Annotated in this window: 58 protein-coding genes and 1 tRNA gene (2 of these 59 cut by a window edge); 34 read left to right on the top strand and 25 right to left on the bottom strand. The window is 70.2% G+C overall.

The annotated features are described in order from the left end of the window. Both tal and tkt read right to left on the bottom strand, forming a co-directional pair. A protein-coding gene (gene tal / locus CRP56_RS10380) for a transaldolase (RefSeq protein WP_097262517.1) crosses the window boundary here: on the bottom strand, window positions 1-1080 show its 5' portion. 39 nt of this gene lie to the left of the window's left edge; 1080 of the gene's 1119 nt are visible here — the first part of the coding sequence; its start codon is at window positions 1078-1080; its stop codon lies off the left edge, out of view. Window positions 1081-1113: 33 nt separating this feature from the next. Then, window positions 1114-3201: a transketolase gene (gene tkt / locus CRP56_RS10375; RefSeq protein WP_097262515.1), complete on the bottom strand. Its 2088-nt coding sequence runs from the start codon at window positions 3199-3201 to the stop codon at window positions 1114-1116. A 381-nt stretch (window positions 3202-3582) separates the two neighbouring features. Here tkt and CRP56_RS10365 point away from each other — a divergent pair, with 381 nt between their 5' ends. The 4 genes from CRP56_RS10365 to CRP56_RS10350 all read left to right on the top strand — a co-directional run bounded on the left by CRP56_RS10365 (window position 3583) and on the right by CRP56_RS10350 (window position 6970). Continuing rightward, complete coding sequence (locus CRP56_RS10365) at window positions 3583-4536, top strand: heme o synthase (RefSeq protein WP_097262513.1); 954 nt, start codon at window positions 3583-3585, stop codon at window positions 4534-4536. 69 nt (window positions 4537-4605) lie between these two features. Further along, window positions 4606-4938 carry a hypothetical protein gene (locus CRP56_RS10360; RefSeq protein ID WP_097262511.1) on the top strand — a complete coding sequence of 111 codons (333 nt, stop codon included), beginning with the start codon at window positions 4606-4608 and terminating at the stop codon, window positions 4936-4938. A 138-nt stretch (window positions 4939-5076) separates the two neighbouring features. Then, window positions 5077-6183, top strand: coding sequence for an amidohydrolase family protein (locus CRP56_RS10355; protein ID WP_097262510.1), 1107 nt, complete (start codon window positions 5077-5079; stop codon window positions 6181-6183). A gap of 46 nt (window positions 6184-6229) precedes the next feature. Continuing rightward, window positions 6230-6970, top strand: a complete 741-nt coding sequence (locus CRP56_RS10350) for a nucleotidyltransferase domain-containing protein (protein ID WP_097262508.1) — start codon at window positions 6230-6232, stop codon at window positions 6968-6970. On the opposite strand, the gene CRP56_RS10345 is transcribed toward CRP56_RS10350, so the two are convergent. The 4 genes from CRP56_RS10345 to CRP56_RS10330 are packed head-to-tail and all read right to left on the bottom strand — an operon-like array spanning window position 6925 to window position 10514. Next, a complete protein-coding gene (locus tag CRP56_RS10345; RefSeq protein WP_097262505.1) occupies window positions 6925-7944 on the bottom strand; it encodes a COX15/CtaA family protein in 1020 nt (339 codons plus the stop codon). The genes CRP56_RS10350 and CRP56_RS10345 overlap by 46 nt on opposite strands. Window positions 7945-7980: 36 nt before the next feature. After that, complete coding sequence (locus CRP56_RS10340; RefSeq protein WP_097262503.1) at window positions 7981-8751, bottom strand: ABC transporter permease; 771 nt, start codon at window positions 8749-8751, stop codon at window positions 7981-7983. Continuing rightward, on the bottom strand, window positions 8748-9671 hold the full coding sequence (locus CRP56_RS10335) for an ABC transporter ATP-binding protein (RefSeq protein ID WP_097262499.1): 924 nt from the start codon (window positions 9669-9671) through the stop codon (window positions 8748-8750). Before CRP56_RS10335 ends, CRP56_RS10340 begins: the two co-directional genes overlap by 4 nt. A gap of 45 nt (window positions 9672-9716) precedes the next feature. Continuing rightward, the gene (locus CRP56_RS10330) at window positions 9717-10514 is read right to left on the bottom strand and encodes an aminoglycoside N(3)-acetyltransferase (protein WP_097262496.1); all 798 of its coding nucleotides are present in this window, start codon (window positions 10512-10514) and stop codon (window positions 9717-9719) included. A 161-nt stretch (window positions 10515-10675) separates the two neighbouring features. On the opposite strand from CRP56_RS10330, the gene CRP56_RS10325 reads away from it, so the two are divergent. From CRP56_RS10325 to CRP56_RS10290, 8 genes are read left to right on the top strand one after another with little or no spacing between them, the layout of a single operon-like run. Further along, complete coding sequence (locus CRP56_RS10325) at window positions 10676-11419, top strand: helix-turn-helix transcriptional regulator (protein WP_059197333.1); 744 nt, start codon at window positions 10676-10678, stop codon at window positions 11417-11419. Beyond that, window positions 11416-12840: a Fe-S cluster assembly protein SufB gene (sufB, locus tag CRP56_RS10320; protein WP_097262493.1), complete on the top strand. Its 1425-nt coding sequence runs from the start codon at window positions 11416-11418 to the stop codon at window positions 12838-12840. Before CRP56_RS10325 ends, sufB begins: the two co-directional genes overlap by 4 nt. Before the next feature lie 60 nt (window positions 12841-12900). Then, a complete protein-coding gene (gene sufD / locus CRP56_RS10315; RefSeq protein ID WP_097262490.1) occupies window positions 12901-14082 on the top strand; it encodes a Fe-S cluster assembly protein SufD in 1182 nt (393 codons plus the stop codon). Then, the gene (locus CRP56_RS10310) at window positions 14082-14399 is read left to right on the top strand and encodes a non-heme iron oxygenase ferredoxin subunit (protein WP_031057580.1); all 318 of its coding nucleotides are present in this window, start codon (window positions 14082-14084) and stop codon (window positions 14397-14399) included. Before sufD ends, CRP56_RS10310 begins: the two co-directional genes overlap by 1 nt. Before the next feature lie 7 nt (window positions 14400-14406). After that, complete coding sequence (sufC, locus tag CRP56_RS10305; RefSeq protein WP_097262488.1) at window positions 14407-15171, top strand: Fe-S cluster assembly ATPase SufC; 765 nt, start codon at window positions 14407-14409, stop codon at window positions 15169-15171. Then, window positions 15168-16424, top strand: a complete 1257-nt coding sequence (locus CRP56_RS10300) for a cysteine desulfurase (protein WP_097262486.1) — start codon at window positions 15168-15170, stop codon at window positions 16422-16424. Before sufC ends, CRP56_RS10300 begins: the two co-directional genes overlap by 4 nt. Before the next feature lie 15 nt (window positions 16425-16439). Beyond that, window positions 16440-16907, top strand: a complete 468-nt coding sequence (gene sufU / locus CRP56_RS10295; protein ID WP_097262485.1) for a Fe-S cluster assembly sulfur transfer protein SufU — start codon at window positions 16440-16442, stop codon at window positions 16905-16907. Continuing rightward, window positions 16904-17236, top strand: coding sequence for a metal-sulfur cluster assembly factor (locus CRP56_RS10290; RefSeq protein ID WP_079308860.1), 333 nt, complete (start codon window positions 16904-16906; stop codon window positions 17234-17236). Before sufU ends, CRP56_RS10290 begins: the two co-directional genes overlap by 4 nt. Window positions 17237-17287: 51 nt before the next feature. Here the strand turns inward: CRP56_RS10290 and CRP56_RS10285 are convergent, their stop codons facing one another. Beyond that, entirely contained in the window at window positions 17288-18106 is an 819-nt protein-coding gene (locus tag CRP56_RS10285; protein ID WP_097262482.1) for an AbfB domain-containing protein, read from the bottom strand. A gap of 243 nt (window positions 18107-18349) precedes the next feature. Between CRP56_RS10285 and CRP56_RS10280 the strand changes: the two genes are divergently transcribed. Both CRP56_RS10280 and CRP56_RS10275 read left to right on the top strand, forming a co-directional pair. After that, window positions 18350-18670: a DMT family transporter gene (locus CRP56_RS10280; protein ID WP_097262479.1), complete on the top strand. Its 321-nt coding sequence runs from the start codon at window positions 18350-18352 to the stop codon at window positions 18668-18670. Continuing rightward, entirely contained in the window at window positions 18670-19221 is a 552-nt protein-coding gene (locus CRP56_RS10275; RefSeq protein WP_097262477.1) for a TetR/AcrR family transcriptional regulator, read from the top strand. Before CRP56_RS10280 ends, CRP56_RS10275 begins: the two co-directional genes overlap by 1 nt. Here the strand turns inward: CRP56_RS10275 and CRP56_RS10270 are convergent. Next, the gene (locus CRP56_RS10270) at window positions 19196-20083 is read right to left on the bottom strand and encodes a winged helix-turn-helix transcriptional regulator (RefSeq protein WP_097262473.1); all 888 of its coding nucleotides are present in this window, start codon (window positions 20081-20083) and stop codon (window positions 19196-19198) included. The genes CRP56_RS10275 and CRP56_RS10270 overlap by 26 nt on opposite strands. A 284-nt stretch (window positions 20084-20367) precedes the next feature. Here CRP56_RS10270 and dapD point away from each other — a divergent pair, with 284 nt between their 5' ends. Beyond that, window positions 20368-21357 carry a 2,3,4,5-tetrahydropyridine-2,6-dicarboxylate N-succinyltransferase gene (gene dapD / locus CRP56_RS10265; RefSeq protein WP_097262470.1) on the top strand — a complete coding sequence of 330 codons (990 nt, stop codon included), beginning with the start codon at window positions 20368-20370 and terminating at the stop codon, window positions 21355-21357. A 110-nt stretch (window positions 21358-21467) separates the two neighbouring features. Here the strand turns inward: dapD and CRP56_RS10260 are convergent, their stop codons facing one another. Together CRP56_RS10260 and CRP56_RS10255 are read right to left on the bottom strand one after the other, a co-directional pair. Then, entirely contained in the window at window positions 21468-22388 is a 921-nt protein-coding gene (locus CRP56_RS10260) for a DUF4231 domain-containing protein (protein WP_097262468.1), read from the bottom strand. Window positions 22389-22424: 36 nt separating this feature from the next. Next, window positions 22425-22919, bottom strand: coding sequence for a hypothetical protein (locus tag CRP56_RS10255; RefSeq protein ID WP_097262465.1), 495 nt, complete (start codon window positions 22917-22919; stop codon window positions 22425-22427). Window positions 22920-23086: 167 nt separating this feature from the next. Between CRP56_RS10255 and CRP56_RS10250 the strand changes: the two genes are divergently transcribed. Together CRP56_RS10250 and CRP56_RS10245 are read left to right on the top strand one after the other, a co-directional pair. Further along, entirely contained in the window at window positions 23087-23635 is a 549-nt protein-coding gene (locus CRP56_RS10250) for a SigE family RNA polymerase sigma factor (RefSeq protein ID WP_097262462.1), read from the top strand. Then, a complete protein-coding gene (locus CRP56_RS10245) occupies window positions 23632-24849 on the top strand; it encodes a hypothetical protein (RefSeq protein WP_097262460.1) in 1218 nt (405 codons plus the stop codon). The genes CRP56_RS10250 and CRP56_RS10245 overlap by 4 nt, the downstream gene beginning before the upstream one ends. 31 nt (window positions 24850-24880) lie before the next feature. Here CRP56_RS10245 and dapA read toward each other — a convergent pair whose 3' ends face one another. Further along, complete coding sequence (dapA, locus tag CRP56_RS10240) at window positions 24881-25777, bottom strand: 4-hydroxy-tetrahydrodipicolinate synthase (protein ID WP_179850977.1); 897 nt, start codon at window positions 25775-25777, stop codon at window positions 24881-24883. Between the two features lie 166 nt (window positions 25778-25943). Between dapA and CRP56_RS48330 the strand changes: the two genes are divergently transcribed. The 5 genes from CRP56_RS48330 (at window position 25944) to CRP56_RS10220 (ending at window position 28530) form a co-directional block, all read left to right on the top strand. Then, the gene (locus tag CRP56_RS48330) at window positions 25944-26072 is read left to right on the top strand and encodes a hypothetical protein (RefSeq protein WP_257040468.1); all 129 of its coding nucleotides are present in this window, start codon (window positions 25944-25946) and stop codon (window positions 26070-26072) included. Continuing rightward, the gene (locus CRP56_RS10235; protein WP_097262455.1) at window positions 26069-26779 is read left to right on the top strand and encodes a hypothetical protein; all 711 of its coding nucleotides are present in this window, start codon (window positions 26069-26071) and stop codon (window positions 26777-26779) included. Before CRP56_RS48330 ends, CRP56_RS10235 begins: the two co-directional genes overlap by 4 nt. Window positions 26780-26832: 53 nt before the next feature. Further along, window positions 26833-27243: a phage holin family protein gene (locus tag CRP56_RS10230; protein ID WP_097262453.1), complete on the top strand. Its 411-nt coding sequence runs from the start codon at window positions 26833-26835 to the stop codon at window positions 27241-27243. Next, window positions 27240-27755 (top strand): DUF3618 domain-containing protein, encoded by a 516-nt coding sequence (locus CRP56_RS10225; RefSeq protein ID WP_097262451.1) that lies wholly within the window; start codon window positions 27240-27242, stop codon window positions 27753-27755. Before CRP56_RS10230 ends, CRP56_RS10225 begins: the two co-directional genes overlap by 4 nt. Window positions 27756-27828: 73 nt before the next feature. Then, a complete protein-coding gene (locus CRP56_RS10220) occupies window positions 27829-28530 on the top strand; it encodes an antibiotic biosynthesis monooxygenase (RefSeq protein WP_097262449.1) in 702 nt (233 codons plus the stop codon). A gap of 57 nt (window positions 28531-28587) precedes the next feature. Here CRP56_RS10220 and CRP56_RS10215 read toward each other — a convergent pair whose 3' ends face one another. Further along, complete coding sequence (locus CRP56_RS10215; protein WP_097262446.1) at window positions 28588-30417, bottom strand: endonuclease/exonuclease/phosphatase family protein; 1830 nt, start codon at window positions 30415-30417, stop codon at window positions 28588-28590. A 295-nt stretch (window positions 30418-30712) separates the two neighbouring features. On the opposite strand from CRP56_RS10215, the gene CRP56_RS10210 reads away from it, so the two are divergent. Beyond that, window positions 30713-32140: a hypothetical protein gene (locus tag CRP56_RS10210; RefSeq protein WP_097262444.1), complete on the top strand. Its 1428-nt coding sequence runs from the start codon at window positions 30713-30715 to the stop codon at window positions 32138-32140. A 107-nt stretch (window positions 32141-32247) separates the two neighbouring features. Here CRP56_RS10210 and CRP56_RS10205 read toward each other — a convergent pair whose 3' ends face one another. From CRP56_RS10205 to CRP56_RS10195, 3 genes are all read right to left on the bottom strand, one after another. After that, a complete protein-coding gene (locus CRP56_RS10205; protein WP_097262442.1) occupies window positions 32248-32694 on the bottom strand; it encodes a hypothetical protein in 447 nt (148 codons plus the stop codon). A 37-nt stretch (window positions 32695-32731) separates the two neighbouring features. Then, window positions 32732-33892: a S1 family peptidase gene (locus tag CRP56_RS10200; RefSeq protein WP_257040461.1), complete on the bottom strand. Its 1161-nt coding sequence runs from the start codon at window positions 33890-33892 to the stop codon at window positions 32732-32734. An 80-nt stretch (window positions 33893-33972) separates the two neighbouring features. Continuing rightward, window positions 33973-34212 carry a hypothetical protein gene (locus tag CRP56_RS10195; RefSeq protein WP_257040459.1) on the bottom strand — a complete coding sequence of 80 codons (240 nt, stop codon included), beginning with the start codon at window positions 34210-34212 and terminating at the stop codon, window positions 33973-33975. A gap of 291 nt (window positions 34213-34503) precedes the next feature. Here CRP56_RS10195 and CRP56_RS10190 point away from each other — a divergent pair, with 291 nt between their 5' ends. From CRP56_RS10190 to CRP56_RS10175, 5 genes are all read left to right on the top strand, one after another. Beyond that, window positions 34504-35946: an alkaline phosphatase PhoX gene (locus CRP56_RS10190; protein WP_097262440.1), complete on the top strand. Its 1443-nt coding sequence runs from the start codon at window positions 34504-34506 to the stop codon at window positions 35944-35946. A 46-nt stretch (window positions 35947-35992) separates the two neighbouring features. Continuing rightward, window positions 35993-36062 (top strand) — tRNA-Met (locus tag CRP56_RS47495). A 333-nt stretch (window positions 36063-36395) separates the two neighbouring features. Further along, window positions 36396-37976 carry a TROVE domain-containing protein gene (locus CRP56_RS10185; protein WP_097262438.1) on the top strand — a complete coding sequence of 527 codons (1581 nt, stop codon included), beginning with the start codon at window positions 36396-36398 and terminating at the stop codon, window positions 37974-37976. A gap of 103 nt (window positions 37977-38079) precedes the next feature. Further along, a complete protein-coding gene (locus CRP56_RS10180) occupies window positions 38080-38709 on the top strand; it encodes a GntR family transcriptional regulator (protein WP_179851299.1) in 630 nt (209 codons plus the stop codon). A gap of 18 nt (window positions 38710-38727) precedes the next feature. Further along, window positions 38728-39744, top strand: coding sequence for a 1-aminocyclopropane-1-carboxylate deaminase (locus CRP56_RS10175; protein ID WP_097262435.1), 1017 nt, complete (start codon window positions 38728-38730; stop codon window positions 39742-39744). A gap of 19 nt (window positions 39745-39763) precedes the next feature. Here CRP56_RS10175 and CRP56_RS10170 read toward each other — a convergent pair whose 3' ends face one another. Further along, window positions 39764-40207: a YybH family protein gene (locus tag CRP56_RS10170; RefSeq protein WP_218877966.1), complete on the bottom strand. Its 444-nt coding sequence runs from the start codon at window positions 40205-40207 to the stop codon at window positions 39764-39766. A gap of 72 nt (window positions 40208-40279) precedes the next feature. Between CRP56_RS10170 and CRP56_RS10165 the strand changes: the two genes are divergently transcribed. Further along, the gene (locus CRP56_RS10165; protein WP_218877964.1) at window positions 40280-41188 is read left to right on the top strand and encodes a LysR family transcriptional regulator; all 909 of its coding nucleotides are present in this window, start codon (window positions 40280-40282) and stop codon (window positions 41186-41188) included. 91 nt (window positions 41189-41279) lie between these two features. On the opposite strand, the gene CRP56_RS10160 is transcribed toward CRP56_RS10165, so the two are convergent. The 8 genes from CRP56_RS10160 to CRP56_RS10125 all read right to left on the bottom strand — a co-directional run bounded on the left by CRP56_RS10160 (window position 41280) and on the right by CRP56_RS10125 (window position 48929). Then, the gene (locus tag CRP56_RS10160; RefSeq protein ID WP_097262428.1) at window positions 41280-42476 is read right to left on the bottom strand and encodes a TerD family protein; all 1197 of its coding nucleotides are present in this window, start codon (window positions 42474-42476) and stop codon (window positions 41280-41282) included. Between the two features lie 76 nt (window positions 42477-42552). Then, window positions 42553-42777 carry a hypothetical protein gene (locus CRP56_RS10155; RefSeq protein ID WP_097262426.1) on the bottom strand — a complete coding sequence of 75 codons (225 nt, stop codon included), beginning with the start codon at window positions 42775-42777 and terminating at the stop codon, window positions 42553-42555. A 72-nt stretch (window positions 42778-42849) separates the two neighbouring features. Next, window positions 42850-43839 carry a zinc-dependent alcohol dehydrogenase family protein gene (locus CRP56_RS10150; protein ID WP_097262423.1) on the bottom strand — a complete coding sequence of 330 codons (990 nt, stop codon included), beginning with the start codon at window positions 43837-43839 and terminating at the stop codon, window positions 42850-42852. After that, window positions 43836-44672, bottom strand: a complete 837-nt coding sequence (locus CRP56_RS10145) for a carbohydrate ABC transporter permease (protein ID WP_059197306.1) — start codon at window positions 44670-44672, stop codon at window positions 43836-43838. Before CRP56_RS10145 ends, CRP56_RS10150 begins: the two co-directional genes overlap by 4 nt. After that, window positions 44669-45607 carry a carbohydrate ABC transporter permease gene (locus CRP56_RS10140; RefSeq protein ID WP_097262421.1) on the bottom strand — a complete coding sequence of 313 codons (939 nt, stop codon included), beginning with the start codon at window positions 45605-45607 and terminating at the stop codon, window positions 44669-44671. The genes CRP56_RS10145 and CRP56_RS10140 overlap by 4 nt, the downstream gene beginning before the upstream one ends. Beyond that, the gene (locus CRP56_RS10135; protein ID WP_097262419.1) at window positions 45604-46974 is read right to left on the bottom strand and encodes an ABC transporter substrate-binding protein; all 1371 of its coding nucleotides are present in this window, start codon (window positions 46972-46974) and stop codon (window positions 45604-45606) included. Before CRP56_RS10135 ends, CRP56_RS10140 begins: the two co-directional genes overlap by 4 nt. 93 nt (window positions 46975-47067) lie before the next feature. Further along, window positions 47068-47835 carry a DeoR/GlpR family DNA-binding transcription regulator gene (locus CRP56_RS10130; protein ID WP_097262416.1) on the bottom strand — a complete coding sequence of 256 codons (768 nt, stop codon included), beginning with the start codon at window positions 47833-47835 and terminating at the stop codon, window positions 47068-47070. A 284-nt stretch (window positions 47836-48119) separates the two neighbouring features. Continuing rightward, complete coding sequence (locus tag CRP56_RS10125; protein WP_097262414.1) at window positions 48120-48929, bottom strand: NAD-dependent epimerase/dehydratase family protein; 810 nt, start codon at window positions 48927-48929, stop codon at window positions 48120-48122. Window positions 48930-49099: 170 nt separating this feature from the next. Between CRP56_RS10125 and CRP56_RS10120 the strand changes: the two genes are divergently transcribed. After that, window positions 49100-50041: a 5-dehydro-4-deoxyglucarate dehydratase gene (locus tag CRP56_RS10120; RefSeq protein ID WP_097262412.1), complete on the top strand. Its 942-nt coding sequence runs from the start codon at window positions 49100-49102 to the stop codon at window positions 50039-50041. Next, the gene (locus CRP56_RS10115; protein WP_097262410.1) at window positions 50038-51198 is read left to right on the top strand and encodes a hypothetical protein; all 1161 of its coding nucleotides are present in this window, start codon (window positions 50038-50040) and stop codon (window positions 51196-51198) included. The genes CRP56_RS10120 and CRP56_RS10115 overlap by 4 nt, the downstream gene beginning before the upstream one ends. Here the strand turns inward: CRP56_RS10115 and CRP56_RS10110 are convergent. Beyond that, window positions 51135-52379 (bottom strand): MFS transporter, encoded by a 1245-nt coding sequence (locus CRP56_RS10110; RefSeq protein ID WP_097262408.1) that lies wholly within the window; start codon window positions 52377-52379, stop codon window positions 51135-51137. The genes CRP56_RS10115 and CRP56_RS10110 overlap by 64 nt on opposite strands. A gap of 148 nt (window positions 52380-52527) precedes the next feature. Here CRP56_RS10110 and CRP56_RS10105 point away from each other — a divergent pair, with 148 nt between their 5' ends. The 3 genes from CRP56_RS10105 to CRP56_RS10095 form a co-directional block, all read left to right on the top strand. Beyond that, window positions 52528-53118, top strand: coding sequence for a TIGR03086 family metal-binding protein (locus tag CRP56_RS10105; protein ID WP_097262406.1), 591 nt, complete (start codon window positions 52528-52530; stop codon window positions 53116-53118). 207 nt (window positions 53119-53325) lie between these two features. Continuing rightward, entirely contained in the window at window positions 53326-54087 is a 762-nt protein-coding gene (locus CRP56_RS10100) for an MBL fold metallo-hydrolase (protein WP_097262405.1), read from the top strand. A 135-nt stretch (window positions 54088-54222) separates the two neighbouring features. Further along, a protein-coding gene (locus CRP56_RS10095) for a GntR family transcriptional regulator (protein ID WP_097262402.1) crosses the window boundary here: on the top strand, window positions 54223-54700 show its 5' portion. It continues 191 nt past the right edge of the window; the window shows 478 of its 669 coding nt (coding positions 1-478); it begins with the start codon at window positions 54223-54225; the stop codon falls past the right edge of the window.

Genomic DNA, 54700 nt, shown 5'->3' with positions numbered 1-54700 from the left:
GGTCGACTTGAGCAGGTCGTTCCAGGACGCCTCGAACTTCTCGACGCCCTCGTCCTCCAGCAGCTGCACGACCTCGTCGTACGAGATCCCGAGCTTCTCGACGGCGTCGAGCTCCGCGCGGGACTGCTCGTAGGCGCCGGCGACGGCGTTGCCGCGGATCTCGCCGCTCTCCTCGGTGGCCTGGAGGGTGGCCTCCGGCATGGTGTTCACCGTGTTGGGGGCGACGAGCTCGTCGACGTACAGGGTCGCCTTGTAGGCGGGGTCCTTCACGCCGGTCGAGGCCCACAGCGGGCGCTGCTTGTTGGCCTGCGCCTTGTCGAGCGCGGCCCAGCGGTCCGAGGAGAAGACCTCCTCGTACGCCTCGTAGGCGAGCCGGGCGTTGGCGACACCGGCCTTGCCGCGGCCGGCCTTGGCCTCGTCGGTGCCGAGCGCGTCGAGGCGCTTGTCGATCTCGGTGTCCACGCGGGACACGAAGAAGGACGCCACCGAGTGGATCAGGGACAGGTCGAGGCCCTTGGCCTTGGCCTTCTCCAGACCGGCGAGGTACGCGTCCATGACCTCGCGGTAGCGCTCCAGCGAGAAGATCAGCGTGACGTTGACGCTGATGCCGTTGCCGATCACCTCGGTGATGGCCGGCAGGCCCGCCTTGGTGGCCGGGATCTTGATGAGGGTGTTGGGGCGGTCCACCAGCCAGGCGAGCTGCTTGGCCTCGGCGACCGTCGCCTTGGTGTTGTGGGCCAGGCGCGGGTCGACCTCGATCGACACGCGGCCGTCCTGGCCGCCGGTGGCGTCGAAGACCGGGCGCAGGATGTCGGCGGCGTCACGGACATCCGCCGTCGTGATCATGCGGATGGCCTCTTCGACGGTGACCTTGCGGGCGGCGAGGTCGGACAGCTGCTGGTCGTAGCCGTCGCCCTGGGAGATCGCCTTCTGGAAGATCGACGGGTTGGTGGTGACGCCCACGACGTGCTGCTGGTCGATCAGTTCGGCGAGGTTGCCGGACGTGATCCGCTTGCGCGACAGGTCGTCCAGCCAGATCGCGACGCCTTCTTCGGAGAGGCGCTTGAGTGCGTCTGTCATGGAATTACATCTCCTACGTGTCGTATGTCAGCGTCAGCGCTGGGCGTCGGCCAGGGATTCCCGGGCCTTGGCGGCCACGTTGTCGGCAGTGAAGCCGAACTCCTGGAAAAGGACCTTGCCGTCGGCGGAAGCACCGAAGTGCTCCAGGGAAACGATGCGACCGGCGTCACCGACGTACTTGTGCCAGGTCAGACCGATCCCGGCCTCGACCGCGACACGGGCCTTGACGGCGGGCGGCAGGACGCTGTCCCGGTACCCCTGCTCCTGCTCCTCGAACCACTCCACGGACGGCATCGACACCACACGCGTGGGAACGCCGTCGGCCTCCAGCTGCTCGCGCGCCTCGACGGCGACGTGCACCTCGGAACCGGTGGCGATGAGGATCACCTCGGGCGAACCGTTGGAGGCCTCGAACAGGACGTAACCGCCCTTCGCCGCGTCCTCGTTGGGCTCGTACGCCGGCACGCCCTGGCGGGTCAGCGCGAGGCCGTGCGGGGCGCCCTTGCCGAAGACCTTGGTCCAGCGCTTGAGGATCTCGCGCCAGGCGATGGCCGTCTCGTTGGCGTCGGCCGGGCGGACCACGTTCAGGCCCGGGATCGCGCGCAGCGAGGCGAGGTGCTCGACCGGCTGGTGCGTCGGGCCGTCCTCGCCCAGACCGATGGAGTCGTGCGTCCACACGTACGTCACCGGCAGGTGCATCAGCGCCGACAGACGCACCGCGTTGCGCATGTAGTCGGAGAACACGAGGAACGTGCCGCCGTAGATGCGGGTGTTGCCGTGCAGCGCGATGCCGTTCATCTCCGCGGCCATGGAGTGCTCGCGGATGCCGAAGTGGATCGTGCGGCCGTACGGGTTCGCCTCCGGCAGCGGGTTGTCCGCCGGCAGGAACGAGGAGGCCTTGTCGATCGTGGTGTTGTTCGAGCCCGCGAGGTCGGCGGAGCCGCCCCACAGCTCGGGGATCACCGCGCCGAGCGCCTGGAGCACCTTGCCGGACGCGGCACGCGTGGCGACGCCCTTGCCGGGCTCGAAGACCGGGAGCTTCTCCTCCCAGCCCTTGGGCAGCTCGCCCGCGGCGATGCGGTCGAACTCGGCGGCGCGCTCGACGTTGTTGTCCCGCCACTGCTGGAACGACTTCTCCCAGACCGCGCGGGCCGCCTGCCCGCGCTCCAGGGCGCCCCGGGTGTGGGCGATGACCTCGTCGGCGACCTCGAAGGTCTGCTCCGGGTCGAAGCCGAGCACGCGCTTGGTGGCGGCCACCTCGTCGTCGCCGAGCGCCGAGCCGTGGGCGGCCTCGGTGTTCTGCGCGTTCGGGGCGGGCCAGGCGATGATCGAGCGCATCGCGATGAAGGACGGCCGGTCGGTGACCGCCTTGGCCTTCTGGATCGCGTCGTAGATGGCGGCCGGGTCGAGGTCGCCGTCCGGCTTCGGGGCGACGCGCTGGACGTGCCAGCCGTACGCCTCGTACCGCTTGACGGTGTCCTCGGAGACGGCCGTCTCGGTGTCGCCCTCGATCGAGATGTGGTTGTCGTCCCACAGCAGGATCAGGTTGCCGAGCTGCTGGTGGCCCGCGAGGGAGGACGCCTCGGCGGAGATGCCCTCCTGGAGGCAGCCGTCACCGGCGATCGCGTAGATGAAGTGGTCGAAGGGGGACTCGCCCTGCGGAGCCTCCGGGTCGAACAGACCGCGCTCGTAGCGGGCGGCCATGGCCATGCCCACCGCGTTGGCGACACCCTGGCCCAGCGGACCGGTGGTGGTCTCCACGCCCTTGGTGTGGCCGTACTCCGGGTGACCGGGGGTCTTCGAGCCCCACGTCCGGAAGGACTTCAGGTCGTCCAGCTCCAGGCCGAAGCCGGCCAGGTAGAGCTGTGTGTACAGGGTCAGGGACGAGTGGCCCGCGGACAGCACGAACCGGTCGCGCCCGACCCACTCCGGGTCCGCCGGGTCGTGCCGCATCACCTTCTGGAAGAGGGTGTACGCGACGGGGGCAAGGCTCATCGCCGTACCCGGATGGCCGTTGCCGACCTTCTGTACGGCGTCGGCGGCCAGGACGCGGGCGGTGTCGACGGCCCGCTGGTCCAGCTCGGTCCACTCGAGGTCTGTGGTGGTCGGCTTGGTGCTCACCCTGGGTCAGGGCTCCTCTCCACATGTCAGGCATGTCGAAAATGCCGGTGCACGGGGCGCCCCGGCCGTTGTCGAGCCTACCCCCGTATGTACGTGCGTTTTTGCGCGTCATTCCAGACTGCCGGGAGTCGAGACGATCCGCCTCCTGACTGGGCCGAACCGTCATTCGGCAACTGAATACGGACGCGCTCGTTCGAGTGCTCAACCGAGTGCGGATCGGCTCTTCCGGCACCCCCCTGAGCCGTTCATCCGGGGGTGCCTCCCAACACGACCCCACCCCCGCGAATGTCGGGGTATGGGCAACGTCTACAGTGGCGTGGTACGCGCGGGCCTTTACCGGGACTTCACACGGCTGAGGCTTGCTGGGATGTCTCTGTAGGGGTGTGCGTGACGGCCGTCGAATCCCGTCCAGCAGGTGTGCTGGGGGAGAGCAAGCGCTCGAGTCACCGGCCGTTCGGGGCCCGTGCCAAGGCATTCGTGGCGCTGACCAAGCCGCGGATCATCGAGCTCCTGCTCATCACCACCGTTCCGGTGATGTTCCTCGCCGAGCAGGGGGTGCCCGACCTGACGCTGGTGCTGCTCACCTGCGTCGGCGGCTACCTGTCGGCGGGCGGCGCGAACGCGCTGAACATGTACATCGACCGGGACATCGACGCCCTGATGGACCGCACCTCACAGCGTCCGCTGGTCACCGGCATGGTGTCGCCGCGCGAGTGCCTGGTCTTCGGCATCAGCCTCGCGGTCGTCTCGACCCTGCTGTTCGGGCTGACCGTCAACTGGCTGTCGGCCTGGCTGTCCCTCGGCGCGCTGCTCTTCTACGTCGTCGTGTACACGATGATCCTCAAGCGGCGCACCTCGCAGAACATCGTGTGGGGCGGCATCGCCGGCTGTATGCCGGTCCTGATCGGCTGGTCGGCCGTGACGAACTCCCTCACCTGGGCACCGGTCATCCTCTTCCTGGTCATCTTCTTCTGGACGCCGCCGCACTACTGGCCGCTGTCCATGAAGGTGAAGGAGGACTACGCGCGCGTGGGCGTGCCCATGCTGCCGGTCATCGCCTCCAACAAGACGGTCGCCAAGCAGATCGTCATCTACAGCTGGGTGATGGTCGCCGTCTCCCTGCTCCTGACCCCCCTCGGCTACACCGGCTGGTTCTACACGCTGGTCGCCCTGGTCGCGGGCGGCTGGTGGCTGTGGGAGGCGCACGCGCTGCAGAACCGCGCGAAGGCGGAGGTGACGGGCGGGAAGCTGAAGGAGATGCGCCTGTTCCACTGGTCGATCACCTATGTGTCGCTGCTCTTCGTGGCGATCGCGGTGGACCCGTTCCTGCGCTGAACGCTCTGAGGCAAGGGTCACGCACCCCGCCCGTCGCCGATTGATCTACTCGTCGGTAGCATCCTGGCCATGGCAGACACGCAGCAGGTTGACGCGAAGGCGGACCGCAAGGCGGCCAAGCTCGCCAAGCAGATCACCGCCTTCTCCAAGGCACACGGCGGCGCCGAGGGCCAGGTGGCCTACATCGGTCAGCGCGGCGCCCGGATCGCCCTCGTGGGCGAGGACGGCAACTGGGGCAACCTGGTCGCCCCCACCTACGAGATCGCCCAGAAGGCCGTCGAGAAGTCCGGCCTCACCGTCCACGAGGACTTCGACGGCGAGTTCGCGGCCAAGGTGAAGACCGGCCGCTACGAGTGGAGCCGCATGGCGGGCATCCAGGTGGGCGGCCCCAGCAACGACTGACGCGCGCCGGTCAGGCGAGTGGCCCGAACAACGACTGACGCGCGCCGGGTTTCACACCGGGTGTGCGAGAGCATCACCTGACACCCCGTTCACCCGTTAGGCCCCGTAGTAAGACAGGAGCCGACCACGGGAGTCCGGATGATCGAAACGCCGTCCCTCGTGGACCAGTACTGCCACGGCGTACTGAGAACCGAGCTGGGCCTCGGCACCTTCGAGGCCCAGTTGGCCCGTACCGAGGGGCCGCCCGCCCCCGGTACGACCCTCTTCGACACCCAGACGGGCTTCGCCGTACGACGATGGTGTCCACCCCTGCTCGGTCTGGAGCCGCACTCTCCGCCCGCCCGTTATCTCGCCCGGCGCCGTGAACTCGGCGTACTGGAAGCGGGCCGCAGGCTGCTGCGGGGCAGTGGCATCACGACGTACCTCGTCGACGCGGGCCTGCCCGGCGATCTGACCGGCCCCGACGAGATGGCGGTGGCGTCGGACGCCGAGGCCCGCGAGATCGTGCGGCTCGAACTCCTCGCCGAACAGGTCGCCGACACCTCCGGCACCGTCGAGTCCTTCCTCGCCAACCTCGCGGAATCCGTGCACGGCGCGGCCACGAGCGCGGTCGCCTTCACCTCGGTGGCGGGCGTACGGCACGGACTCGCCCTCGCCCCCGAACCGCCGGGGGCGGGTGAGGTGCGGGGCGCGGCCGGGCGGTGGCTGGCGGGCCGCAGGGTGGGCGGCGAACTGACCGATCCGGTGCTGCTGCGGCACCTGCTGTGGATCGCCGTCGCCTCGGGACTGCCCCTCCAACTGCACGCCGGGCTCGGCGAGCCGGGCCAGCGGATCGACCGCACGGACCCGGTGCTGCTCACCGACTTCGTCCGCGCCACGGCCGGCCTCGGCACCGACCTGGTGCTGCTGCACGGCTACCCGTACCACCGGCACGCCGCCCATCTCGCGGGCGTCTTCCCGCACGTCTACGCCGACTCGGGCGCGGCGCTCGTGCGGACGGGGGCCCGGGCGGCGACCGTCCTTGCGGAGATCCTGGAACTCGCCCCCTTCGGCAAGATCCTCTTCTCCAGCGGCGCCCAGGGGCTGCCGGAACTGCATGTGGTGGGCGCGCGGTTGTTCCGCGAAGCCCTTGGCCGGGTCCTCGGCACCTGGGTCGCCGAGGGCGCGTGGTCGCTCGCGGACGCGCAGCGGGTGGCCGGGCTGCTCGCGGCGGGGAACGCGCGCAGGGTGTACGGGCTGGAGTGACGCGTACGGGGTGTACGAACCCGTACGCGCTGTACAGGATGAGGGCATGCAGACCGATGCGTTACTCGACCGCTTCCTGTCCGGCCTCGCCCCGCTGGATCCGATCGCCGTCTGGGCGCACGGGTCGCTCGCCGGCGGCGACTACCAGGAGGGCCGCAGCGACCTGGACCTCATCGCCGTACTGGAAGCCCCGCTCACCCCGCGCACCGTCTGGCGGCTGGCCACGCTGCACGCCCGGCTGCGGAACGAACCGCTCGCCGGGCTGCTGCACTGCACCTATCTGACGCCGGACGCCGTGGACGACTCCCGCCGGTCCCATCTGACCTGGGCGCACGAGCAGCTGTTCAAGCGCCCGGTCACCCCGGTGACCCGGCGTGAACTGCACACGTTCGGACGGGTGCTGCACGGGAAGGACCCCGCCGGGCTGCTGCCGTCGGTGCCGGACCTGGAGCTCGACGAGTTCGTCGTACGCGATCAGCGGGACTTCTGGCGGCCCAAGCTCGCGAAGGCGGAGCGGTGGCGGCAGGCCCCCTGGGTCGACGTGGGCCTGACGACCTTCGCCCGGGCGACCGCCACCCTGCGCGACGGACGGCTCCTGTCCAAGCGGGAGGCGCTGGAGCTGCTGCCGGAACTCGGCGCACCCGTCGAGGTCGTCGAGGACATCCGCGCGCGGCGGTACGACAGGACCCCGGCGCCGACCACCGAGGCGTGGGCGGCGCGCAGGGGCGAGCTGACCCGGGGCTACCTGGGACCGGCGATCGACGAGCTCGTGGCGGCGTACGGCTGACCCGGCAGCGTGACCTCGACCTCGGGCCGCTCGCGCAGCGCGAGCAGCACCCGCAGGACCGCGATCCAGACCAGGCACGAGCCGAACATGTGCAGGCCGACGAGGAACTCGGGCAGATCGGTGAAGTACTGGACGTAGCCGATGACACCCTGCGAGAGCAGGACCAGGAAGAGGTCGCGGGTGCGGTCCAGCGGGCCCTTGGGAGAGTCGACGGCCTTGAGGACGAACCACAGGGCGAACGTGAGGGTCACCACGATCCACGCCAGCACGGCGTGCAGCTTGCTGACCGTCTCCCAGTCCAGCGGCATCCGCTCGACCTCGCTGGAGTCGCCCGCGTGCGGGCCCGAGCCGGTCACGACCGTGCCCACCGCGATCAGCAGGACGGCCGCGGCGACCAGGAACCACACCAGCTGCCGCACCGACGCGCCGACCAGCGGACGCGGCGCGTCGTCGCCCTCCCGGGTGCGCTGCCACATCACGGTGGCGACCGCGATCAGGGCGGTGGAGAGCAGGAAGTGCGCGGCGACCGTGTACGGGTTCAGGCCGACGAGGACGACGATGCCGCCGAGGACGGCGTTGCTCATCACGACCCAGAACTGCGCCCAGCCGAGCCGGGTGAGGCTGCGCCGGTACGGCTTCTCGGAGCGCGCGGCGATGATGGCCCAGCCGACCGCGGCGCACAGGACGTACGTCAGCATGCGGTTGCCGAACTCGATCACGCCGTGCACGCCCATGGCGCTCGTGGTGGTGAGCGAGTTGTCGGTGCACTTGGGCCAGGTCGGGCAGCCGAGGCCGGAGCCGGTCAGCCGCACCGCGCCGCCGGTGACCACGATGACCACCGACATGACGAGCGCGGCGAGAGCCGCCCGCTGCACCGTCCGGGGTTCCGGGGTCCAGCGTGCGGCGATGAAGGCGAGGGGGTTGCGCACGGCGTCCGTGGCGTCGGCGCGGGTCAGCTTTGGCACGGGGTCCATCGTAGGGGGCCGCTTGTGCACGCTTTCACGAGGGGCCTATTCCCACCGGAAGAACCGGCCGGCCGCGGCGAGCCCGACGACCGCCCACACCGCCAGGATCCCCAGGTCGCCCCACGGCATCCCGGCGCCGTGCTGGAGCACGTCCCGCAGGCCGTCCGACAGGGCCGAGATGGGCAGCAGGCCGAGGACGTCCTGCGCGCCGGCGGGGAACTTGTCCAGCGGGACGATGACGCCGCCGCCGACGAGGAGCAGCAGGAAGACGAGGTTGGCGGCGGCGAGCGTCGCCTCCGCCTTGAGCGTGCCCGCCATCAGCAGGCCCAGGCCGGAGAAGGCGGCCGTGCCGAGGATGAGCAGGAGCAGGACGGCGAGCGGGTTGCCCTGCGGGTCCCAGCCCAGCGCGAAGGCGATCACCGTCAGCAGCACGATCTGGAGGATCTCCGTCACCAGCACCGACGCCGTCTTCGCCGTCATCAGGCCCCAGCGGGGCAGCGGGGAGGCGGCCAGCCGCTTCAGGACGCCGTAGCGCCGCTCGAAGCCCGTCGCGATGGCCTGGCCCGTGAAGGCCGTGGACATGACCGCGAGCGCGAGGATGCCGGGGGTGAGGAAGTCGACCGCCTCGCCCGCGCCCGTGTCGACGATGTCGACCGAGCTGAAGAGGACCAGGAGGAGGGTCGGGATCACGACGGTCAGCAGGAGCTGCTCGCCGTTGCGCAGGAGCATCTTCGTCTCCAGCGCCGCCTGCGTCGCGATCATGCGGCCCAAGGGGGCCGCGCCCGGCTTAGGGGTGTACGTACCGGTCGCGGTCATGAGCGCAGCTCCTTGCCGGTCAGCTCCAGAAAGACGTCTTCCAGCGTGTGCCGCTCGACCGAGATCTTCTCCGGCATCACGCCGTGCTGGGCGCACCAGGAGGTGACGGTGGCGAGCAGCTGCGGGTCCACCTTGCCGCCGACCCGGTAGGAGCCCGGCGTCAGCTCGGCCGCCGTGCAGTCCGCGGGGAGGGCCTTCAGCAGGGAGCCGACGTCGAGGCCGGGGCGGCCGCTGAAGCGGAGCGTGTTCTCGGCGCCGCCCTTGCACAGCTCCTCGGGCGAGCCCTGGGCGATGACCCGGCCCGCGTCGATGATCGCGACGTCGTCGGAGAGCTGCTCGGCCTCGTCCATGTGGTGCGTGGTGAGGATGACGGAGACGCCGTCGGCGCGCAGATCGCGGACCAGGTCCCAGGTGGCGTGGCGGGCCTGCGGGTCGAGGCCGGCGGTCGGCTCGTCGAGGAAGACGAGTTCCGGGCGGCCCACGACGGCCATGGCCAACGCCAGCCGCTGCTGCTGTCCGCCCGACAGGCGGCGGTACGTCGTCCGGCCGCAACTGCCGAGACCCAGGCGCTCGATGAGGGCGTCCACGTCGAGGGGGTGGGCGTGCAGCCTGGCGACATGGCGGAGCATCTCGTCCGCGCGGGCGCCGGAGTAGACGCCGCCGGACTGGAGCATCACGCCGATCCGGGTGTGCAGCTCACGGGACTGCCGGACCGGATCGAGGCCCAGGACGCGGACCGTGCCGGAGTCCGGCTTGCGGTACCCCTCGCAGGTCTCGATCGTGGTCGTCTTGCCCGCTCCGTTGGGACCGAGCACGGCGGTGACACCCGCTCCGGCCTCCAGGTCGAGGCCGTCCACCGCGGTCTTCGTGCCGTACCGCATCACCAGGGCCTGGACCTGGACCACGGGCTCACTTCGCATGGCTCAAGAGTCTAGGTACGGCGACGGCGGCTCCGGTCGCCGGGTTCAGATCTCCTCCTCACGGGGGCGGTGCACCGCCAGCCAGCGCTCCGCGTACGCCACCGCGTCGGCCACCGGGAACAGCCGGGCGTCGGCGGCGCCCACCTTGCCTCGTACGACGGGACGGTCCCGCTCGAAGTCGTGCCCGAGTTCGTCGAAGCGGTCGGAGGTGATCGAGACCTCGGTCACCGTCTCCCATCCGACGGGGCCGGGGCGGCCGACCTTCACGAGCGGGGACGGTATGCGGTACTCGGCGAGGTGGAAGCTGGTGCAGGTGTCGTAGCCCGCGCCGAGAAGCAGCACGCGCGCGTGGAGCTCCTCCAGGCGGGCCAGGGGGCTCCGCTCGCCGAGGCGGCAGTCGGTCGCATGCCCGTCGATCACCTCACGCGCGCGGGCGCCGAGCGCCGCGAACGACGTCTGGGGGTGCGCGCTGCGCAGGGCGCCGGGCCAGGTGCGGGCGGTCTCGGGGAGCACCCCGACCCCGCGGCTGGGGGTGATCAGCGGGTCGTAGGCCGGCATGGACGTGCGGATCGTGCCCCACCACTCCTCGGGCACCGGAGGGTTCTCCCACACGGCCGGGTCGGAGAGGTCGCCGGTCTGGGTGGGGACCACCAGGGTGCCGTGCGGACCGAGGGCGTCGAGGAGCGCCTGGACGACGGCTACAGGTCCGCCACAGACCCAGCCGAGGGACTTCAGGGAGGAGTGGACGAGCAGGATCTCGCCGTCGCGCACACCCAGTTCGCGCAGCTGCGCGGCGAGGGTGCCGCGGGTGACAAGAGGGCCGGTGGGAGGCGGTGTGGGCATGGTTGTGGAGTGTTCCGGAACGGCTCGCTTCATGCCACCGAATTGATCGATCAAAGATCGTTTTCGCAGGTCAGGTCAGCCTTACCTAAGTGATGCACCCCACCGCTGATCGATCCGGACGCGGCTTGCCCGGCCCTGAGGAATTACGCAACAATGGCGTTGTGAAAAACGTCGGCGAGGCTCGGGAGACCCCCACGGGGGCCCCTCAGGAGGAGCTAGCGACCGGGGAGCGGTCCACCCGCAACCGCGTCGCGCGGTCCATCCTGGACCACGGGCCGTCGACCGTCGCCGAGCTGGCCGGCCGCCTCGGCCTGACCCAGGCCGCCGTACGCAGGCATCTCGACGCACTGGTCGCCGACGACGTCGTGGAGGCGCGCGAGCAGAAGGTCTACGGCGCGCGCACGCGCGGACGTCCCGCCAAGGTCTTCGCGCTCACCGACTGCGGCCGGGACGCCTTCGACCAGTCCTACGACAAGCTCGCCGCGGACGCCCTCAACTTCATCAGGGAGCGCTTCGGCGGGGACGAGGCCGTCGTCGCCTTCGCGCGCGCCAGGATCGCCGAGCAGGCGACCGCGTACCGGCGGGCCATCGAGTCCGCCGCCCCCGAGGAGCGCACCGAAGCCCTGGCCAAGGCCTTGAGCGCGGACGGGTACGCTGCTACGGCGCGCAGCGCACCGGTCGGCGAGCAGCTGTGCCAGCACCACTGCCCCGTCGCCCACGTCGCGGAAAAGTTCCCGCAGCTCTGCGAGGCGGAGACCGAGATCTTCTCCCAGCTGCTCGGAACGCACGTCCAGCGACTGGCGACCATCGCGCACGGTGACGGCGTCTGCACGACGTTCATCCCCAAGATTTCCCACACCGCACACAACGCATCTGCAAGCACGGCCGGGAGGAACCCCGCATGACTCTCCCCATCGAGGAGACTGCCCACCCCGAGCTCGAGGGCCTGGGTAAGTACGAATACGGCTGGGCGGACTCCGACGCGGCCGGCGCCTCTGCAAAGCGCGGCATCAACGAGGACGTCGTCCGCGACATCTCCGCGAAGAAGTCCGAGCCGGAGTGGATGACCAAGCTCCGCCTCAAGGGCCTGCGCCTGTTCGACAAGAAGCCCATGCCGAACTGGGGCTCGGACCTGTCGGGCATCGACTTCGACAACATCAAGTACTTCGTGCGCTCCACGGAGAAGCAGGCGGAGTCCTGGGAGGACCTGCCCGAGGACATCAAGAACACGTACGACAAGCTCGGCATCCCCGAGGCGGAGAAGCAGCGCCTCGTCGCCGGTGTCGCGGCCCAGTACGAGTCCGAGGTCGTCTACCACCAGATCCGTGAGGACCTGGAGGAGCAGGGCGTCATCTTCCTCGACACCGACACCGCTCTCAAGGAGCACCCGGAGCTCTTCAAGGAGTACTTCGGCACCGTCATCCCGGTCGGCGACAACAAGTTCGCGTCGCTGAACACAGCGGTGTGGTCCGGCGGCTCCTTCATCTACGTCCCGCCGGGCGTCCACGTGGAGATCCCGCTCCAGGCCTACTTCCGTATCAACACGGAGAACATGGGCCAGTTCGAGCGGACCCTGATCATCGTCGACGAGGGTGCCTACGTGCACTACGTCGAGGGTTGTACGGCCCCGATCTACAAGTCGGACTCGCTGCACTCCGCGGTCGTCGAGATCATCGTCAAGAAGAACGCCCGCTGCCGTTACACGACCATCCAGAACTGGTCGAACAACGTCTACAACCTGGTCACCAAGCGCGCCGTCGCCTACGAGGGCGCGACCATGGAGTGGATCGACGGCAACATCGGCTCCAAGGTGACGATGAAGTACCCGGCCGTCTACCTGATGGGCGAGCACGCCAAGGGCGAGACCCTCTCCATCGCCTTCGCGGGCGAGGGCCAGCACCAGGACGCCGGCTCCAAGATGGTCCACATGGCGCCGAACACCTCCTCCAACATCGTCTCCAAGTCGGTGGCGCGCGGTGGCGGTCGTACGTCCTACCGCGGTCTCGTCGAGATCGGCGAGGGCGCCCACGGCTCCAAGTCGAACGTGCTGTGCGACGCGCTGCTCGTCGACACCATCTCCCGCTCCGACACGTACCCCTACGTGGACGTCCGCGAGGACGACGTGTCCATGGGCCACGAGGCGACCGTCTCCAAGGTCTCCGAGGACCAGCTCTTCTACCTGATGAGCCGCGGTCTCTCCGAGTTCGAGGCGATGGCGATGATCGTGCGCGGCTTCGTCGAGCCCATCGCGAAGGAGCTGCCCATGGAGTACGCCCTTGAGCTCAACCGGCTGATCGAGCTCCAGATGGAGGGTGCGGTCGGTTAAGTCCGGCCCACTCACCGTCGTAAGTCTTATTAGCGTCAGAAAGCGAGCATGACGACAGCCATGGCTGAGGCTCAGAACATCCCGGTGGGGTCCACCACCGCCGGCTCGATCGCGGTGGCCGCCGAGTCGACCGTCGCCACGCGCATGAGCGCGCCCCCGTCCTTCGACGTGGCGGACTTCCCGGTCCCGCACGGCCGCGAGGAGGAGTGGCGGTTCACCCCGCTGGAGCGCCTGCGCGGGCTGCACGACGGCACCGCCGTCGCCACCGGCGAGGGCCTGAAGGTCGAGGTGCAGGCCCCCGAGGGCGTCACCGTCGAGACCGTCGGCCGTGACGACGCGCGCCTCGGCAAGGCGGGCACCCCGGTGGACCGCATCGCCGCCCAGGCGTACTCGGCGTTCGAGAAGGCCGGTGTCATCACCGTCCCCAAGGAGACGGTCCTCACCGAGCCCATCCGGATCGCCGTGCACGGCGAGGGCGGCACCGCCTTCGCCCACCAGGTGATCGAGCTGGGCGCCTTCGCCGAGGCCGTCGTCGTCATCGACCACACCGGTGACGCCGTCCTCGCCGTCAACGTCGACTACGTGCTCGGCGACGGCGCCAAACTGACCGTCGTCTCCGTCCAGGACTGGGACGACAAGGCCGTGCACGTGGCGCAGCACAACGCGCTCGTCGGCCGGGACGCCTCCTTCAAGTCCGTGGTCGTCACCTTCGGCGGCGACCTCGTACGACTGCACCCGCGGGTGACCTACGCCGGCACCGGTGGCGAGGCCGAGCTGTTCGGCCTGTACTTCACCGACGCGGGCCAGCACCAGGAGCACCGCCTCCTGGTCGACCACAACACCCCGCACTGCAAGTCCAACGTCGTCTACAAGGGCGCGCTCCAGGGCGACGACGCGCACGCCGTGTGGATCGGTGACGTGCTGATCGAGGCCAAGGCCGAGGGCACCGACACCTACGAGATGAACCGGAACCTCGTCCTCACGGACGGCGCCCGGGTCGACTCCGTGCCGAACCTGGAGATCGAGACCGGCGAGATCGTCGGCGCCGGGCACGCCTCCGCGACCGGCCGCTTCGACGACGAGCAGCTCTTCTACCTGATGGCCCGCGGCATCCCCGCCGACGAGGCCCGTCGTCTGGTGGTCCGCGGCTTCTTCGCCGAGCTGGTCCAGCAGATCGGCGTCGAGGACATCGAGGCGCGCCTGCTCGAGAAGATCGAGGCCGAGCTGGAGGCCACCGTCTAATGGCTTTCGTACGCGCCTGTGGGCTGAGCGAGCTGGAGGAGGACACCCCGAAGCGGGTGGAACTCGACGGCACGCCGGTCTCGGTCGTGCAGACCGAGGGCGAGGTGTTCGCGATCCACGACATCTGCTCCCACGCGAACGTCTCCCTCTCCGAGGGCGAGGTGGAGGACTGCCAGATCGAGTGCTGGCTGCACGGCTCCAGCTTCGACCTCCGCACCGGCAAGCCGTCCGGCCTTCCCGCGACGCGCCCCGTCCCCGTATACCCCGTAAAGATCGAAGGGGACGACGTGCTCGTCTCCCTCACCCAGGAGTCCTGAGGCACCCATGGCAACGCTTGAAATCCGAGACCTGCACGTCACCGTCGAGGCCGACAACGCCACGAAGGAGATCCTCAAGGGTGTCGACCTGACCGTGAAGCAGGGCGAGACGCACGCCATCATGGGCCCCAACGGCTCCGGCAAGTCGACCCTCGCCTACTCCCTCGCGGGTCACCCGAAGTACACGATCACCGGCGGCACCGTGACGCTGGACGGCGAGGACGTCCTGGAGATGTCCGTCGACGAGCGCGCCCGCGCGGGCCTGTTCCTGGCGATGCAGTACCCGGTCGAGGTCCCCGGTGTCTCCGTCTCCAACTTCCTGCGCACCTCCGCCACCGCCGTCCGCGGCGAGGCCCCCAAGCTGCGCACCTGGGTGAAGGAGGTCAAGGAGGCCATGGAGCGCCTCAACATGGACCCGTCCTTCGCCGAGCGCAACGTCAACGAGGGCTTCTCCGGCGGTGAGAAGAAGCGCCACGAGATCCTCCAGCTCGAACTGCTCAAGCCGAAGGTCGCGATCCTCGACGAGACGGACTCGGGTCTGGACGTCGACGCCCTTCGCATCGTCTCCGAGGGCGTCAACCGCGTCCGCGAGACCGGCGAGGTCGGCACCCTGCTGATCACGCACTACACGCGCATCCTGCGCTACATCAAGCCCGACTACGTCCACGTCTTCTCCGGCGGCCGCATCGTCGAGTCCGGCGGCGCCGAGCTCGCGGACAAGCTGGAGAACGAGGGCTACGAGGCTTACACGAAGGGTGGCGCATCCGAGTGACACAGTTGCCGGGCCTCCTCGACACAGAGGCGATCCGCAAGGACTTCCCGATCCTGGACCGCCTGGTCCACGACGACCGGAAGCTCGTGTACCTGGACAACGCGGCGACCTCGCAGAAGCCGCGCCAGGTGCTGGACGCCCTGAGCGAGTACTACGAGCGCTACAACGCCAACGTCCACCGCGGTGTGCATGTGCTCGCCGAGGAGGCCACGGCGCTGTACGAGGGCGCGCGCGACAAGGTCGCCGCGTTCATCAACGCGCCCTCGCGCGACGAGGTGATCTTCACCAAGAACGCCTCCGAGTCGCTCAACCTCGTGGCGAACATGCTGGGCTGGGCCGACGAGCCCTACCGCGTGGACTCCGAGACCGAGATCGTCATCACGGAGATGGAGCACCACTCCAACATCGTGCCGTGGCAGCTGCTCGCGCAGCGCACGGGCGCGAAGCTGAAGTGGTTCGGCCTGACCGACGACGGCCGCCTCGACCTGTCCAACATCGACGAGATCATCACCGAGAAGACGAAGATCGTCTCCTTCGTGCTGGTGTCGAACATCCTCGGCACGGTCAACCCGGTCGAGACGATAATCCGCCGCGCTCAGGAGGTCGGTGCGCTCGTCTGCATCGACGCCTCCCAGGCCGCGCCGCACATGCCGCTGGACGTGCAGGCCCTCCAGGCCGACTTCGTGGCCTTCACCGGCCACAAGATGTGCGGTCCGACGGGCATCGGCGTGCTCTGGGGCCGCCAGGAGCTCCTGGAGGACCTGCCGCCGTTCCTGGGCGGCGGCGAGATGATCGAGACGGTGTCGATGCACTCGTCGACGTACGCTCCCGCCCCCCACAAGTTCGAGGCGGGCACGCCCCCGATCGCCCAGGCGGTCGGTCTCGGCGCGGCGATCGACTACCTGAACTCGATCGGCATGGACAAGATCCTCGCCCATGAGCACGCGCTGACCGAGTACGCGGTACGGAAGCTCAACGAGGTCCCGGACCTGCGGATCATCGGCCCGACGACGGCCGAGGACCGGGGCGCGGCGATCTCCTTCACCCTCGGTGACATCCACCCGCACGACGTGGGCCAGGTGCTGGACGAGCAGGGCATCGCGGTCCGCGTGGGACACCACTGCGCCCGCCCCGTCTGCCTCCGGTACGGAATTCCTGCGACCACGCGAGCGTCGTTCTATCTGTACTCCACGCCGGCCGAGATCGACGCTCTGGTCGACGGTCTGGAGCACGTACGGAACTTCTTCGGCTGAGGAGCTGGCTGAGTCGTGAAGCTTGATTCGATGTACCAGGAAGTCATCCTGGACCACTACAAGCACCCGCACGGGCGCGGTCTCCGGGATGGCGACGCCGAGGTGCACCACGTCAACCCGACGTGCGGCGACGAGATCACGCTGCGCGTGAAGTACGACGGCGAGCAGATCGCGGACATCTCGTACGAGGGCCAGGGCTGCTCGATCAGTCAGGCCTCGGCCTCGGTCCTGAACGACCTCCTGGTCGGCAAGGACCTGTCCGACGCGCAGCAGATCCAGGAGACCTTCCTGGAGCTGATGCAGTCCAAGGGCAAGGTCGAGCCCGACGACGCGATGGAGGAGGTGCTGGAGGACGCGGTCGCGTTCGCCGGTGTCTCCAAGTACCCGGCCCGGGTGAAGTGCGCCCTCCTCAGCTGGATGGCGTGGAAGGACGCGACGGCCCAGGCCCTGGGCGGAGCCGACGCCGAAAGGAAGACGGCATGAGCGAGACGCTTGAGATGAAGCCCGCCTCCGAGGAGGAGATCCGCGAGGCGCTGTACGACGTCGTCGACCCCGAACTGGGCATCGACGTCGTCAACCTGGGCCTGATCTACGGCATCCACATCGACGACGCCAACATCGCGACGATCGACATGACCCTGACCTCGGCGGCCTGCCCGCTGACGGACGTCATCGAGGACCAGGCCAAGTCCGCCACGGACGGCCTCGTCAACGAACTCCGCATCAACTGGGTCTGGATGCCGCCGTGGGGCCCGGACAAGATCACGGACGACGGGCGCGAGCAGCTTCGGGCGCTTGGGTTCAACGTCTGACAGAGCGTGTGTGAAGGGGCCGTGGCCGTGTGCCGCGGCCCTTTCGCATGCTCAGGCCAGCCCCGTCACCAGGCGGAACGCCGAGTCCTGGCGGTACAGGTCGTTGTACTGGTACGGGTCCAGTCTGAGTTGGAAGTTCTGGTGGCGGAGGAAGCGACCGGGGTAGTTCACCGACTCCAGCATGATCGCGCCGGGGGCCGACGACGGGCGGGGGCAGAAGGTCGCGTCCTGGCGGAACAGGGGCGAGCCGTCGTTGCGGTTCGCCACCAGGACGAAGCTGCGGTGGCGCAGGTACTGGCCGTCGGCGGTGGCGAAGGAGTAACAGGAGCTGTCCGCAAGGCCCTTGACCAGTTTGAAGGTGGAGTCCTCGCGGGACTCCGAGCCGCCGACGGGGTCGAGCTTCACGTAGCCGCCGCTCACGTGCCAGAAGCGGTCGGGGTAGTTGACCGAGCGGACGGAGCGCCAGGTGGTCGTCGGCTTCGGGGCGGCCGATGAACTCGGGTGCTTGGAGGGGGACTTGGTGGTGGGGTGCGCCGCCGGGGACGGGGACGCGGAGCCCTGTTGGTGCGGGGCCGGGCTCGTGGCCTCGTCGGTGGTGAGGCCGCTCTTTCCCTTCGGCGGCGTCACCACCGGCGGGGGTGGGGTGCCGAACGAGAGCAGGCCGGGCTGTGTCGCGGTGCCCGAGGCCGGCGGCTGTGACGGGGCCTCAGGTCCCCTGTCCGTCCAGGCTATTGCCGTCACGCAGGCGATGATCGTGGCCACCGCCAGTGTGCCCGCGAGATAGAGACGCCGGGTCCCGGGGGCTCGGGAGGTGTCGGGGACCCACCCGTTCTCCCAGGGCTGGGGAGGACGGGACTGGTTTTCTGGCATGCGCGGTTCCTCCGGCGGAGCCCATGGCAAGGCCGCGGCTGTAATGGGGGGTGTGTGAACGGTGAAGCAAACGGCACAGTAGTGGAACGGCTTCCTTCGCAGCAGCCCTTTCAGTGAGCGGTTTCCATATCGTTCTCCACGGATCATTCACATCGCTTTCGCGGCCTCTTCCACATCCTTTGGTCTGGACATTGCCCGGCCTCGTTGTGTACGGCCGTACGCATCATGTGTACACTCGTACACATGGGATATGTGCTGCTGGGTGCGGCCATCGCGGCCGAGGTGGGCGCGACGACCGCGATGAAGTACAGCGAGGGGTTCAGCCGGCTGCTGCCCTCGCTGCTGACCGTGCTCGGCTACGTGGTCTCCTTCGCGCTGCTCGCGCAGACCCTGCGCACGGTCGCGGTCGGTACCGCGTACGCGATCTGGGCCGGTGTCGGTACCGCCTCCATCGCCGCCATCGGGATGGTGTTCCTGGGAGAGGGGATGACGGCCGCCAAGGCCGCCGGGATCGTGCTGATCATCCTCGGGGTGGTCGTGCTGAACCTGGGCGGTGCGCACTGATGGGCCGGCGCTACGACCCCGAGCGCCGGCAGCGGATCATCGACGCGGCGATCCGGGTCGTCGGCGAGAAGGGGCTGGCCGGGCTGAGTCATCGCACGGTCGCCGCCGAGGCCGATGTGCCGCTCGGGTCGACGACGTACCACTTCAAGACGCTCGATGAGCTGATGGTCGCGGCGCTGCGGCAGGCGAACGAGGGGTTCGCCAAGGTGATCGCGGCGCGCGGCGGCCTTGAGGACCCGGGGGCCGACCTCGCCGCGGAGCTTGCGGGGTGGATGGGGGAGTGGCTTGCCGGTGACCGCACCGGTGTGGAGCTGGAGTACGAGCTCTATCTGGCCGCTCTGCGTCGGCCCGCGCTGCGGCCGATCGCCGCTGAGTGGACCGAGCGGCTTGTGGATCTGGTGGCGCGCCACACCGATCCGGTCACGGCACGGGCGCTGGTCGCGTTGATGGACGGGATCTGTCTTCAGGTGCTGCTGACGGACGGGGTGTACGACGAGGCGTACGCGCGCGAGGTGCTGGCGCGGATCATTCCGCCCCGCTCAGGCGCCTGACCGTCGCCAGCGCCGCCGCCACGCTCCCGGCGATGTCCGTCACCGGGTACTGCACGTCCCGCACCACCCGCTCCCGGTCGATCACGAGGGTGAGCCGCTTGAGCCGGCTCGCACCCGCCGCGCGGAACGTCGGCAGGCGCAGCGCCGCGATGAGCGACAGGCCGGCGTCGGAGAGGAGAGGGAAGCCCAGGTTCTCCTTCTGTGCGAACGCCCTCTGTTCGTCGGGGCGTTGGGTGGACACGCCGTGGATCGTGGCGCCCGCCGCGGCGAAGTCGGGCCGGCGGTCGCGGTAGGTGCAGGACTCCAGGGTGCAGCCCGGGGTGCCGGGGATGTCCGACCAGCCGGGCGGATAGGAGTCGGCGCGGGCGTAGGCGCCGGGGAAGCCGTACAGGACGGTGAACGGGGTGCCGTCCGCGACCGGGTCGCGCAACTCGCCGTGGTCGTCCAGGAGTCGGAGTTCGGGGAGGCGGGTGCCGGCGAGCTCGTGGACCCGTCGGGCCTCCGTCGAGGCCTCGGCCGCGGTGGCCGTCGTGCCGCCGTCGCCGAGGACCCAGGTGTCGCCCCAGTCCTGGAGGGCGACGAGGACGGGGAGCAGGGCGTGGCCGCGCGGGGTGAGCCGGTACTCGTGGCGTACGGGGCGCTCCTGGTACGGCACGCGGGTGAGGACGCCGGCGTCCACGAGGAGGTGCAGGCGTTCGGCCAACACCTTTCTGGACATGCCGAGTTCGCGTTGGAGGTCGTCGAAGCGGTGTACTCCGCGGGCGGTGTCGCGGACGATCAGGAGGGTCCACCAGTCGCCGACGACGTCCAGGGCCTGCGCGATGGCGCAGGTGGAGTCCTCCAGGCTCGTCCTGCGGGCCATGGTGTCGCGTCCCTTCGTTCGTCGGTGATCTGAGGCTGTCATGGTGGCATGGTCGGTTTTCAAAAGGAACTTACGAAGGGGGCAGACTCCGGAGGCGGCTGGGTGGGTGCGGGTGCGTCGTGGCTGGTCGCGCAGTTCCCCGCGCCCCTGGGGACGCTGCCCGCACCGGCGTGTGAAGCGAAAAGGGCACCCGCGCCCCTGACGAGAACCCCGGGCGGCCCGCCACCTGAGACGCGTACCCCGCTGGTTCGCCTCCGTGGGCCCCGGGCGGTTAGGTTGCCCTCATGACCGACACGAACGCTCCTCGTACGACCGGCGCCGTGGCCGCCGGGCTTGCCACCGTCGCCGCTGACGGCACTGTTCTCGACACCTGGTTCCCCGCGCCCGAGCTGACGGAGGAGGCCGGCCCCTCCGGTACCGCGCGGCTGTCCGCCGAGCAGGCCGTCGAGGCGCTCGGCGCGGGTGCCGCCAAGGCGATCGGGACGGACGCGCGGCGTGGCGTCGAGGTCGTCGCGGTTCGTACGGTCATCTCGTCGCTCGACGCCAAGCCCATCGACGCTCACGACGTCTACCTGCGCCTCCACCTCCTCAGCCACCGGCTCGTCAAGCCGCACGGCCAGAGCCTGGAGGGCATGTTCGGCTTCCTCGCCAACGTCGCCTGGACCTCCCTCGGCCCCGTCGCCGTCGACGACGTCGAGAAGGTGCGGCTCAATGCCCGCGCCGAGGGCCTGCACCTCCAGGTGACGTCCATCGACAAGTTCCCGCGGATGACCGACTACGTCGCCCCCAAGGGCGTCCGCATCGCCGACGCCGACCGCGTCCGCCTCGGCGCGCACCTCGCCGAGGGCACCACCGTCATGCACGAGGGCTTCGTCAACTTCAACGCCGGCACCCTCGGCACGTCCATGGTCGAGGGCCGTATCTCCGCCGGTGTCGTCGTCGGTGACGGTTCCGACATCGGTGGCGGCGCCTCCACCATGGGCACCCTCTCCGGCGGCGGCAGCGTCATCATCTCCATCGGCGAGCGCTGCCTCGTCGGCGCCGAGGCCGGCGTCGGTATCGCGCTCGGCGACGAGTGCGTGGTCGAGGCGGGGCTGTACGTCACCGCCGGCACCCGGGTCACCATGCCCGACGGTCAGATCGTCAAGGCCCGCGAGCTCTCCGGCGCCTCCAACATCCTCTTCCGCCGCAACTCGGTCACCGGCGCGGTCGAGGCCCGCCCGAACAACGCGGTGTGGGGCGGTCTGAACGAGATCCTGCACAGCCACAACTGATCAGCCACTACTGATCAGCCGCAACTGATCAGCCGCAACTGATCAGAGACCTCGGGCAACGAGGCCGCCTTCCCGGGCGATCACCCTGGGAGGCGGCCCCCACTCCCGGTTCACTCCGGATTCATCCGTACCGCCCGCATCCCCAGCCGCCGCGCCAGCCACATCGTGTGCTCCCTGCTGATCGCCTGCTCCGCCGAGACGACGTACCGCGACCAGTCCGCCTCGGCCGTCACGTTCTCGCCGGTCATGCGGACGAAACCGAGTTCCGTGGCCGTGAGGGAGTAGGCCGACGCGAGGTTGTCGTACTGCTTGACCTCCAGCCACGCCCCCGCCGCGGCGACGGCGGCGGCCACCACGCCGCCCGCGTCGACGTCGGCGATGTCCAGGAGGCTGACGGTGCTGACGGCCACGCCGAGGACCTCGAAGACGATCAGGATGGTCCGCCATTTGCCGGAGTTCTGCTTGTTGAACCTGGCCTTCTTCTCGTACCAGGCCTCCTGGTCCGCCACCCGGCGCGTGAGGTACGCGGACTTCCGGCCCGCGAAGTCCAGATCCCTGATCTCCCGCATCCGGTCCGTGACCTGGACCTGGCCGAACGTGAGGCCGGGGAGGTTCGCCTCCGTCGTCAGGTCGTGGATGCGGGTCAGCATCACCTCGCGGGCGTCGTCGTCCCCGAGGGACGGCGGGAACGGCGCCGCGCCCGCCATGTAGCGCCACGCCAGCGTCTTCACGGACTCGGCCAGCGCCCGGCCGGTGTACCAGCGCTCCTCGGGCTTGTTCCGCAGCAGATGGACCTCGGTGAGCAGGGCGGCGATGAAGGCGGTCAGGGCGAGGGCCGCCGCCGTCCTCTCCACGGCGCCGTGCCGGTCGACGGCGGCCGCGATGCCGCCGAACAGGGCTGCGGCCAGCGCGAGTTGAAGGCGTCCGCGAGTCCACTTGAGGTAATCCCGCTGTCCCTCCACGGATATCGCGTCCGCCGACTCGAACACCCCCGGGAGATCGGGGCCTTCGGGAGGGCTCTGAGGCAGCATCAAGTGGTTCCCGCCCGTTCTGTGCCGGATGCGCGTTCAGGTCAGCGTAGCGTTCCGCAACATCGCGAAGTCCGGCTCGCGCAGGCCGATTCGGGGGTCCACGTGGTGCAGCAGGGCGGGGCCGGGATGGCGCTCGGCGACGAACGCCTCGTCCGCGGGGCTCTGTTCGTCGTCCACCCACGCGAAGGGCCGGCCCTCGGCGTACGCCACGATCGCCTCCGTCTTCCAGTGCACCCCGTCCGGGCGGTGGGCGAGGAGACGGTCGCCGAAGTCGACGTAGGGGAGCTCGGGGAGTCCGAGGACCGGGGCGATCCAGCGGTTGGCCGCGTCCATCCATGTCGTCGCCCAGCACAGGTCGTAGGGCAGGGCGAGGAGGGCCGGGCCGTGGGACGGGTTGAGCCACACGCGCAGCGGGCGGCCCGGATGCAGGGCCACCCGGATCGTCGTGTAACCCTCGGGGCGGCGCTCCGGCTTCGCCGCGTACGGGTTGAGGGGGCCGTCGACGTCGAGGAAGAGCAGAGGGCGGCTCACCGGATCACCGTACGACAGGGAGGGATGCGGTTCGCTGAAATTTTCTGCGCGCGGCAGGCATAGCGGGGCGCAGCCGCGCGCGTCACAAGGGGCGGAGGGGACGGACACCGGGTCCGTTCCGGGGACGGGCCCCGGGGGCAGCACCCCCCGGGGAAGAGAAGGTGACGATGGATGCCGAGGCGCAGGACAGTTTCCGGGAGTTCGTGGAGCACCGGTCGTCCGCGCTGCTGAAGACGGCCGTGCTGCTCAGCGGCGGCGACCGGCACACCGCCGAGGACCTGCTGCAGAACGCGCTGATCAAGGCGGCCGGGCGCTGGCACCGCATCGACGAGCCCGAGGCGTACGTACGGCAGATCCTCTACCGGCAGCAGATCAGCCGCTGGCGGCTGAAGTGGCCCAGACGCGAGGTCAGCGTCGCCGAGCCGCCGGAGGGCCGTACCGCCGGTGACGACTCGTCGGCCGCCGAGGTGCGCCTGGTGATGCGGGGCGCGCTCGCGCGGCTCACCGCCCGGCAGCGCACCGTGCTGGTGCTGCGCTACTTCGAGGACCTGCCGGAGGCGGACGTGGCCCGCATCCTGGGCTGCTCGGTCGGCACCGTACGGTCCACCACCCACCGCTCGCTCGCCCGACTGCGCACTCTCGCCCCCGAACTGGCCGCCCTCAACGCCCCGAGCCGGCCGTCCCGTGACTACGCACCCGTGGAGGTACGTCCGTGAACGTCGAGGAACTCGTACGGGACTCCCTGCGGGACCTGGCCGGTGAGCAGGGGCCCGCGGCGCCGGGGTTCGCCGACCGCGTGCTGGCCGTGCGCCGCCGCCGTCGCAACCGCAGGTTCGCCTCCGTCGCGGCGGCCACCGCGGCCGTGGTCGCCGTCTCGGTGGCGGTGCCGCAGCTGGTCTCCGGCGGCCGGGACGACGTACGCCCGAGCGGGGTGACCGGGGAGCAGTCGCTGCCGGTGACGGCGATCTCGGCCGGGCGGACCGTCGTCGCCGCCTACTACACGACGACGACCCGGAAGACCGGCAAGGGCGAGGGGGCCGCCGAACGGACCTACCGACTCCTCGACCCCTCCACCGGCCGGTACAAGAAGGACACCCGATGGTCCTACGTCGCCGTCGCGCCGGGCGCCAAGACCGCCGCCGTCCTCGAACGGACTTTGCCCGCGTCCCGGGTCGGGCTGCTCGACCTCACGACAGGGAAGGTCAAGCAGTGGTTCGACATCAGGATGGGGCTCGGCGGACTGTCGTTCTCCCACGACGGGACCAAGCTGGTCATCACGACGTACGACGAGAATCCGGACCACTTGACCGAGGTCAAGAGCGCCGACGGCGGCGCGAACGCCTGGATGGCGGACCGGGTCACGTCCCGGAACGGATACATGATCTTCGACATGGCGAGTCACAACGGATCCTGGTGGCAGATCAAGTCCAGCCGTGATGTCCCGAGCCGCGCCGACCTCGCCTTCACCGACGACGACAAGGCGCTGTACGCGCGGATCATCGGCGGCCGCGACGGCATGGAGGAGTTCTACAACCTCTCCGGTAAGAAGATCGCCGCGCCCGCGAAGGAGAAGTACCTGCGCTGGGACGTCCCGGCCCGGATCTCCCCGAACGGTGAGCTGGCCGCCCTCGGTCTGACCAAAGAGGTCAACATGGGCAAGACGCTCCCCGGCAAGTCCTGGTCCTCGATCCGGAACCCGCTCACCGGCAAGGAGATCACCAAGGTCCGCGGTGCCCACCTGCTCGCCTGGGTCGACGACAAGCGCCTCATCGCCTGGGAACGCACCACGCCCCTCAAGAACGGCAACTTCAAGGACCACCTCGTCCTCGTCACGATCGGCAGCGACAAGGTCGTGCCCCTGAGCGGCGAGCGCGATCCGGACGACGGACCCCAACGCCTGGCCTGGGAACCGGTCTTCGCGGAGCGTTGATTCAGCTTCAGCTTCAGCTTCAGCTGCAGCTTCAGCGAAGCTCTTCGTACGCCGCCAGCAGCCCGTCGACCGCCTCCCGGCCGGCGGGCAGCAGCGGTGCGCGGACCGGGCCCGCGGGCAGGCCCAGCCCGTTCAGCAGGGCCTTCGCCGTGACCGTGCCGGGCAGGCCCGCCGACATCATCAACTCGATGAGCGGGGTGGCCTGTTGCTGGAGGCGGGCCGCCTCCGCCGTGTCGCCCGCGTCGAACGCGTCCAGGACGGCACGCAGTTGGGCCGGGGCGACGTTCGCCACCGTGCTGATGTACCCCGCCCCGCCCACCGCGTACAGCGCGAGGTTGTGCTCGTCGCAGCCCGCGTAGTACGCCAACTCCGTGCGGGCGATGACCTTCTGGGCGGCGAGGAAGTCGTAGGAGCAGTCCTTGACCGCGACGATCCTCGGGTGCTCGGCGAGCCGCAGCAGCGTGTCGGGCTCGATGCGGGTGCCGGTGCGGCCCGGGATGTCGTAGAGGGCGATCGGCAGGCCCGAGGAGTCCGCGATCTGGCGGAAGTGCGCCTCCAGGGCGTCCTGCGGGGGCTTGCTGTAGTACGGGCTCACCAGCAACACCCCGTCCGCGCCCGCCTTTTCGGCCTCCAGGGCGAGTTCGACGGTGTGCCGGGTGTCGAAGGTGCCGATGCCGGTGAGGATCGACGCCCGGGTGCCGACCGCCTCCCGCACCGCCCGGACGAGGTCCGTCTTCTCGGCGTCCGACGTGGTCGGCGACTCGCCCGTGGTGCCGGACAGGACCAGCCCGTCGCAGCCCTCCGCCACCAGCCGCTCGGCGAGCCGCTGCGCCCCGGCCAGATCGAGGGCGCCGCCCTCGGTGAAGGGCGTGATCATCGCGCAGAGGGCGCGGCCGAAGAGCGGGGCGGAGGAGCCGGAGTACGTCATGGGAGTAGTCTCGGCACAGTCATCGTGAAGCTCCACTTAATTCTTCTACGATGTATTGGTAAGCGATACTGAGAGATGGGGTCCGGTGGAGGCCCTATGTCCAAATCGGCCCCTCATGGGTCACCATGGCCAGGACGGTCATCGGCCCCTGGTCATGGGAGGCGTCATGAAGCTCGGCAAGGCACTCGCCACCGGCGTCGCGGAAGAGCGGGACCGCGCGGAGGAACCCGCGCTGGAACTCCCCGAGGAGATCGAGGAACTGCAGGCGCCCGAAGAGGTACCGGCCGCCCGATGAGGTTCCGGCTCCCGGAGGAACGCCCGACGGAGCCGCCGACCGGATACAAGATCGCCCACCCGGTGCTGTCCCACGACGGCACCCGGGCCGGGTTCACCGGGGTGTCGCTGGGCGGCGCGCTGCCGTACGGGGTCCTGGCCGACGCGTCCTGCGTCTACGGCCTGCGGCACCCGGCGCCGCACCGCCGCTGCGACTGCGGCTTCCACTGCGTCCACGACCGTACGACAGCGGAGGCGCTGCTCTGTACCGCCGAGCACCGCGCCGCCGTCCTGCTGGAGGTCTTGGTCCTCGGCCGCTACCTCCGCTTCGAACTCGGCTACCGCTACGCCCGCCAGCGCGTCCGCACCGCCACCGTCGGCCCCTGCGCCTGCGGCGCGACCGCCTCCGCCCTCGCCGACGCCGGCTGGGGCCGGCCGGGCTGGCGCGGCCTCGCCCCGTCCTGCGCGGCCTGCCTGCGCGGCCGTACGTCCGTCTCGCTCGCCTCCTTCGCGCGGCTGGCGGGGGAAGGGCTGCGGGTGGTGGCGGGCAGCGGGAGCGCGGCGCCGGCGGACCTCGGCGTGTCCCGCGGCGGGAGCACGGCAGCGGCGGACCTCGGTGTCTCCGAACTCGCCGCGGAGGCCGCCCTGTTGCAGGCGCGCCTCGACTGGTTCCAGACCCAGCTGGCCAGGCTGGGGGAACGCGGGCCGGAGGCGGGTTCGCAAGGGTAGCGGAGGCGGGTCCGGGTACTCGGACGGTCCGAAACCGAGAGGAGGCGGACACCGTGACCCAGACCCAGGAGCCCGGGCAGGCTCAGCACTCCGTCGGCGAACTCGTCGGCCAGGCCACCGAACAGCTCTCCCAGCTCGTACGGCAGGAAGTGGCCCTCGCCAAGGAGGAGCTCGCCGAGAAGGGGCGGCGGGCCGGACGCGGCGGCGGCATGATCGGCGCCGCCGGCGCGATCGCCTACGCCGGCCTGCTCGCCCTCGCCGCCACGGCCGCCGCCGCCCTCTCCCTGACGCTGCCCGTCTGGGCCGCGGCGCTCATCGTGACGGCCGTGCTGTTCGCGACCGCCGCGCTGCTCGCCGCGCGCGGCCGTGCCCAGCTCCGCCGCGCCGCACCCCCCACGCCCGAGGAGGCCCTCGGCAGCGTCAGGGCCGATGTCGAGGAGATCAGGGAAAGGGCGCATCGATGACGGACCGGACGACGCCGGGTGTGGGCAGCGAAGCCCAGGGCAGCGGGGCCAAGGGCCCCGAGGAGCTGCGCGAGCAGATCGAGCAGACCCGCAGCCAACTGGGCGACACAGTGGAGGAGTTGGCAGGAAAGATGGACGTGAAGGGCCGAGCGCGGGCTCGGGCGGCCGACCTGAGGGACAAGGCGGGCGCGATGACCGTGCAGTTGCGCAGCACCGCGGCACAGGCCGGTCACACGGCCCACGACCGGGCCACGCAGGCCCGGCACACGGTGCAGGACAAGGCCACGCAGGTCGGCCACAAGGTTCAGGACCGGGCCACGCGGACCGGCCATCAGACACAGGACCGGGCGACGAAGGCCGGTCACGAGCTGCAGCACCGGGTCGAGCACAGCGTTCCGCAGCCCGCTCGGGGCGTCGTCCAGGCGGCCGTCCGGCATCCGCGCCCGGCGCTCGTCATCGGCGCGGCCCTCGCCGCGGTGGTCGTGGTGTCATGGCGCTACCCCAAGAAGTGACTTGACCTGAATCGCGGTTGAGGTTGGAGGGTCGTCGGTAGACGCATCCGGCACTCGAACAGCGGAGACCGACATGACCCGTCGTACCGGCGACCACCCCGACCTGACCGACCCGCGCGTCGGCGCGCCCCTCTTCAGCACCTGGCGCGTCGGCACCCCCGAACGGCAGCGCCTGGCGGTGGAGGCGATCGCGCGGACCTGGGAGCGCCGGGACTGGCCGACCCCTGGTCTGCTCGGCTACCACGTCTACGCCGGGCACGACGGCTCCACCCTGCTGCACCACTCGCAGTGGACCAGCGAATCGGCGTACGAGGCGTTCGTGAAGACCCGACGGCAGGAGCGCGTCGACGAGGTCGACACCGCCGTACCGGGCATCGAGCGGGTCCGGCTCGATCGCTTCCGCCGCTACCGCAGCGGCACCGGGGAGGGCGACACACGCGTGCCGGGGTGCATCGTCGTCGTCGACGTCGAGTTCGAAGGGCCCGATCCGCAGCGGCAGCGCGCCTGGGTCGACGCCGTCTTCGAGGCGCTGGAGAACGAGCCTGCCCCGCACCCCGGCGGCATAGGCGCCCACTTCCATCTCAGCACCGACGGAACGCGCGTCCTCAACTACGCCGAGTGGGAGACCGCCCAGGCGCACATCGACGCCCTGGCCGCCCCCGGCGACGGTGTCGGCTCGGCGACCGAGTTGTGGAAGCGGGTCCAGAACTTCCCGGGGCTGAAGGGCAGTACGGTCAGCCGGTACGAGCACGTGCTCGGGCTGATCCCCGCCTGACACGCCGAGGCCCGGCTGAACTCGTCGTCCAGCCGGGCCCGTTGAGCCACCGCGCGGTTACGGCTTGAAGCGCAGGACCTGCGGGTCGTGGTCGCTGATCTGGTCGTTGAACTCCGAGTTGATGTGCACGCTGTCGTACTCGAAGTCACAGCCGCGCCGGATCGACGGGGAGACCAGGATCTGGTCCAGGACCTGGGTGTTGCCCTGGTAGACGTACGAGTAACGCTCGCTCTTCGGCAGCGACTTGATCGCCGACCACAGGGCGCCGTCCGTCTCCAGGATCTTGGCGGTGTCGGAGAACTCGAAGTCGTTGATGTCGCCGAGGGCGATGACGTCCGCGTTCTTCTGGGTGTCGAGGATGTCCTCGACGAACGCGTTGACCAGGGTCGCCTGCTTGTGGCGCTGCACCTCCGAGCTGCGCGGCACCGGCTGGGTCGCCGAGGTCAGACCGTAGTCGCCGCCCTTGGAGTTGAAGTGGTTGGCGATCACGAAGACCGTGCGGCCACGGAAGACGAACTCGCCGACCAGCGGCTTGCGGCTGGACGTCCAGGCCTCGTTCGTCGGGTCGATGCGGCCGGGGGAGACCGTCAGGGCCGCCTTGCCGCGCTCCCTCGTCACCCCGACCGCCGTGGTGGCGTCGCCGCCCGCGCGGTCGGTGAAGGAGACGCGCTCCGGGTTGAAGAGGAACACCTGGCGGATGTTGCCGCCCGGCTCACCGCCGTCGGTGTCGTTGGCCGGGGTGATGGAACGCCAGTCGTACTTCGGGCCACCCGCCGTGACGATCGCGTCGATCAGCTTGTTCACCGTCACGTCGGCGGCGACCGTGCCGTCGTCCGTCGCGCCGTTGTTGTCCTGGATCTCCTCCAGGGACACGATGTCGGGCGACTGCAGGTTGTTCACGATCGCGGCGGCGTGCGCGGCGAAGGTGGTGTCGGACGGGTCGAGGTTCTCGACGTTGTACGTCGCGACCGCGAGCTCGCCGCGCTTCTGCTTCTGGGTCGTCTCGCGCTCGGTGCCGCCGCTCTTCAGCGTGCCGATCGTGTTGGCGACGAGGGTGTAGCCGCCGAACTGGTTGTAGTCCAGCGGGCCGGTGGTGGCGCCCTCCAGGACGTCGCCGACGTTCGCCTTCGGGAAGGCGGAGGTCGCGCCGAGCGACTGGATCTGGAGCCGGCCGGTGTTCTGGGAGTCGTAGGAGCCGTAGACCGTGCCGCCGCGGCGGTTGGCGTTCTCGTGCGGCTTCACCGTCACCCACAGCTCGGTGTACGGGTCGCTGGCGCCGACCACGCGGGTGTCGGCGACCTGGACGTTCTCGCCCTCCAGGGACTCGTAGTAGTCCAGGGCGTACTTCGACGGCTCCAGGGTCAGGCCGTTGATCGAGTTGTTCGCGGCGGCGTCACCGGCCGGGGCATAGGCGGCCGGGACCGATGCGGCGTCCACGACCACGGGGGCCGGGACGGCGTTGCCGCTGGAGACGACCGTGGTGGTCGGCTTGGTGATCTCGGTGATCGACTGGTTGCCGGAGGTGGTGCCGCCGGGGACGTACTCCGAGACCGTGCCGGACACCGTGACGAGGTCGCCGACGGCGACGCCCTTCGGGGTGGAACTGGTGAAGACGAAGACGCCCTCACTGGTGGCGGGGTTGTCGTCCGCGTTCGGGTCCTGGATCCAGAAGCCCTTGGACGAGCCGTACGTACGGATGCCGGTGACGATGCCGGACACATCCGCGACCTTCTGGCCGGCGTACGGGGATATTCGGGTGGTGCCCTGGATGTCATGGATGCGCACGGAGTCCGCGTGCGCGGGGGAGATCAGGGCGACCGTGGACGCGGCGGAGCACACGGCGGCGACGGTGAGCGCGGCGAGGCGCGCGGAAGACTTGCTCGGCAACGGAATCCCTCCGGGGACGTTCTTGCGCCGGGACGAGGGTGGAGCGTGGAACGGTGGGAGCCGCGACCGGTGGGGCGGAGGCGACGCGCGTAGAAGGTAGCGTGCACAGATGCCAGGGCGGTGAACAGGTGTGCAGTGAGTTTCTACGCGCGTAATCTCCTGCGTGATCACGTCAGTTGTCAAGGTTTCGGCCATGTACGGGGCCTGGCGGGGAGATGAACCGGGCGGCATGGGTCCAAATCCGTCTAGGCTGAGCGGCTGAGTGGTAAGACGCGATGTCTAGGAGAAGCAGCCGATGTCAGACAGCTCCCCCCTGCCGCCGGTGCGGCTGCACCCCGAAGCGGAGCTGGCGCGGGACGCGCTGTCCACGCCGCTGCTCTCCCGGGCCGCCCGGCTGGCCCGCTGGGCTTCTCCCGAGACCCGCGTCGACGCGGGCGGCGGACTGATCGAGGAGCAGCTCCCCGCCGCCGTCGAGTTCCTCGGCCTGACCGGCGACGACGCCGCGGCCTGGGCGAGCGAGGCCTGGCGGGTCGCGATCGACACCGGGCTCGTCGAGATCACCGACGAGGAGGAGGGCACAGTCGCGGCCGGCGAGGACCTCGCCCTGCTCACCGGCGGCTCCCCGCAGGACGTGCTCGGGGTGTGGCTCGGCGCGCTGGACACGGTCGTCGCCGACGCGAGCGTGCCCGACCTCGACGATCTGGTGGACGCCATGGACGAGGGCGGCGCGATCGACCTCTCCTCCCTCGACTGGGACCCGGAGGCCGAGGCCGACTTCCTCGACGGTGTGCTCGGCAACCTCTATCTGCTCACCGTCAACGAGGACGGCCCCGGTGACCGGCCGGTGCCGCTGCCCGCGCTCGCCGCGTCCATGATCGTGCCCAACGACATGGGGGAGCCCACCAACGACGTCCTCGAACAGGTCTCGGACGCGATGATGCGCCTCGACGACCAGTTCCGGGTCCTGGAGCCGATCGGGCTCGTCGAGTACCAGCCCGTCGACGAGGCGCTCATGGCCGACGCCGACGAGGAGCCCGCCGCGCCGGTCGACGACACCGACGTCTCCCGCTACGGCATGGTGCGGCTCACCCCGCTCGGGCTGTACGGGCTCCGGGCCCGGCTGCTCGAGGCCGGGTTCGCGGCGCCCGCCGTCGGGGACCTCGTCGACAAGGGCGCGGACGTCCTGCTCGACGGCACCGCGAGCTTCCCGCCCGGGGCCGCGCAGGCCGAGACCGAGCAGTGGCTGGACCGGCGTGAACCCCTCGCCGCCGCCCGGGAGTTGCTGGCCGCCAGCCGGGGCGGGGACGCGGGCGCACCGCTGCGTCGGCTGCGCTGCCAGCAGGCACTGTCCCTGGTGGGGCCGGAGGCCGAACCGGCGCTGCGGGCGGTCCTCGACGACCCGGAGCTCGGCGGCCTGGCCCGCGTCTGGCTGACCGAGCGCGGCGCCACCGACGTACCGCCGCCCTCGGAGGCGATGATCTTCTGGCTCACCGTCGACACCGTCGCCGCACAGCTCGCCGCCGAGGGCAACTCCGAGGAGCTGCAGGGGCTCGTGGAGGGTCTCGCCCAGCAGCACAGCGGGTTCTTCGCCGCCGCGTGGCGGGTGGACCACCCGGCCACCGCGGACGTGCTGGAGGCGATGGGGCGGCTGCACCCGGACAAGAAGATCGCGAAGGAAGCCAGGAAGGCGGCCTTCAAGGCGCGTTCCCAGCAGGGGAGTTGACATGGTTGTGGCGGGGAGGTCACTGACCTCCCCGCCACACCACTCAGTCGTTCACTGCTTCAGTCGTTCACTACCTCGGTCGTGCACTGTTTCCGCGGTGCACTGCCTCAGCAGTGGTAGCTCGTCGTGTGCTTGAACGACGACGTCGCTCCGTTGAAGCCGTACGTGCCCCGGTAGGCCGGCGGATTCTGGAACTCGCCGACGATGGTGATCGTGTTGGCGCAGGAGCCCTGACCGGTACGCTTCGCGTCCAGGCGAATCGTCTCGCCCACGAAGCCGCCCGTGACGTCCCAGGGGGCGCCGCAGATGCCGGAGGTGATCTTGCCGCCGGTCACGACGTGCGGGTAGGTGTTGGGGTTGTACTTCACCTCGATGGCGAAGGTCACCGCCCCGTTGTGCAGTTCCAGCTCGACGGACGTGGAGACCGCCTCGGGGGACACGTCCTGCGGTGAGGCGAACGCCTCGTCACGTGTCTTGACTTCCGCGCCCTGGGGGTTGTGGAAGCGGTGTTCGGAGCCGGTCTGGCTCTTCTGCCGCTTGGCCTGCGTGGTCATGCTGATTCCCTCTTCCCGTGCGGGTATTGAGTGACCGTCAGGCCAGCTGCTCGGCGATCTCCACCCGCAGCAGTGCGCGAACGTTCTCGATGTGGTTGACCACGGTGACGACCGAGGAGCCCGCGAAGAGCAGACCGGTCGCGACGTTGTCGAGGGAGGTCACCAGCGAACCGGAGTCGCCGCCCGCCGAGATGGTCGTCGTCAGGACCTGGTCCTTGAACCTGGCCGTTCCCGCCGTGCCGTAGTTGACGTCGATCGTGGCGTCGGTCGCGATGATCCGGCCGAAGCTGATGTTCGTCGTACGGCCGGTCTTCTTCACCAGGTCGCCGACCGCGACGTTGGCCTTGCGCCGCCAGGCGCGCGGCGCACCGCTGAAGTACTGCTCACGGGTGGCGTCCTGGAACTCCACCGATCCGAGCGCGCAGTCCACGACGTTGTTGTGGCGATCCACCGGGATCTGCGGCGCGAACTGGATCGGGATGAACCGGTCCAGGGTCGCGATACGGTCCGCCGGGTCCGTGCCGCCGTCGAACGTGCCGGGCTGCAGGATCGGGCTGCCCAGCTGGGCGCGGTTGGAGTCGGCCAGCACGTGGTTGTTGGAGAGGATGTAGAACTTCGCCGGTGTGCCGAGGCCGGGACCCGGCGGGTCCACGGAGGCGCCCGGCAGGAAGTCGTACACCACGCTGCCCAGCGTGCCCGCGGTCACCCGTACGTTGCCGACCGAGAAGCCGGAAGGGGACGGGCGCATACGGCGCTTGAGAAGCTGCGGCTCGAACTGTCCGAGCCCGCTGAGCTCTTCCAGCAACGGCTGTGACAGGCCCGCGAGTTGCTCGGACATGCTGCCGTCGGACTGGTAGGAGGCACTGCGGTCCTCGGAGCGGCCCGAGGTCCTGCGCTGCTGCTGACGCTGCGCGGCGACATGGCCGACCGCGATCACGTCGGTGGGGGTTCCGTCGTCCATCACCTGCGGGATGACATCCCGCTCGGCGAGCTGGGACTCCGGAACCTTCTGGGTCACGAACACCAGCACGGCTGCTTCGCCCGTGGCCTGTCCGTCGATCCACTTCACGCCGTGGCCGAAGCCCACGACGTTGGCCAGCGGCGACTGCGGCCGCAGGAAGTCTGAATTCGCTTGCTGGCGGGAGCTGTCACTCAGCTGACCACCAGTCGGTCCTCGCATCATTTCGGGCTGGCTCACGCCAGGCCACCTTTCGGTTTTCGGCTCCGGGTTCCTTACGGGCCGCGGCGCGGTGACTCAGCGCACAGGGTTCACAAGGCTCACAAGTCCTCTGCCTGAGCGCTCACTTCACCGATCGCGAGCACGCGCACCGGTACGCCGTCGAGCTCGTCCGGAACCACGTCTTCTCGAAGGAGCCGGTCACGGGGCACTTTCCGGGTGACGAAGACGATGATCACGTCCTGTCCCGAGTGCTCGTCCCTCCCGGTGCCGACTCCACTCACGTCGGCCGGCTTCATGAGCCGGCCTTCACGGAGGCGACTCACCCGCTCTGCGTCCATCGGGCTCGCCTCCCTTTCGGGTGGTGCTCTTCCGGTCTATGTCCCGGGGGCCCGAGAGTCAAGGCATTCTGAAATGAATCACGAATTTCATTACGATTCGCCCCTGTTGACCTTTATTGTCAAGATGATTCCGCCCGTTGGTTCGAAACAGAGGTGGTCTGGCGGATTCACGGAAGCGGGTCCCTCGAAGCCGCTCCCTGTTCAACTTCCGTTCAGGCGTGGGCGGGACGGTGACGCCGACCCGAGGTCCGCCACCTCCCACGGCACACCCACCGCCACACAGGAGACACCATGTCGCTCACCCGCAGGGACTTCGCCAGAAACTCCGCGATCACCGGTGCCGGTGTCGCGCTGGCCGGCAGCGTCGGCGCCCTCGCCACCGCGCCGCAAGCCCTCGCGTCCACCGACATCGACGCCGAGAGCGGGGCGGACGCTCGCGGCGGAGTCGGCTACGGGCCCCTGATCCCCGACCCCGACGGCATCCTCGCGCTGCCCGCCGGCTTCAAGTACCGCGTCATCACCTACAGCGGCAAGACCAAGCTGGAGTCGGGCGAGATCACCCCGTCCAACCACGACGGCACGGCCACCTTCGACGGCCCCCGCGGCACCACCCTCCTCGTCAACAACCACGAGCTGAAGGGCCCGCGCGCCAACTGGAAGTACCCCGTCCCGCTCACCGAGGGCCTCGTCTACGACCCCGCCGCGTCCGGCGGCTGCACGGTCGTCGAGGTCCGCCCCGACGGACGGGTCGCCGAGTGGGTCGGCATCGCGGGCACCTCCACCAACTGCGCGGGCGGGCGCACCCCTTGGGGCACCTGGCTGACCTGCGAGGAGACCGAGGACAAGGCCGGCTCCAACGGCATGACCAAGGACCACGGCTACGTCTTCGAGGTCGACCCGATCGACCACCGTGCCAACCGCGACCCCAAGCCCCTGAAGTTCTTCGGCCGTTACGCCCACGAGGCCGTCGTCATCGACCCGAAGCGCGGCCACGCCTACCTCACCGAGGACGCGGCCAGCCCCAACGGCCTGCTCTTCCGCTGGACCCCGCCCCAGGGCTTCGAGCACGGACGCGGCAAGCTGCGCACCCTCGCCGACGACGCCGGCGCCCTCCAGGCCTTCAAGTGCTTCGACTCCGGCGGCCAGTTCGTCGACGACCTCTCCCGCGCCACGAAGATCGGCACCGTCTACGGCGTCGACTGGGTCGACGTCCCCGACCGCGACGCCAAGACCGTCGCCGTCCGCAAGCAGTTCACCGCAGGCCAGGTCACCCGCGCCCGCAAGCTGGAGGGCATGTGGTGGGGTGATGGCGGCGCCTACATCGTCTCCTCCTTCGCCCGCGCGGAGAGCCCCGTCCAGCACGACGGCCAGGTCTGGTTCTACGACCCCAAGCGCCGCACCCTCACCCTGAAGGTGCTCCTCGGCGTCAACCCCGACCCCTCCGTCGACGGCGCCTTCGACGGCCCCGACAACATCACCGTCTCCCCGTACGGCGGCCTCGTCATCGCCGAGGACGGCGAGGGCATCCAGCACCTCTTCGGCGCCACGGACAGCGGCAAGACGTACCCGATCGCCCGCAACGAACTCAACAACGGCACCGAAGAGGCGCCCGAGTACAGCGAGTTCACCGGCGTCACGTTCTCCTGCGACGGAAAGATCCTGTTCGCCAACATCCAGGAGCCGGGCATCATGCTCGCCATCACCGGCCCCTGGAAGCGCCAGAAGCGCGGCTGACATTAATTGAGTCGCTCGCCCGCGGCACGCCTCCTAGAGTGAAGAACGTCCAGGTGCGAAGGCAGGACCTACTTCCACTCATAATGGGGCGGCCGCGGGTTCGAGTCCCGCCATCGGTACAACGCGCCGGTGTAGCTCAGGGGTTAGAGCACCTAATGTCGGTTCCGCCGACCTGAACTCTGGACACCACAACTTCATGCACCTCCCGGTGCGAACTTTTTGAACTCGGGGAGGCGCAGCTCAAGGTGGGTGCCCGGTGCGCAGGCAGCGGATACTTCCGGAACTGGTGGGGTAAAACCTCGTGCGGGTTCGAATCCCGTCATCGACTCAGGGTCGATGTGGCGGAACGGAAGACGCGCCAGTCTGTTCCCGCAGCCGACTTCGAACTCGGGCACCCTCCTTTTGCTGCGCCTCCCTCCGAACCCATTGTGAATTCGGGGGAATTCAGCATGTCGCGATTCAACAGGAAGACGGCACGGGCGCAGCCCACTTCGCGCGTCACCTCCACGGGCCGCATTCTGCGCACCTTCCAGGGTGGCCGAGGCCGTGAGCGGGACGCGCGCTCCGAGCTTTTTCTGCTCGCCGTCGCCAACTTCGTCTCCCAGCAGACCTTCTACGAGACCGGCGCCGACCGCGACGACCGGTTCGCGACACTCGTGCGGGAGCTCGCCGTCACCGACCCGGAGTGGACCGCGGGGCTGCTCGGCTGGCTGCGCGGCGAGGGCAACCTCCGTACCGCCTCCGTCGTCGGCGCCGCCGAGTACGTGAAGGCGCGCCTCGACGCGGGCGCCACCGGCGGCCCCTCCAACCGGCAGGTCGTCGACTCCGTGCTCCGGCGCCCGGACGAGCCCGGCGAGCTGCTCGCGTACTGGACGGCGACCTACGGCCGCAACGTGCCCAAGCCCGTCAAGCGCGGCGTCGCCGACGCCGTACGACGTCTCTACAGCGGAAAGTCCCTGCTGAAGTACGACACCGCGGCCAAGGGCTACCGCTTCGGCGACATCCTCAACCTGGTGCACGCGACGCCCGACGCGGACAAGCCGTGGCAGGGCGAGCTGTTCCGGTACGCCCTCGACCGCCGGCACAACCCGGACACGGCCGTGCCGCCCGCGTCGAACCGGACGCTGGTCGCGCACCGTGAGCTGATGGCGCTGCCGGTCGCCGAGCGGCGTGCGGTCGTCACCTCCGCGGGCGGTGCCGAGCGGCTCGCCGCGGCCGGGATGACCTGGGAGGCGCTGGCCGGCTGGCTGCAGGGGCCGATGGACAAGGCGGCCTGGGAGGCGGTCATTCCGTCCATGGGCGCGATGGCGCTCGTGCGCAATCTCCGCAACTTCGACCAGGCCGGCGTCTCCGACGAGGTCGCGGCCCAGGTCGCGGCCCGGATCAGCGACCCGGCGGAGGTGGCGCGGTCGCGGCAGTTCCCCTTCCGGTACCTCGCCGCGTACCAGCACGCGCCGTCGCTGCGCTGGGCGTTTCCGCTGGAGCAGGCGCTCGGCCACTCGCTGGCCAACGTGCCCGCGCTGCCCGGCCGGACGCTCGTCCTCGTCGACCGCTCGGGCTCGATGTGGGGTCCGCTGTCGGGGCGCTCGCAGCTCAACCGGGCGGACGCGGCGGCGATCTTCGGCACGGCGCTCGCGCTGCGCGCGGAGCGGGCGGACCTGGTGCAGTTCGGCACCACCAGCGCCGAGGTGCGGTTCCGCAAGGGTGAGTCGGTGCTCAAGATCCTGGAGCGCTTCGGCAACCTGGGCGGCACCGACACCACGGGCGCGGTGCGCCGGCACTACCGGGGGCACGACCGGGTGCTGATCGTCACCGACGAGCAGTACGCGTACAGCCACTACGGCGACCCGACCGAGCAGGTCCCCGCCGATGTGCCGGTCTACACCTGGAACCTGGCCGGCTACCGGGCGGGCCACGGCCCGTCGGGCAAGGCGAACAGGCACACCTTCGGGGGCCTGTCGGACGCGGCGTTCCGGATGGTTCCGCTGCTGGAGAGCGCTCGCGACGCCGACTGGCCGTGGGCGGCCTGAGGCCGGACGAGCAGGCAGGGGGTGGCCCGCACTTCACGGGGGGTGCGGGCCACACCCTTGTCCGCGCCCAGGACTGACATCTAACATTTCAGTTGTGGAGGCCATACCGCGTACGTTGCTCAGGGACCGCGCCTACGCGGCGATCAGGGACGCCATCGTGGCCGGGGAGCTGGAGCCCGGCGCGGTCGTGCGGGACGCCGATCTCGCAGAGCGGCTCGGGTTGTCGCGGGCGCCGGTGCGGGAGGCGTTCTCGCGGCTGGTCGACGAAGGGCTGCTGGAGAGCAAGCCGCAGAGCTACACGCGGGTGACGCCGGTCGTGGCCGCGGACGTACGGGACGCCGCCGCGGTCGTCGGCGCCATGCACGAGCTGGTCACCCGGATCGCCGTGCCCCGGTTGTTCGCCGCGGACATCGAGGCGATGCGCACGGCCAACGAGCGGTTCGCCGCGGCCGTCGGCGCGGGTGACGTGGACGGCGCGCTCCAGGCCGACGACGACCTCCACGACGTCCTCGTCCGCGTCAGCGGCAACCGTGCCGCCGCCGCGACCGCCGCCCGCTACACCCCCCTCATCCGCAGACTGGAACGCCGCCGCTTCGGCGAGGGCGGCAATTGCCGCTCGGCCGGGCTGCACGAGCGGCTCATCGCGGCCTGCGCGGCCGGTGACGTGGACGCGGCGGTGCGGGTCACCGCGGAGATCTGGCGCGGGCTGGCCGAGCTCGCGGACAGCGACTGACGACCAGAGAGGCTCCCCATGTCCCTTTCCTCGTACGAGCGTTACCCCCTCCTCTTCGGACCCTCGCCCGTCCACCCCCTGGAACGGCTCACCGCGCACCTCGGCGGCGCGTCCCTGTGGGCCAAGCGTGAGGACTGCAACTCCGGGATCGCGTACGGCGGGAACAAGACGCGCAAGCTGGAGTACCTCGTCGCCGACGCCCTCGCCCAGGGCTGCGACACCCTCGTCTCCATCGGCGGCGTCCAGTCCAACCACACCCGGCAGGTCGCAGCCGTCGCCGCCCGCGCCGGGCTCAAGTGTGTTCTCGTGCAGGAGAGTTGGGTGGACTGGCCGGACGCGGTCTACGACAAGGTCGGCAACATCCTGATCAGCCAGCTGGTGGGGGCCGATGTACGGCTGGTGCGGGCCGGGTTCGGAATCGGGTTCAAGGAGAGCTGGGAGCAGGCGCTCCGGGAGGTCGAGGAGTCGGGCGGCACGCCGTACGCCATCCCGGCCGGTGCCTCCGACCACCCGCTCGGCGGCCTCGGCTTCGCCGGATGGGCGTACGAAGTCGCCGAGCAGGAACGGGAGTTGGGGGTCTTCTTCGACACCGTCGTGGTCTGCTCGGTGACCGGCTCCACCCAGGCGGGCATGGTCGCCGGGTTCGCCGCGCTGGAGGAGACGGGCGGCCGGCCGCGGCGGGTGCTCGGCATCGACGCCTCGGCGAAGCCCGCCGCCACCCGGGAGCAGATCGCCAGGATCGCCCACGCGACCGGCCGACTCATCGGTGTCAAAAGGGAGTTGACGGTGGACGACGTCGAGCTGGACGAGCGCTATCACGCCGGCGTGTACGGCATCCCCGACGACACCACCCTCGCCGCGATGCGCCTCGCCGCCCGCACCGAGGGGATGGTCACCGACCCCGTCTACGAGGGCAAGTCGATGGCCGGGATGATCGACCTCGTCGAGCGCGGCGAGATCGGGCCGGATGCGACGGTGCTGTACGCGCACCTGGGCGGGCAGCCGGCGCTGAACGCGTACAGCGCGCTGTTCTAGCCGACGGGGCGGGGCGGGGTCAGGGTTCGAGGTCGACCACTCCCTTGCCGGTCGCGATGTCGAACGGCACGGAGACCTGGTCGTGGGTGATCAGCCATTCGCCGCCGGTCTTCCGGAGGCAGTAGGTGACCCTGACCCACATGCCGTCGATCGCCGTCCCGCCCTTCAGGGTGCCGCCGAGACGGCCGAAGGCGTGCCCGAACGCGAGGTCGTCGCCCACGCTGAGCGTCAGGTCGCGGATCTCGTACCTGACCGTCTCGAATCCCGTGAACACGGGCTCCCAGTTCTTGAGTTTGGCCTCGACGCCCACGTGCTGGAGCGGTGGCTGGACGTCGAAGGACACGATGTCCGGCGCGTAGAGCGGCCGCAGGGCGTCGGGGTCCTTGGCCTGGAGACCCTCGATGAGCTTCTCGATGTTCCGGCGGATCGCTGCTTCCTCGTTGCTCATGTCTTCGTTTCCCATGAACTCGACGGTATGACCGTGCAGTTATCTTGTCCAAGACCGATATCGCTATGGGGTTATGCATCCGGAGGCATGATGGAGCTGAGCGCGCTCAAACAGTTCCTGGTGGTGGCGCGACTGGAGCACCTCAGCCGGGCCGCCGAGGAGTTGCGCCTCGCCCAGCCGTCGCTGAGCCGGACCATCGCCCGGCTGGAGAGCGAACTGGGCACCCCGCTGTTCGACCGGGGCGGCCGGCTCCGGCTGAACGACAGCGGCAGGATCTTCCGCGACCACGTCGAACGTGCCCTGGGCGAACTCGACGCGGGCCGGCGTGCCGTCGCCGAGGCCGGCGGCGACGGGCCGGGCGTCGTACGGCTGGCGTCGGAGACCTTCCTCACCCTCTCGGGACCGCTGGCCGCCTACAAGCGCGCGCATCCCGCCGTCGAGATCGCGCTGCACTGGTCGCCGCCCGAGGACATGGCCCGTCGGCTGCGCGCCCAGGAGGTCGACCTGTGCCTCGCCTCGCAGCCGATCCCCGCCGAAGGGCTGGAGTCCGTGGCGCTGTTCGAAGAACCGGTGGGCGTGGGCACACCGCTCGGCCATCCGCTGGCCGGGCGCACGTCCGTCACCATCGACGAACTCGCCGACCAGCCCTTCGTCACCGCCCGCGAAGGGCACTGGCTGCGGCGGCTGCTCGACCGGCTCTTCGCGGCGCGGGGCCTCACCCCGCGGATCGTCTGCGAGACCGACGAGCACAGCGCCATCGCCGATCTGATCAGCGCGGGCCTCGGCATCGGCCTCGCCCCCGCGATCGCCCGCCGCAGTGCCACGCAGGCGCCGGTCGCCTGGATCCCGGTGGACAGCCCGGACTGCCGCCGCACGGTCACGCTGCACTGGGGCGCCCAGAACCATCTGCCGGCCGCCGCCCGGTTGATGCGTACGGTGATCACCGAGTGGGAGTGGGAGGCGGGGGACGGCCGCGGCGGGCTGCGTCCCCTCTAGGCGTCGTCGTCGAAACGGCGCGGCCGCCCTTGCGCCTGTCAGGCGGGGGCGGCCGTTCCGGGGCGGTGGCTTACGGGGCCGGGGCGGTGGCTTACAGGGCCTGGGCGGCCGGCTTCACCATTCCCCGGACCGTGCGCGACTTCACGAAGTCGCCCATCGCCGTCATCTCCCACTCGCCGGAGAACTGCTTGATCAGCTTGGCCATCATCACGCCGGTCTGGGCCTCGGCGTTGGTGAGGTCGAAGCGGACCAGTTCCTCGCCGGTGGCGGCGTCCAGGAGGCGGCAGTAGGCCTTGGCGACCTCGGTGAACTTCTGGCCGGAGAAGGAGTTCACCGTGAAGACCAGGCCGGTGACCTCCTGCGGGAGGCGGCCGAGGTCGACGACGATCACCTCGTCGTCGCCACCGCCCTCACCCGTGAGGTTGTCGCCGGAGTGCTTGATCGCGCCGCCGACGATCGACAGCTTGCCGAAGTAGCAGCTGTCGATGTGGTTGCGCTGCGGGCCGTAGGCGATGACCGAGGCGTCCAGGTCGATGTCCTTGCCGCGGTACGCCGGCTCCCAGCCCAGGCCCATCTTGACCTGGGAGAGCAGCGGGCGGCCGCCCTTGACCAGGGACACGGTCTGGTTCTTCTGGAGGCTGACGCGGCCCTTGTCGAGGTTGATCTTCCCGGTGCCGGGCGCGTGCGCCGGCGGCGGGGGCGTGCTCATCGGCGGGGCCGGCGGGGTGACCGGGGTCTGGAGCGTGGGCTGCGGCGGGGCGACCGGCTGGGGCGGTGCCACCGGGGCCGGGGCCGGTTCCTCGACCGTCACGCCGAAGTCGGTGGCGATGCCGGCCAGGCCGTTGGCGTAGCCCTGGCCGACCGCGCGGGCCTTCCAGGCGCCGTTGCGCAGGTAGATCTCCACGACCACCAGCGCCGTCTCGGTGCCGAGCTGCGGGGGCGTGAAGGTGGCGAGGACGGAGTTGTCGTCGGCGTTGCGGATCGTGGCCGTCGGTTCGATGCCCTGGAAGGTCTGGCCGGCGGCGTCCGGGCTCGCCGTGACGACGATCTTCTCGATGCCCGGGGGGACGGCGGCGGTGTCCACGATGATCGCGTCCGGCGCCGCGCCGCCGCCCGAGCGGTAGGTCACGCCCGGGCCGTTGGGCTGGTTGTAGAAGATGAAGTCGTCGTCGGAGCGCACCTTGCCGTCGGCGGTGAGCAGCAGGCCCGATACGTCGAGCCGCACCGGGGCGGCGACGTCCACCGTCACGCGCGCGGTGGAGAGAGGGATGTTCGAGCCGGGGGTCATAGCTGTCATGACCGGTGAACGATCCAGCCCGCTTTACCGTTCCCTTACCCGCGACCGTTCGGAGCGGCACGCGGATTCAGCGGCGGTTTCGGGGGTGGTTCCGGGCCGTGCGCTCGTTGCCGCGCTTGTAGTTGCCGGTCCAGCGGGCCATGACGAGCTGGGGGTCGGCGGCGGACTCCACCTCGGCGAGGAACTGCGCGGCTCGGGGGCCGTGGAGGGTGGTCGCGGGGCGGTGGTGGTGGGTGATGTGGACGGTTCCGTTGGCGTGGGCTTCGTAGCCGAAGCCGTGTGGGGTTGGCATGGCGGGATGGTAGGGGGCGGGGTGGGGGTGGGCGCCAAGGGTTTTCGCCCACCCCCACCTACCGGGAACCCCCTACGGCACCACCACGATCTTCCTGCCCACCCCCGCCGCGAACTGTTCCAGCGCCTCCGGGTACCGGTCCAGCGGGATGCGGTCGCTGATGAAGACCTCCGGGTTCAGCACCCCGTTCGCGAAGAGTTCCGCCGCGCGCTCGAAGCTGTGCAGGACCGCCATGGAGCCGGTGATGGTGATCTCCTGGTTGTAGATGCGGTACGGGTCGATCGTCACCTTCGTCGCGTAGTCCGCCACGCCGAACTGGAGGAACGTGCCGGCCTTGGCCACCCGGTCCAGGCCGTCCTGGATCGCCGCCGCGTTGCCCGTGGCGTCGATCACCAGGTCCCAGCCCTGCGGGCGGTCCAGCTCGTCCGCGTGCGCCGCGGAGGCCGAGACGCCGAGCCGGCGGGCCGTCTCCAGGCGGGCCGGGTTCACGTCGATCACGTCCACGCTCGCCGCGCCCGTCCGCTTGGCCAGCTCCAGCATCATCAGGCCCATCGTGCCGGAGCCGTAGATCAGCACATGGGCGCCCAGCCGCGACTGGAGGACGTCGTAGCCGCGTACCGCGCACGACAGCGGTTCCACCAGCGCCGCGTCCTGGGTGCGGACGTGGTCGGGGAGGCGTACGCAGTTCGCGACCGGGGCGAGCGCGTAGGTCGCCGCGCCGCCCGCCGTCGTCACGCCGATCGCCGCCCAGCGCTCGCAGACGTTGTTGTGGCCGGTACGGCAGTAGCGGCACTCGTGGCAGTAGAGGGAGGGGTCCACCGCCACCCGGTCGCCCACGGACAGTTCCGTGACCTGGGTGCCCACCCCGACCACCTCGCCGGCGAACTCGTGGCCCGGCACGATCGGCAGCTTCGGGGCGAACTCGCCCTGGAGGATGTGCAGGTCGGTGCCGCACAGCCCGCAGGCCGCGACCTCGACCACCACCTCCCGCGGGCCCGGCGTCGGGTCCGGGACCTCGGCGACTACGGCCCTGCCCACGGACTCGATGACGGCGGCCTTCATTTCACAGCTCCCAACGACAGGCCCTGGACCAGCTTGTCCTGGGCGGCGAACCCCGCGGCGAGCACCGGCAGGGAGATGACGAGCGACGCGGCGCACACCTTCGCCAGGAACAGGCCCTGGCTGGTGATGAAGCCGGTCAGGAAGACGGGGGCCGTCTCGGCGACCACGCCGGTCAGGACCCGGGCGAACAGCAGCTCGTTCCAGCTGAAGATGAAGCAGATGAGGGATGTCGCCGCTATGCCGGGCAGCGCTATCGGGGCGACGACGCGCGCCAGGATCGTGGGCAGCCTCGCGCCGTCCACCCTCGCCGCCTCGATGATCGCCACCGGGACCTCGGCCAGGAACGACTGCATCATCCACACCGCGATCGGCAGGTTCATCGACGTGTAGAGGATGACCAGCAGCCAGATGTTGTCCAGCATGTCCGTGTTCTTGGCGAACAGATAGATCGGCAGCAGGCCCGCCACCACCGGGAGCATCTTCGTCGACAGGAAGAAGAACAGGACGTCCGTCCACTTCCGGACCCGGTTGACGGAGAGGGCGTAGGCCGCGGGGAGCGCCAGGAGGAGGACCAGGAGTGTCGAACTCACCGAGGCCACGGTCGAGTTGATCAGCGCCGGCCAGGGGCTCGCGCCGCCGCCCGTGCCGAAGAACTCGCGGTAGCCGTCCAGGGTCAACGCCGCCCCGAAGGAGGGGGGATTGGTCGCGGCGTCCGACTCCGAGTGGAAGGACGTCAGGGCCATCCAGGCGATGGGGAGGAAGAAGAGGATCCCCAGCAGCCAGGCCGTCACTCCGAGGCCAAGTCCCTTGCGCTTCACGGTGGTTGCGCTCATGCCCGGCCCACCTCCTCACGGAACAGGGACGAGACGACCCGCAGGGCGAAGGTCGCGATGATGATCGAGCCGATGACGACCAGGACGCCCGCGGCCGAGGCGAGGCCGTTCTCGTGGGCCTGGTAGAAGCTCTGGTAGACGGTGTACGGGAGGTTCGCCGTGCCCAGGCCGCCGGACGTGATCGTGAAGACCGCGTCGAAGTTCTGGACGATGTAGATCGAGCCCAACAGGGCGCCCAGTTCCAGATAGCGGCGCAGGTGCGGGAGCGTGAGATGGCGGAAGATCTGCCAGTCGCTCGCGCCGTCCACCCGTGCCGCCTCCAGCTGCTGGGGGTCCCGGCTCTGCAGGCCCGCCAGCAGGATCAGCATCATGAACGGGGTCCACTGCCAGACCAGGGACGCCTCCACCGCGAGCAGCGGGGTGTTGGAGATCCAGTCGGGTTGCGGGCCGCCGACGTAGTGCAACAGGCCGTTGAGCAGGCCGTACTCGGGGTTGTAGAGGACGTGCTTCCACAGCAGCGCCGCCGCCACCGGGACCACCAGGAACGGGGCGATGAGCAGCGTGCGGACCACGCCCCGGCCCCGGAACCTCCGGTCGAGGAGCAGCGCGAGGAGCAGGCCCAGGACCAGGCTGGCCAGCACCACGGCCACCGTCAGCAGGACCGTCGTCCACACCGAGTGGCGCAGATCCGCGTCGGTGAGGACCTCGCGGTAGTTGTCGACGCCCGTGAAGTGGCGGGCCTTCGGGTAAAGGGCGTTCCAGTCGAAGAACGAGATCACCAGCGTGGCCACGAACGGGAGTTGGGTGACCGCGATCATGAAGATGAGGGCGGGGAGGAGCGGGGCCCGGGTGGCCCAGGCGCGCAGCCGGGCCGACGGTTGGCGGGTGGTGCGTACGGGTGTGGTGGCCAGGGGGGCCGTCGTCGTCGCGGTCATCGTCCCTCGTACTCCTCGGAGATCTTCTCGGCGAGCCGCTGGGACTTGCTCAGCGCCGACTCGACGGACTGGCGTCCGGCGATCGCCGCGCTGATCTCCTGGGAGACCTTGGTGCCGAGATCGGTGAACTCGGGGATGCCGACGAACTGGATGCCGGGCGCGGGGCGCGGCTGCACCCCCGGGTCGGTGGGCCGGGCGCCCTCGATGGCCTCCTTGGTCATCTCCTGGAAGGCGGCGGCCTCTTGGCGGTACGCGGCGTTCGTGTACGTCGAAGCGCGCTTGCCGGCCGGGACGTTGGACCAGCCGATCTCGTCGCCGACGAGCTCCTCGTACTGCTTGCTGGAGGCCCAGGAGACGAACTTCCAGGCCTTGTCGGGGTTGCGGGAGGCGTCCTGGATGCCCCAGGCCCAGGTGTAGAGCCAGCCGGAGGACTTGGTCTTCTCCACGGGAGCGGGGGCGTAGCCGACCTTGCCCTTGACCGGGGAGCCCTTCGCCTCCAGGGAGCCGGCGGCGCTCGTGGCGTCATACCACATCGCGACCTTGCCCTGCGTCATGTTGTTCAGGCACTCGGCGAAGCCGGACTGGGCCGCGCCGGACTCGCCGTGCGCGCGGACCAGGTCGACGTAGAACTTCGCCGCCTTCTCCCATTCGGGGGAGTCGAGCCGGGCCTTCCAGTCCTTGTCGAACCAGGTGCCGCCGAAGGTGTTCACGACGGTCGTGAGCGGTGCCATCACCTCGCCCCAACCGGGCAGCCCGCGCAGGCAGATGCCCTTCATGCCGGGCTCGGCGCCGTCCGCCTTCGCCGCCAGGTCGGCGACCTGGGTCCAGGTGGGGTGCGCGGGCATGGTCAGGCCCTTCGCGGCGAACACGTCCTTGCGGTACATCAGGAAGGACGACTCGCCGTAGAAGGGCTGGCCGTAGAGCTTGCCGTCGTCGCCGGTCAAGGACTCGCGCATGGGCTTGAGGACGTCCTGCTCGTCGTACGCCGGGTCCTTGGCGACGTAGGAGTCCATCTCGTGCAGCCAGCCGTTGCGGGCGTAGATCGGTATCTCGTAGTTGGAGAGGGTCGCCACGTCGTACTGGCCGGCCTGGTTGGCGAAGTCCTGGCTGATCTTGTCGCGGACGTCGTTCTCCGGCAGCACGGTGAAGTTGACCTTGATGCCGGTCTCTTCGGTGAAGCGAGGGGCGAGCTTCTGCAGCTCGGTCATCTGGGGGTTGTTGACCATGAGGACGTTGATCGAGTCGCCGCCCGATCCCGCCCCGCCGGCTCCGGCCCAGCAGCCGGAGAGCAGCGGGGCGAGCAGCGTCCCTGCGACGGCCAGGGCGAGCGGGGCTCGCGGTGGCCGTCGTCGGCTCGGGGTTCGCATGGATCGCTCCTGGACGAATGGATGTATGGATGTATGGGGAGATAAAGGGCGCGACAGGGTAGGGCACGCCGCATCAAGGGGTGGGTCGGGGTTTCAGACGCGGATGACTTGTGGCCCGAGCAGGGAGTAGCGGTGGGCCTCCGCCGACGGCAGCAGGGTGCTCGTGACGATCGCCTCCAGCGTGCCGATCTCCGCGAACCGGCAGAAGCTGACCGCCCCGAACTTGGTGTGGACGCCCGCGAACACCGTGCGGCGGGCGGCCCGGATGGCCTGCGCCTTGACCTCGCTGACGGCCGGGTCGGGGGTGGTGAGGCCGTGTTCGCGGGAGATGCCGTTGGCGCCGATGTAGGCGAGGTCGACGACGAAGCCGGCGAGCATCTTCGTCGTCCAGTGGTCCACGGTGGCGAGGGTGCCGGGGCGGACCCGGCCGCCGAGGAGCAGGACCGAGGTGTTCTCCGCCTCGGCGAGCACGCCGGCCACCGGGAGGGACGCGGTGACCACGGTCAGCGGGCGGTCCCTGGGCAGCGCCTCGGCGATGAGCTGGGGGGTGAAGCCCTCGTCGACGAAGACGGTCTCGGCGTCGCCGAGCAGTTCGGCCGCGGCGGTGGCGATCCTGCGCTTCTCGGGGACGTGGCTGGTGGCGCGGAAGGCGAGCGTCGTCTCGAAGCCGGCGCTCTCCACGGGGTAGGCGCCGCCGTGGGTGCGGCGGATGAGGCCGTGGTCCTCCAGGGCGCGGAGGTCTCGGCGGACGGTTTCCTTGGCCACGCCGAGTTGGGTGGCGAGGGTGTTGACGTCCACGGCGCCGGTGGTGCGGGCGGCGTGGACGATTTCCCGCTGGCGTTCTTCCGCGGTTCTGGTCATCCGGTCACCCGCCTTCCTGTCGTGCTGCCCGTTCGGGCCGTATGCAGGAAGTTGTACAGCGGGGACGGGGTGGTGACCAGGTCTGTTACGAGGGGGATGCTGACCGGATCTGCCCGTTCGGGCAAGGTGCGCCCATGAGCTCGGGGGGTGCTGTGGTGGGGCGGCTGCGGGTGTGTTTGGGCTGGTCGCGCAGTTCCCCGCGCCCCTGGGCGTGGCGCTGCGCGCCACGATCCACGGCGCCGGCCGTGCCCGTATGAGCCCGCGACCGGCCCGTTCCGCGCCCGTCAGTACGGCCAGATCGGGGGGTCGCTCACGAAGTGGCCGCCCAGGTAGGCGTGGGCGATGTTGTCGGGGTCCAGGTCGCCCTGTTCGGCGATCAGTTTCTCGGCGTACGGCTCGGAGTCGTCCTGGGGGTCGTAGCCGAGGGCGCGGGCCGTGGTCAGGTCCCACCACAGGCGGGTGTTGGCGGAGGAACCGTAGACGACGGTGTGCTTGACGTCCTCGGCGGTCAGGGCCGCGTGCAGGAGGCGGGCGCCGTCGGCGGGGCTCATCCAGACCGAGAGCATGCGCACGCTGGTGGGCTCGGCGAAGCAGGAGCCGATGCGGACCGAGACCGTCTCCAGGCCGTACTTGTCCCAGTACAGCTGGGCGAGGTCCTCGCCGAAGGACTTGGACAGGCCGTAGAACGTGTCCGGGCGGCGCGGCGTGTCGACGGGGATGAGCGGGTCGTCGCCCTCGGGGCGGGGGGTGAAGCCCACCGCGTGGTTGGAGGAGGCGAAGACGATCCGCGGGACGCCCTCCTCGCGGGCGGCCTCGTACAGGTTGTACGTGCCCTCGATGTTCGCCTTGAGGATCTTGTCGAAGGACGCTTCCAGGGAGATGCCCGCGAGGTGGATGATCGCGTCGACGCCCCGGACGGCCTCACGGAGCGCGTCCTTGTCGGCGAGGTCCGCGACGATCGCGTCCGGTTCGCCCTCGATCGGCAGCAGGTCGAGCAGGCGCAGTTCGTAGCCGTAGGAAGGGAGCAGGTCTCGCATCAGGGTGCCGAGGCCGCCGGCGGCGCCGGTGAGCAGAACGGTGCGGGGCGCTGGCATGCTCGGCTCTCCTTGGAGTGGACCCATATTCACATTCTTGGACAAGCTAAGGATCATCGGCTCGCCGCGTCAAGGGTGGTGCGCCTTGTGTTCATAAACATAAACTTCGATCAGGATGTCGCACGTCGGCTTCCCTTGTTCGGATGTCGTTCCTCGTCCTAGGAGTGCCCGTGACGCCTGCCGACCTCGCCGCTCGCCTCGGCATCCCCAGCGGGCCGCTGTTCTTCCCCGTCACCGCCTACGGCCCCGACGGCGCCGTCGACCTCGACACCTACCGCGCGCATGTGCGCCGGGGCGTCGAGGCGGGGGCCGCCGCCGTGTTCGCCTGCTGCGGCACCGGGGAGTTCCACGCGCTCACGCCCGAGGAGTTCGAGGCCTGCGTACGGGCCGCGGTCGAGGCCACCGAGGGACGGGTGCCGGTCGTCGCGGGCACCGGCTACGGCACCGCGCTCGCCGTGCGGTACGCGCGGCTCGCCGAGGCGGCCGGCGCGGACGGGCTGCTCGCCCTGCCGCCGTACCTGGTGATCGCCGGGCAGGAGGGGCTGCTGCGGCACTACCGGGAGGTCGCCGCCGGCACCGCGCTGCCCGTCATCGTCTACCAGCGCGACAACGCCGTGTTCACCCCGGAGACCGTCGTCGAACTGGCCCGTACCCAAGGGATCGTCGGACTCAAGGACGGCCTCGGCGACCTCGACCTGATGCAGCGGATCGTGAGCGTCGTACGAAGTGAAGTCCCGGGCGACTTCCTCTACTTCAACGGACTGCCGACCGCCGAGCAGACCCAACTCGCCTACCGCGCCGTCGGGGTGCCCCTCTACTCCTCCGCCGTGTTCTGCTTCGCCCCCGAGATCGCCCTCGCCTTCCACGGGGCACTGGAGAGCGGGGACCGGGCGACGGTGGACCGTCTCCTCGACGGCTTCTACCGTCCCTTCGTCGAACTGCGCGCCCAGGGCCGTGGCTACGCCGTCGCCCTCGTCAAGGCGGGGGTACGGCTGCGCGGGCTCGACGTGGGGGAGGTCAGGCCGCCGCTGCACGAGCCGACCGAGGACCATGTGAAACGGCTCGCGCAGATCATCGAACGCGGCTACGCGCTGCTGGAGGAGGGCAAGTGAAGGCGTCGGCATTCGTCTACCCCTGGGACGTCAACGGAGATCCCCGGGCCGCCGCGACCATCGCGGCCACCGGCGTCCAGCAGGTGACGCTCGCCTCCGCCTACCACTCCACCCGCGCGCTGACCCCCCGCCACCCGCGGCACCGCATCGTCACCGCCGAGCACGCGGCCGTGCTCTACCCCACCGACGACCGTTGGCGGGGACGCGAGTTGCGCCCCTACCCGGCCGGCGACTGGGCGCCCGGCGACGCGTTCGGCGAGGCGGCCGCCGCGCTCACCGACGCCGGCCTGGAGGTGCACACCTGGGTGGTCCTCGCGCACAACTCCCGGCTGGGCGCCGAGCATCCGGACACCTCCGTCGTCAACGCCTACGGCGACCGCTACCCCTGGGCCCCGTGCATCGCCCAGCCCGCCACGCACGCGTACCTCGTCGACCTGGCCGCCGAGGCGGCGGTACGGCCGGGCGCCCACGGCACCGAGCTGGAGTCGCTGGGGTGGTACGGGCTCCAGCATCTGCACGCCCACGACAAGACCGGCGGCGTCGGGCTCGGTGACGCGGGTCTGTACCTGATGGGGCTGTGCTTCTGCCCCACCTGCGGGGAGGGGTACGGCGTCCATGGCGTCGATGCCGATGAGCTGGCGGCCGGGGTCCGTGCGGCTCTGGAGCCGGTGTGGCGGGGGGCGCCGTCCGACGGGGGCTGGGCCGGTGTCGAGAAGCTTCTGGGCTCTTCGATCGCCGGGGCCACGCGCGCGTGGCGCGACGACATCGCCCGCACGCTCCAGGAGGCGGCGGTGACGGCGGTGCGCGGTGCCGCTCCCGAGGGCTTCCAGGTTCTGCTGCACGCCGACCCGGTCTCGTACCACGTGGGCGCCAACGCCGGAGTGGACCCGGCGCACATCCTGTCCGTCGCGGACGGGGTGGTCGTGCCCTGCGCGGGCGGGCCGGGGCTGCTGGCTCCGTTCGCCGAGGTGTCCGGCGGGTCGGTCATCGCCGCCAACTTCACCGTCGTCTCCGGCATGGGCGGCAGCCCCGGCACGCTCGCCTCGGACGCGGCACGCGCGCGTGCGCTCGGGGCGACGGAACTGCGGCTGTATCACGCCGGATTGGCGTCGGACGCGGACCTGGAGGCGGTGCGGTCGGCGCTCGCCGGGCTGTGAAGCAGCGGCAGGGCGGTCGCCAGCCACGCCGCGCCCAGGATCGGCAACAGGAGGCGTAGGCCGACCAGTTCGACCAGCACCGCGCCCGCGGCCAGCCCGAGGACGTTCGGTGCGAACACCACGGTGTTGGCCGTGGCGACGGTACGGCCCAGCAGCGCGTCCGGGGTCTCCCGCTGTACGGCCGTGAGTACGGTGATCAGCACGCACGGCAGGCCCAGGCCGCTCGCCGCGCTGCACGCCAGCGCCAGGGGGTCGGACGGTATTGCGCGCAGGGCCGCCGCGACGGCCGTGAGGGCGATGCCGTACGCCGCGAAGCGGCGCTCGCCGAGGTGCCGCAGCGCGGGGCCGGAGAGCAGGCCGACGGTTATGGAACCGGCGCCCTGAACGGCGTACAGGACGCCGGTGTACGTGGGGGAGTGGCCGAGGGTGTCGACCACGGCGTAGGTCATCGCGCCGTTGAGGCCGGCGAAGAGCATCGTGGTGCCGCCGGCCAGGACGAGGGGGCGGAGGCGGGGGTGTCGCCAGAGGTGGCGGGCGCCCTCGGTGGTTCGGGTGCGCCAGGTGGGGGTGGGGGGTTTGGGGCGGAGGGGTTCGTCGATGCGGAGGCGCGCGTACAGGGTGAGTGCGGCCAGGAACGTGGCGGCGTCGAGGAGGGCGACGGCGGGTCCGCCGTACGCGGCGTACAGGCCTGCTCCTGCGAGGGGGGCGAGGAGTTTCATGCCCTCCGTCGCCGCCATGCGCAGACCGTTGAAATCGCCGAGGAGGGTGTGGTCCACAGCCGTGGCGACCAGGGCGGACTCGGCCGCGTCGTGGACGACGCCCGTCGCGCCGTAGACGAAGAGCACCGTGAAGAGGAGCCACAGGTCGCCGGGGGCGTCCACGGTGGTGAGGGCGAGGAGCACGGTGGCGAGGAGCAGGTTCGCTCCGATGAGGAGGGGTTTGCGGCGGGTGCGGTCGGCGAGTGTGCCGAGGGCGGGGCCGGCCAGGGTGGGGGCCCACATCGCGAGCATGCACAGGGCGGCGAGGCCGTTCGAGCCGGTGAGGTCTTTGACCCAGATGCCGGAGGCCAGCCAGAGGGCGGAGGTGCCGAAGCCGGAGACGACGACCGCGGTGAGGTAGAGGCGGGCGTTGTGGTCGTGGAGGAGGGGGCGGGGACGGGGAGGGGTTGGCCGGGGTGTCATGCCTGTTGATCGTGGCGCTAAGGAGGGGGTGGGGGGATGGGGAAGATGCCCTGGAAAAGGGCTGGGGAGGGGGTGGGTTCGGCGGGCTGCGATGAGTTTTGGGGGTGGGGGCCGTCTTCCTTTGAGACGACGTTCTGAGGAGACGAGCATGACCGACGTACCCCTGGATCTCGGGCCGCAGACCCGTGTCGTGGCGCGCCTCGCGGAGGCGGTGACCGATGAGCAGCTGGCGGGCGGGACGCCGTGTCCCGAGTACGCGGTACGCAATGTCCTGGGCCACCTGCTGCATCTTTCCGTTGCGTTCCGTGATGCCGCGCGTAAGGATCTCGGCGCCACGACCGACACTCCGCCGACTGCCGCGGTCCCTGACATCGGGCCCGGCTGGCGGGAGGAGCTTGCGAAGGTGCTGGAGGAGCTTGCGGACGCGTGGCGTGACCCGGCTGCGTGGACCGGGATGACCCGGGCCGGTGGAGTTGATCTGCCGGGGGAGGTCGGGGGAGCCGTCGCGGTCGATGAGCTGGTGATCCACGGGTGGGATCTGGCGGTCGCGACCGGGCAGCGGTACGAGCCTGATCCCGCCGCGCTTCAGGCGACGTACGGCTTTCTCCTGGCCGCCGCCGAGGATCCCGGTCGGGGTGGTGGCATCTTCGGGCCGGTGGTGCCGGTTGCGGATGATGCGCAGTTGCTGGAGCGGGCGGTGGGGCTGAGCGGGCGGGCGCCGGGGTGGTCGCCGTCCTGAGGTCGTGTTGTGGGCGGTGCGGGTTGGGGGTGGGGCGGGGCCGCGCCGGGGGGCCGGTCCGTAGGGGGCCCGGCAACGCCCTGAGGGGCGCGGGGAACTGCGCGACCAGCCACGACGTTGCCGCACCCGCCCGGCGGGCCCCCGTGGCAGTCTCCTCGGCGGGCTAAATCGGCGGCACTCAGATGGGTCCCCGCCTACCCTCCCCGCATGTCCCTCACCCTTACCGTCCTCGGCACCGCCTCGCCCCACCCCGGCCCCGACACCCCTTGCTCCGGCTATCTCGTGCGGGGTGGCGGGGCCGAGGTGTGGGTGGACGCCGGCTTCGGGAGCTTCGCGGAGTTGCGGCGGCACACTGATCCGGCGCGGCTCGATGCCATCTGGATCTCGCATCTGCACGCCGATCACTACGCCGACCTGACGGCCGCCGTCTACGGGTTCGCGTACGGCGGGATCACCCTGTCCGCGCCGGTGCCGGTGTACGCGCCGGGTGAGTGCGCGTCGCGTCTTGCCGGGTTCTTCGGACGGGGCGACACGGGGTTCCTGAGCGGGATCTTTGATTTCCGGGCGTTGCGGCATGGGTACGCCGTCCAGCATGGTGGGCTGACCATGACCGCCTCGGCGGTCGAGCACGATGTCGAGGCCTACGGGCTGCGCGTGGAGGCCGGTGGGCGGGTGCTCGCCTACTCCGGGGACACCGGGGCCTGCGATGCGCTCCTGCATCTCGCGGGCGGTGCCGATCTGTTCGTCTGCGAAGCCGACGTGGACGCGCATGGCGAGGGCGACGTCGATCCTGTGCATCTGACGCCCGAGGAGGCCGGGGCCGGTGCCCGTATGGCCGGTGGCGTGGGGAAGTTGGTGATCACTCACGTGGGTCCCGGCCTGAGCGTCGAGGACGCCACCGCCCGTGCGGCCTCGGCGTTCGGTGGGCCGACGGTCGCCGCTCGCGTCGGTGAGACCCACGTCGTCTGATCGGCGACCTCAACTTCCTTTGTCAGAAGCATTGACGAAGCCCCTGCCCACTTCTAACTTCAACGCGTCGTACTTCGTACGTCATATATGAGACGCGATACGCGAGATCAGATACGTGACTTCCGAGAGGCGCGCATGACCTCTGTGCCCACGCCGATCCCGTCCCGCACGCAGTTCGTGCTGGACGCGATCAAACACCGCATCCTCACCGGGCAGTTGACGCCCGGGCAGGCGCTGGTCGAGACCGACCTCGCCGCGCAGTTCGGGGTCTCCAAGACCCCGGTGCGCGAGGCGCTCAAGACCCTCGCCGGTACCGGGCTGGTCGTGATGAGCCAGTACAAGGGCGTCACGGTGCGCATGGTGGACGCGAACATGGCGCGCGAGGTCTACGATGTCCGGCTGCTCCTCGAACCCGAGGCGCTGAAGCGGGCCGTCAGGCGGGGGGCTTCCCTGGACGAGGCCCGGGACGCGTTGACCCGGGCGGACCAGGCCACCGACGCCGCCGAGCGTTCGCTGGCCAACCGGGAGTTCCATCGCGCCCTGTATCTGCCGTGCGGCAACCCGCTGTTGGGCCGCATGCTCGACGAGGTCCGTGATCAGGCCGCCCTCGTCT

It is taken from the genome of Streptomyces sp. TLI_55, assembly GCF_900206255.1.
Taxonomy (GTDB): domain Bacteria; phylum Actinomycetota; class Actinomycetes; order Streptomycetales; family Streptomycetaceae; genus Streptomyces; species Streptomyces aquilus.
Note: the sequence above shows the minus strand (reverse complement) of the source record. Positions and strands in the feature narration are given on the sequence as shown.

Bases quoted from the DNA above. Each gene is read 5' to 3' on its own strand.
- CRP56_RS10130 (WP_097262416.1), bottom strand. From the start codon at position 47,835: ATGACCAGAACCGCGGAAGAACGCCAGCGGGAAATCGTCCACGCCGCC.
- CRP56_RS10310 (WP_031057580.1), top strand. From the start codon at position 14,082: ATGGCTTTCGTACGCGCCTGTGGGCTGAGCGAGCTGGAGGAGGACACC.
- CRP56_RS10355 (WP_097262510.1), top strand. From the start codon at position 5,077: ATGATCGAAACGCCGTCCCTCGTGGACCAGTACTGCCACGGCGTACTG.
- CRP56_RS10135 (WP_097262419.1), bottom strand. From the start codon at position 46,974: ATGCGAACCCCGAGCCGACGACGGCCACCGCGAGCCCCGCTCGCCCTG.
- CRP56_RS10225 (WP_097262451.1), top strand. From the start codon at position 27,240: ATGACGGACCGGACGACGCCGGGTGTGGGCAGCGAAGCCCAGGGCAGC.
- CRP56_RS10105 (WP_097262406.1), top strand. From the start codon at position 52,528: ATGACCGACGTACCCCTGGATCTCGGGCCGCAGACCCGTGTCGTGGCG.
- CRP56_RS10335 (WP_097262499.1), bottom strand. From the start codon at position 9,671: ATGCGAAGTGAGCCCGTGGTCCAGGTCCAGGCCCTGGTGATGCGGTAC.
- CRP56_RS10250 (WP_097262462.1), top strand. From the start codon at position 23,087: ATGGATGCCGAGGCGCAGGACAGTTTCCGGGAGTTCGTGGAGCACCGG.
- CRP56_RS10165 (WP_218877964.1), top strand. From the start codon at position 40,280: ATGATGGAGCTGAGCGCGCTCAAACAGTTCCTGGTGGTGGCGCGACTG.
- CRP56_RS10235 (WP_097262455.1), top strand. From the start codon at position 26,069: ATGAGGTTCCGGCTCCCGGAGGAACGCCCGACGGAGCCGCCGACCGGA.
- sufC (WP_097262488.1), top strand. From the start codon at position 14,407: ATGGCAACGCTTGAAATCCGAGACCTGCACGTCACCGTCGAGGCCGAC.
- CRP56_RS10260 (WP_097262468.1), bottom strand. From the start codon at position 22,388: ATGCTGCCTCAGAGCCCTCCCGAAGGCCCCGATCTCCCGGGGGTGTTC.
- CRP56_RS10145 (WP_059197306.1), bottom strand. From the start codon at position 44,672: ATGAGCGCAACCACCGTGAAGCGCAAGGGACTTGGCCTCGGAGTGACG.
- CRP56_RS10125 (WP_097262414.1), bottom strand. From the start codon at position 48,929: ATGCCAGCGCCCCGCACCGTTCTGCTCACCGGCGCCGCCGGCGGCCTC.
- CRP56_RS10190 (WP_097262440.1), top strand. From the start codon at position 34,504: ATGTCGCTCACCCGCAGGGACTTCGCCAGAAACTCCGCGATCACCGGT.
- CRP56_RS10350 (WP_097262508.1), top strand. From the start codon at position 6,230: ATGCAGACCGATGCGTTACTCGACCGCTTCCTGTCCGGCCTCGCCCCG.
- CRP56_RS10330 (WP_097262496.1), bottom strand. From the start codon at position 10,514: ATGCCCACACCGCCTCCCACCGGCCCTCTTGTCACCCGCGGCACCCTC.
- CRP56_RS10360 (WP_097262511.1), top strand. From the start codon at position 4,606: ATGGCAGACACGCAGCAGGTTGACGCGAAGGCGGACCGCAAGGCGGCC.
- CRP56_RS10185 (WP_097262438.1), top strand. From the start codon at position 36,396: ATGTCGCGATTCAACAGGAAGACGGCACGGGCGCAGCCCACTTCGCGC.
- sufB (WP_097262493.1), top strand. From the start codon at position 11,416: ATGACTCTCCCCATCGAGGAGACTGCCCACCCCGAGCTCGAGGGCCTG.
- dapA (WP_179850977.1), bottom strand. From the start codon at position 25,777: ATGACGTACTCCGGCTCCTCCGCCCCGCTCTTCGGCCGCGCCCTCTGC.
- CRP56_RS10150 (WP_097262423.1), bottom strand. From the start codon at position 43,839: ATGAAGGCCGCCGTCATCGAGTCCGTGGGCAGGGCCGTAGTCGCCGAG.
- CRP56_RS10275 (WP_097262477.1), top strand. From the start codon at position 18,670: ATGGGCCGGCGCTACGACCCCGAGCGCCGGCAGCGGATCATCGACGCG.
- sufD (WP_097262490.1), top strand. From the start codon at position 12,901: ATGGCTGAGGCTCAGAACATCCCGGTGGGGTCCACCACCGCCGGCTCG.
- CRP56_RS10285 (WP_097262482.1), bottom strand. From the start codon at position 18,106: ATGCCAGAAAACCAGTCCCGTCCTCCCCAGCCCTGGGAGAACGGGTGG.
- CRP56_RS10175 (WP_097262435.1), top strand. From the start codon at position 38,728: ATGTCCCTTTCCTCGTACGAGCGTTACCCCCTCCTCTTCGGACCCTCG.
- CRP56_RS10290 (WP_079308860.1), top strand. From the start codon at position 16,904: ATGAGCGAGACGCTTGAGATGAAGCCCGCCTCCGAGGAGGAGATCCGC.
- dapD (WP_097262470.1), top strand. From the start codon at position 20,368: ATGACCGACACGAACGCTCCTCGTACGACCGGCGCCGTGGCCGCCGGG.
- CRP56_RS10170 (WP_218877966.1), bottom strand. From the start codon at position 40,207: ATGGGAAACGAAGACATGAGCAACGAGGAAGCAGCGATCCGCCGGAAC.
- CRP56_RS10340 (WP_097262503.1), bottom strand. From the start codon at position 8,751: ATGACCGCGACCGGTACGTACACCCCTAAGCCGGGCGCGGCCCCCTTG.
- CRP56_RS10100 (WP_097262405.1), top strand. From the start codon at position 53,326: ATGTCCCTCACCCTTACCGTCCTCGGCACCGCCTCGCCCCACCCCGGC.
- CRP56_RS10280 (WP_097262479.1), top strand. From the start codon at position 18,350: ATGGGATATGTGCTGCTGGGTGCGGCCATCGCGGCCGAGGTGGGCGCG.
- CRP56_RS10155 (WP_097262426.1), bottom strand. From the start codon at position 42,777: ATGCCAACCCCACACGGCTTCGGCTACGAAGCCCACGCCAACGGAACC.
- CRP56_RS48330 (WP_257040468.1), top strand. From the start codon at position 25,944: ATGAAGCTCGGCAAGGCACTCGCCACCGGCGTCGCGGAAGAGCGGGAC.
- CRP56_RS10220 (WP_097262449.1), top strand. From the start codon at position 27,829: ATGACCCGTCGTACCGGCGACCACCCCGACCTGACCGACCCGCGCGTC.
- CRP56_RS10205 (WP_097262442.1), bottom strand. From the start codon at position 32,694: ATGACCACGCAGGCCAAGCGGCAGAAGAGCCAGACCGGCTCCGAACAC.
- CRP56_RS10140 (WP_097262421.1), bottom strand. From the start codon at position 45,607: ATGACCGCGACGACGACGGCCCCCCTGGCCACCACACCCGTACGCACC.
- CRP56_RS10210 (WP_097262444.1), top strand. From the start codon at position 30,713: ATGTCAGACAGCTCCCCCCTGCCGCCGGTGCGGCTGCACCCCGAAGCG.
- CRP56_RS10110 (WP_097262408.1), bottom strand. From the start codon at position 52,379: ATGACACCCCGGCCAACCCCTCCCCGTCCCCGCCCCCTCCTCCACGAC.
- CRP56_RS10195 (WP_257040459.1), bottom strand. From the start codon at position 34,212: ATGGACGCAGAGCGGGTGAGTCGCCTCCGTGAAGGCCGGCTCATGAAG.
- CRP56_RS10270 (WP_097262473.1), bottom strand. From the start codon at position 20,083: ATGGCCCGCAGGACGAGCCTGGAGGACTCCACCTGCGCCATCGCGCAG.
- CRP56_RS10345 (WP_097262505.1), bottom strand. From the start codon at position 7,944: ATGGACCCCGTGCCAAAGCTGACCCGCGCCGACGCCACGGACGCCGTG.
- CRP56_RS10160 (WP_097262428.1), bottom strand. From the start codon at position 42,476: ATGACCCCCGGCTCGAACATCCCTCTCTCCACCGCGCGCGTGACGGTG.